Consider the following 57,168-nt stretch of genomic DNA (forward strand, 5'->3'; position numbering starts at 1 on the left):
TGGTCACTTTGGACATCTAACTTCGGCCCGTAATCCGGGTCAGGGACAGTGCCTGATGGGTAGTTTAACTGGGGCGGTTGCCTCCTAAAAAGTAACGGAGGCGCCCAAAGGTTCCCTCAGCCTGGTTGGCAATCAGGTGTCGAGTGTAAGTGCACAAGGGAGCTTGACTGTGAGAGAGACATCTCGAGCAGGGACGAAAGTCGGGACTAGTGATCCGGCGGTACATTGTGGAATGGCCGTCGCTCAACGGATAAAAGGTACCTCGGGGATAACAGGCTGATCTTGCCCAAGAGTCCATATCGACGGCATGGTTTGGCACCTCGATGTCGGCTCGTCGCATCCTGGGGCTGGAGTAGGTCCCAAGGGTTGGGCTGTTCGCCCATTAAAGCGGTACGCGAGCTGGGTTTAGAACGTCGTGAGACAGTTCGGTCCCTATCCGCTGCGCGCGCAGGAAATTTGAGAAGGGCTGTCCTTAGTACGAGAGGACCGGGACGGACGAACCTCTGGTGTGTCAGTTGTACTGCCAAGTGCACCGCTGATTAGCTACGTTCGGATGGGATAACCGCTGAAAGCATCTAAGCGGGAAGCTCGCTTCGAGATGAGATTTCCATACACCTTGTGTGTGAGAGGCCCCCAGCCAGACCACTGGGTTGATAGGCCGGATGTGGAAGCGAGGACTAACGACTCGTGAAGCTGACCGGTACTAATAGGCCGATAACTTACACCACACACCCACCCCGCGAACCAACATCAAAAGGGGTTCGCACCCATGGGGAGGGTACAAAGAAACAAGACTGCTTGCGTCCACTATGTGGTTCCCAAACAACAAACCCGCCACGGGCACGTTGCTGAGGAACCAAAACTAAATAACAACACCACACTGCCCCCAAGGGGCAGGAAGTTGTAACCACACAGATTTCCCGCCCAGGGAACCCCGCACAAGGGGCCCACGGGTGTGGAGCAAGGGTTACGGCGGTCATAGCGTGGGGGAAACGCCCGGTCCCATTCCGAACCCGGAAGCTAAGACCCACAGCGCCGATGGTACTGCACCCGGGAGGGTGTGGGAGAGTAGGTCACCGCCGGACAACCATTACAGCCAGGCCCCGACACCACGTGTCGGGGCCTGAGCTCTTTAACACCCAAACCCGCAGAGCCGGGCGACGAACACCGAACCCTCCCGCAGATCCTGCCAGCATGTCAACGACGCTCCCGCACAAGAGGCCGCTAAAACGAGAACCCTCCGGCAGGTCGTTCCGGGGCGGCTTGTGAGACTCGCCACCGCGGCGACCGGCAGCGTCCGTGCCGTTAGCCGGGCGGGGGCGTCTCGCCTAGAATTGATTGAGATGTACGGACTTCGAAGCGCTTGATTTCGGGTTGCGTAGGGAACGAAACACGGAAACAGAGCGGCTGCGATTGCGCCAGTGGTCAGCTCATAACAGGAGGAATCCACCATGGCTGAGCACAACGACGGCAACCGCGGCGGCAACGACCGCGGCAACTTCGGCGGGGGCCGTAACTCTGGAGGCGGCGGGTTCCGCGGCACGAACAACTCCGGGGGAGACCCCCGTGGTTTTCGGGCCAAGGATGACCGTAAGCCGTTTGGTGATCGCCCGTCGCGTGAGGGCGGGGAGCGTCGTAGCTTCGGTGGCGATCGTGATCGTAAGCCGTTTAGCGGTGGTGGCGATCGTGACCGTAAGCCGTTCGCCGGTGGTGGCGATCGTGACCGTAAGCCGTTCGCCGGTGGTGGCGATCGTGACCGTAAGCCGTTCGCCGGTGGTGGCGATCGTGACCGTAAGCCGTTCGCCGGTGGTGGCGATCGTGACCGTAAGCCGTTCGCCGGTGGTGGCGATCGTGACCGTAAGCCGTTCGCCGGTGGTGGCGATCGTGACCGTAAGCCGTTCGCCGGTGGTGGCGATCGTGACCGTAAGCCGTTCGCCGGTGGTGGCGATCGTGACCGTAAGCCGTTCGCCGGTGGTGGCGATCGTGACCGTAAGCCGTTCGCCGGTGGTGGCGATCGTGACCGTAAGCCGTTCGCCGGTGGTGGCGACCGTGACCGTAAGCCGTTTGGTGATCGTCCATCCCGTGAAGGCGGGGAGCGTCGTAGCTTCGGCAGCGACCGAGACCGCAAACCGTTCAGCGGTGGAGACAACCGTAAGCCGTTCGGCAACAGGGACGATCGTCCGGCCCGCAGCTTTGACCGGGACTCGGGCCCCCGCACCTTCGGCCGCGACCGCGCCGAGGACCGCCCCGTACGCGAACCGAATGCCAGGGACCTGCGCAGCGCCAACCGCCCGGACCGCGAGCGGTCACCGCAGATCGATGAGGACGTCACCGGCAAGGAGCTCGACCGCGCCACGCAGCACCAGATCAAAACGCTCGAGGACAACAGCGCCGAATGGGTGGCGCGCCACCTTGTGATGGCCGGCCGCTTGCTCGATGAAGAGCCGGAACTCGCCTTCCAGCACGCCCTGGCGGCCAGCCGCCGCGGTGGCCGCCTCGCAGCCGTCCGCGAAGCCGTTGGCCTGACAGCATACGCCGCAGGACACTACGGCGAGGCGCTGCGTGAATTCCGCACCTACCGCCGGATCAGCGGATCCAACATGCACCTGCCGGTGATGGCCGACTGCGAGCGTGGCCTCGGCCGCCCGGACCGCGCCCTGGACATGGCCCGCTCCGAAGAAGCCAAGGACCTCGACGCTCCCGGCAAGGTGGAGCTGGCCATCGTCGCGGCCGGCGCCCGCACCGACCTGGGCCAGTTCGATGCCGCGGTCTCCGAGTTGGAAATCGCGCAGCTGGACATCAACCGTGCCTTCTCCTACAGCCCGCGGCTCTTCCGTGCCTACGCCGATGCCCTGACCGCAGCCGGCCGTGAAGCCGAAGCCGGGAAGTGGCAGCGTCAGGCCTCCGTCGCCGAGAAGGCTTTGGGCCTGGGCATCGACGAGGAGCCGGACATCATTGACCTCGGCTGGGACGAGGAAGAAGAAGCTCGCGAGGAAGCGCAGCGCCGCCGGACCCTGCAGCAGCAGTCCGAGCAGCAAGCAGCCGCAGCTACCGGCGGTCCCGCACCCCGCGCCGCTGGCGCGGAAGCCGTCGCCGGCCTCCCGGAAACCGCCGCAGCGCAGTCCGCCGCCCGCGATCTTGAGGCCGGCTCCGACGACGAAGAGCCGGACTTCTTCGAGTCCGACGACGCCGAGTCGGACGAGGATTCCGTGGAAGCCGACGAACTGGAAAGCGACGGGGTGGAAAGCGACGGGGTGGAAACCGACGACCTCGAAACCGGGAACACCCCCGCCGATGAGTCCCACCGGCCGGAACGCGCCGAGGAGTAGTCGCTCATGGCCGAAGCTGAGCTGATTTCCCGGTTTGACGCGCTCCTCGCCGACTTGGACGGCGTCGTCTACGCGGGTCCGCACGCCATTCCCGGGGCGGTGGAGTCGCTCCGCCGGCTCGCCGGCATCGGCGTCGGGCTGGGCTACGTGACCAACAACGCCTCACGCACGCCCGCCGAGGTGGCGCAGCACCTGCGTGACCTCGGCGCCCCAGCCGAAGACCAGCAGGTGGTGAGCTCGTCCCAGGCCGCCGGTGAGTTGCTAGCCTCCTTGCTGCCCGCCGGCGCCCGGGTGCTGATCACCGGCGGTGACGCCCTGGCCCGCGAAATTGAACTCGCCGGGCTGGTGCCGGTCCGCAGTGAGGCCGAGAACCCCGTCGCCGTCGTGCAGGGCTTCCACCCGGACCTGGGCTGGAAGGACCTCGCGGAGGCGTCCTACGTCGTCGCCGCCGGTGCCCTGTGGGTGGCCACGAACACGGACATGTCCATTCCGCAGGCCCGCGGCATGGCGCCCGGCAACGGCACCCTCGTTGCCGCCGTCGCGGCCGCAACGGGCAGGCAGCCGCAGGTCGCAGGCAAGCCGGAAGCGCCGCTGTTCCACGCCGCGGCCAAGCGGCTGGCCGCCGACCGCCCGCTTGTGGTCGGCGACCGGCTGGATACCGACATCATCGGCGGCAACAACGCCGGCTTCGCCACGGTGGCCGTGCTGACCGGCGTCGACACCCGTGAATCCATCCTCGCCGCGCGCACCCTGGAGCGGCCCACCTTCCTGATCAATGACCTCACCGACCTCTACCGCCCGTACCCGGCGGTGGAGCACGACGGCGAGGGACACTACCGCTGCGGAGCCGCCTCCGCCATCGTGGACGGCACGACCGTGCACGTGAGCGGAGACCCCGCGGACCTCGACGCCTGGCGGGCGGCCTGCGCCGCCTGGTGGGCCGCGAACCCCGAGGCCCCGCGCGCCCAGGCGCCCCGCCTTGAATGGCTGAATCACTAGACTGGAGAGCATGACCGAGCCAAACCCCTCCCTTGACGCGCACCCGGGCAGCGATGCCGCCCGGGTCGACTGGCCCGAGCCCGCGGAGGACACCGCCGTTGGCGACCCTGCCGTTGACGCGCTGCTGGGACGCCTCGGTGCGCTGCCGGAGCTGCCGGTCGCGGACCACGGCGAGCTCTATGCCGGCCTGCACGACGAGCTGGCCGCCGCCCTCAACGAGGACGTGACCGGGCAGCCTGCGGGAGACGCGCCACGATGACCAGGCTTGACCAGGCCCTGGTCAGCCGCGGGCTGGCGAGGTCACGTACCCATGCCGCGCGCCTGATCGGCGAAGGCAAAGTCAGTTCCGGGGGCGAGGTGCTCGCCAAGGCCTCCCTGCAGGTCCAGGACGGCATGGCCCTTGATGTCGCCGGCACGGCCGAGGACGACTACGTCAGCCGCGCCGCCCACAAACTGGCCGGTGCCCTGGACGCCTTTCCCGCCGTCGAGGTTTCCGGCAAACGCTGCCTCGACGCCGGAGCCTCCACCGGCGGCTTCACCGAGGTGCTGCTGCGGCGCGGCGCCGCGCATGTCGTGGCCGTCGACGTCGGGCATGACCAGCTGGTACCGCACATCCGCAGCGACGCCCGGGTCTCGGTCCATGAAGGGCTCAACGTCCGCTACATGACGCCGGAAATGATCGGCGGCCCGGCGGCGCTGACCGTGGCGGACCTGTCCTTCATTTCGCTGACCCTCGTGGTGGCGCCGCTGGCGGCATGCACCGAGCCGGGCGGGGACCTGGTCCTGATGGTCAAGCCGCAGTTCGAGATCGGCAAGGACCGGCTGGGCCGCACCGGCGTGGTCACCTCCGAGCGGGAACGCCGCCTGGCCGTCGCCAAGGTAGCGTCCGCGGCGATGGACGCCGGCCTGGACCTGGCGGGTCTCGCGCAGAGCCCGCTGCCCGGCCAGGACGGAAACGTGGAGTACTTCCTGTGGATAAAACGCGGGATCCGGACAGACCTGCCTAAGATCGAGGAGCGGGACGCAGCCGTTGCTGCGTTACTCGGAACGATCTGGCCGTAGCCCTGAAAGCACAAGCAGCACGAGAAGCACTAGAAGGCGGAACCCGATGAGCAGGCGTGTCCTCATCCTTGCCCACACCGGCCGCGAGGAGTCCCTCAAAGCCGCCTGGGAAGCGTGCGCCCAGCTGCACGCCTTCGGCCTTGTCGCCGTGATGCAGAAATCCGAGCTCGGCGACATGGTCAGGTTCTTTGGCCGGCTGGACCAGCCCGTCGAGGTCCTGCACGACCACGTCAAACTGCCCGACGTCGAACTGGTCATGGTGCTCGGCGGCGACGGCACCATCCTGCGCGCCGCGGAGCTGGTGCGCGAGGTGGACGTGCCGCTGCTCGGCGTCAACCTCGGCCACGTCGGTTTCCTCGCCGAGAGCGAGCGGGCGGACCTGGCCCAGACCGTGGAATGGATCGCCAGCCGCCAGTACACGGTGGAGGAGCGGATGACCATTGACGTGCAGGTGTGGGTCCGCGGGCAGAAGATCTGGCACACCTGGGCGTTGAACGAGGCCGCCATTGAAAAGGGCAACCGGGAACGGATGCTCGAGGTGGTCACCGAGGTCGATGAACGCCCTCTCACCTCCTTCGGCTGCGACGGCGTCGTCCTCGCCACCCCCACCGGCTCCACCGCCTACGCGTTCTCCGCCGGCGGGCCGGTGGTGTGGCCCGAGGTCGAGGCGCTGCTGATCGTGCCGATCAGCGCCCACGCGCTCTTCGCCAAGCCGCTCGTGGTCTCGCCCCGGTCCCGGCTGGCCGTCGAAATCCTGAACCGCACCGACGCCCAGGGCGTGCTGTGGTGCGACGGCCGGCGCTCGGTGGACCTGCCGCCCGGCGCCCGCGTGGAAGTCACCCGCTCGGCCACCCCGGTCCGGCTGGCCCGCACCCACCAGACCCCGTTCTCCGGCCGCCTGGTCCGCAAATTTGAACTCCCCATCCAGGGCTGGCGCGGCCCCGTTCCGCAGACCGACGCCATCCCCACCGGGCCCCTCCCGGTGGTGCGCACCCCGCGGCCCAGCCGTGCGCTGCCCACGCCCCGTCATGCGGGCCCCGGCGCGGACCCGGAAGCACCAACCGATCCCTCGACTGCGAAGTGACCCATGCTTGAAGAACTGAGAATCCGCGACCTCGGCGTCATCACCGACGCGACGCTGCCGCTGGGCCCCGGCCTGAGCGTGGTGACCGGTGAGACCGGTGCCGGCAAGACGATGGTGGTCACCGCCGTCGGGCTGCTGCTCGGCGCAAGGTCCGACGCCGGCGCCGTCCGCAGCGGCGCGAAAAGCGCCTCCGCCGAAGCCGTGCTGAAGCTTGATGCCGGGCACGCCGCGGTGACCCGTGCGCGCGAGGCCGGTGCGGAGGTGGAGGAGTTCGACGGCGGCGCGGAACTGCTGCTCGCCCGCAGCGTCGGTGCCGACGGGCGCAGCCGCGCCTACCTCGGCGGCCGCGCCGCGCCGGTCGGAGTCCTTGCCGAGATCGGCGGGACGCTGGTGGTGGTCCACGGACAGTCGGACCAGATCCGGCTTAAGAGCCCCGTCGCGCAGCGCGAAGCCCTGGACAAGTTCGCGGGGGAGTCCCTCGCCGGTTCGCTGGCCGCCTACCAGGAGTTGCACGCGCACTGGAAGGCCAGCCAGGCCGAACTGGACGAACTCCGCAGCGCCGCCCGCGAACGGCTGCGCGAGGCGGAATCCCTTGAGGCCGCGCTGGCCGAGATCGACGCTGTCGACCCGCAGCCGGGCGAGGACGACTCGCTCAAGGCCGAGGCCGTCAAGCTCGCCAACGTCGAAGAGCTCCGGATCGCAGCCAGCACCGCGCACCAGGCACTGATCTCCGAGGACTTCGGCGAGGACGCCGACGCCACCACCCTGGTGGATGCCGCCAAGCGCACCCTGGAGCACGTCGCCGAACACGACGGGGAGCTGGGCTCCGCCGCTGCCCGGCTGGCCGAAGTCGGCTTCCTGCTCAACGACATCGCCGGCGACCTGGCCAGCTACCAGGCCTCCCTCGACACGGAGGGCCCGGAACGGCTCGCGGAGATCGAGGACCGCCGAGCCGCGCTGGCCAAGCTGGTGCGCAAATACGCGCCCAGCATCGACGAGGTACTGGTCTGGGCGGAGCAGGCCCGGGCACGCTACGAGGAACTCCAGGACGACTCCACCCGGATCGAGGCGCTGGACGCCGAGGTGGCCCGCGCCGAGACGGACCTTCGCAAACAGGCCGCGGCCATCAGCAAGACGCGGAAGAAGGCCGCCAAGGACCTCTCCGCCCGGGTCAGTGCCGAGTTGACCGCGCTGGCCATGGCCGATGCCACCCTGGTCATCAACGTCGACCCCGGCGAGCAGCTGGGCCCGTTCGGTACCGACGAGATTGCCTTCCTGCTGCAGCCCCACTCCGGCGCACCGGCCCGGCCGCTGGGCAAGGGTGCCTCCGGCGGTGAACTCTCCCGTGTGATGCTCGCCATCGAGGTGGTGCTGGCCGCCGTCGACCCGGTGCCGACGTTCGTCTTTGACGAGGTCGACGCCGGCGTCGGCGGCCGCGCCGCCGTCGAGATCGGCCGCCGGCTGGCCATGCTCGCCCGGCACGTCCAGGTGCTCGTGGTGACGCACCTGCCGCAGGTGGCCGCCTTCGCCGACCAGCACATCCGGGTCACCAAGACCTCGGTGCGCGGGGCCGACGGCGCGACGGCGACCGGTTTCACCTCCAGCGACGTCCAGTTGCTCGACGAGGCGGAACGGGTCCGCGAGTTGGCCCGCATGCTGGCCGGTCAGGAAGACTCCGAATCGGCCCGCGCGCACGCCCAGGAGCTGTTGGACGACGCCAAGCTGTTGCCGCAGGCCTAACGGCCAGCCGGCGCCGGCACTGGGATGACCATCACAGCGGCGTTTTACCGACCCTAGGAAGACCGAATTGATGATAGGCTCAAATTCCGTGGTGCAGCGATCAAATTCCCGTGTAAATTCCCGGTTCCCGGGCTCGTCCAAGACGACCAAACACATCTTCGTAACCGGTGGTGTGGCGTCCTCGCTCGGTAAGGGACTGACGGCTTCGAGCCTCGGTCACCTCCTGCGGGCACGCGGCCTGTCTGTAACTATGCAAAAGCTCGATCCCTATCTGAATGTGGATCCGGGCACGATGAACCCCTTCCAGCACGGCGAAGTCTTCGTGACCGACGACGGCGCCGAGACGGACCTCGACGTCGGCCACTACGAGCGCTTCCTCGATGAGAACCTCGAGGGCTCGGCCAACGTCACGACCGGCCAGGTCTACTCCACGGTCATCGCCAAGGAGCGCCGCGGCGAGTACCTCGGTGACACCGTCCAGGTCATCCCGCACATCACCGATGAGATCAAGCGGCGCATGCGGCTCCCCGCCGAGGGCAAAAACGCCCCCGACGTCATCATCACTGAAATCGGCGGCACCGTCGGCGACATCGAGTCCCAGCCGTTCCTCGAATCCGCCCGCCAGGTCCGCCAGGACGTCGGCCGGAACAACGTGTTCTTCCTGCACGTCTCCCTGGTCCCGTACATCGGGCCCTCGCAGGAGCTCAAGACCAAGCCGACGCAGCACTCCGTCGCCGCGTTGCGCTCCATCGGCATCCAGCCCGAGGCGATCGTGATCCGCTCCGACCGCGAAGTGCCGCAGGCCATGCGCGACAAGATCGGCCGCATGTGCGACGTCGACATCGACGCCGTCATCGGCTGCCCGGACGCACCGAGCATCTATGACATCCCCAAGACACTGCACTCGCAGGGACTGGACTCCTACATCGTCCGCGCCCTGGACCTGCCGTTCAAGGACGTCGACTGGACCAGCTGGGACAAGCTCCTCGAAGCCGTCCACAACCCCAAGCACGAGGTTGAGATTGCCCTCGTCGGCAAGTACATCGACCTCCCGGACGCCTACCTGTCCGTAACCGAAGCGCTGCGCGCCGGCGGCTTCGCGAACGACACCAAGGTCAAGATCCGCTGGGTCCCCTCGGACGAATGCGACACCCGCGAGGGCGCCGTGAAGTCCCTGGCCGGCGTGGACGCGATCTGCGTCCCCGGCGGCTTCGGCATCCGCGGCCTCGAAGGCAAGCTCGGCGCCCTGAAGTATGCCCGCGAAACCAAGCTCCCGGTTCTGGGCCTGTGCCTGGGCCTGCAGTGCATGGTGATCGAGTACGCCCGGAACGTGGTCGGCCTCGAGGGCGCGTCCTCGTCCGAGTTCGAACCGGACTCCAAGTACCCGGTCATCGCCACGATGGAAGAACAGCTCGACATCGTGGAGGGCAAGGGCGACCTGGGCGGCACCATGCGCCTGGGCCTGTACGAGGCGAAGCTGGACGAGGGTTCGGTCGTCGCCGAGACCTACGGCACCACCACGGTCAGCGAACGCCACCGGCACCGCTACGAGGTCAACAACAAGTACCGCGAGCAGATCGCCGCCCAGGGCCTGGTGTTCTCCGGTACCTCACCAGACGGCAAGCTGGTCGAGTACGTGGAGCTTCCCCGTGAAGTCCACCCGTACTACGTGGCCACGCAGGCGCACCCTGAGCTCAGCTCACGGCCCACCCGCCCGCACCCGCTGTTCGCGGGACTGGTCAAGGCCGCCTTGGATCACCAGCACGGCGCAGGCCAGCCGGCCGCGGCCACTGGCAAGGCTGCTGCTGCCAAGTCGACTCCGGCAGAGTCAAAGTAACCCCCAACTGAATCAAAGGACGGCGCGATGCCCGGTAAGTCTGAGACCCCCAATGCTGCACGGCAGGTTTCGGATGAGCCGAGCCCGCGCCGTCTTTTGTCTTCCGAGAAGGTCTACGAAGGCCGGATCTGGGATGTGGTCAGCGACAGTTTCCAACTGAGCGACGACGGCGAGCCCCTGGTCCGCGACTATATCGACCACCCCGGGGCCGTCGCCGTGCTGCCGATGAACGACGACGGCGAGATCCTGCTGATCAAGCAGTACCGGCACCCGGTCGGCATGGCCCTCTGGGAGATTCCGGCCGGACTGCTCGACGTCGAGGGCGAGGACTTTGTAGCCGGCGCGGCCCGGGAACTCGCTGAAGAAGCGGACCTCGTGGCCGGTCAGTGGAACGTGCTGGCCGACTTCTTCAACTCGCCCGGGTCCTCCAGCGAGGCCATCCGCATTTACCTGGCCCGGGGCCTAAGTGACGTTCCCGGCCACGAACTGCATGTCCGCACCGACGAGGAAGCGGAAATCGAGCTGCACTGGATCCCGCTCGACGCAGCCGTCGCGGCGGTGCTGGAGGGGCGGCTGCACAACCCGTCGGCCGTCGTCGGGATCCTCGCTGCCGCCGCGGCCCGCGGTGACGGGTTCCGGGGACTCCGCCCGGCCGACGCGCCGTGGCCGGCCCACCCCAGCCAGCGCTGATGACCGGTCTGCTGGCGGCCGAACCACCCGCCGCTGAGCCTTCCGCGGTCGAGCCTGCGCAGGCCGAGCCACCCGCCGCTGAGCCTCCCGCGGGACGGCCCCACGCCGTCGGCGAGCCTGCGCAGGCCGTCGAGCCTCACGCCGAGCAGCCCGCCCGGCCGCTGACCGCCGTCGACCGGGCCGTCACCGACTACCTGCAGCACATGGGGGTGGAGCGCGGACTGGCCGCGAACACACTCTCCGCGTACCGGCGCGACCTCGCCCGCTACGCGCGGCACCTCGCCAGCGCCGGGCGCCGGCGCCCGGAGGAGATCACCCGACGGGACGTGACCGGCTTCGTGCAGGCGCTCTCCGACGGATCCGACGGCGGGTCGGCGCTGGGCGTGCGCTCTGCAGCCCGCACCGTGGTGGCGGTCCGCGGACTGCACAAATTCTGGGCGTTGGAAGGCGTAACGCCCACCGATCCCGCCAGTGATGTGCACCCGCCGATGCCCGGGAAGCGGCTACCCAAGGCCATCTCGGTAGACGAGGTAACCCGCATCCTGGAAGCGGTCGGAACGGATACCGCCACCGGGCTCCGCGACCGCGCCCTGCTTGAATTCCTTTACTCCACCGGGGCGCGCATCAGCGAGGCTGTGGGCCTCGACGTCGATGACATCTCGCTGCAGGGCGACGGCGAAGCCGGCGACGGGCCCGGCACCGGCGAGCCTGGCACCGCCGGTCCGGCGATCGTCCGGTTGTTCGGTAAGGGCTCCAAGGAACGGCTGGTACCGCTGGGATCGTACGGGGCCCGTGCCCTGGACGCCTACCTGGTCCGCGGCCGGCCGCTGCTCGCGGCCAAGGGCAAGGGCACTCCTGCGCTGTTCCTGAACGCCCGGGGCGGCCGGATCAGCCGGCAAAGCGCTTGGACCATCCTCAAGGCCGCCGCCGAGAAGGCCAACATCACCAAGGACGTTTCGCCCCATACCCTCAGGCACTCCTTCGCCACGCACCTGCTGGAAGGCGGGGCGGATGTGCGCGTGGTGCAGGAACTGTTGGGCCATGCTTCCGTGACCACCACGCAGGTCTACACCCTGGTCACCGCCGATACCCTGCGCGAAATCTACGCCGCCGCGCATCCGAGGGCGCTGGGCTGAGGCAGCTGGGCCGGCGGCTGCGCCCGCCGCGGGCCTGAGGCTGGCCCGCGGCTGACGGAAGCCCGTCGCGACCTCATCGACCTGGCGACACCCCGAAATTGTCGGTGGTGTGTGGTGCCATGTTGGTATGAGAAGCGTTGCGGCTTGGAATGCGGATGGCGGTGCAGCGGCTGTGGCGGCCCTCGCCGACGCCCTGCCCGGCGCCGTGCCCGCCACCACTGCTTCGACCGGTCATGTAGCCCGGTCAAGCGCGACTATCCCACCTTTATTGTCGGTGCCCGCATCTAGGCTGTGGGTATGAAAAGCGGGGTGGCTTTGAGTGCAGAGATCGGTGCGGCGGCGGCCGTCGCGGCGTCTTCTGCCGCGCTGGCTTCCCTGCTCGAGGGCGTCGGTACCGGTGATTCGGCTGATCCGTTGCGTGAGGTGGCGGACGCGTGCCTGGACGGGTTGGCGGAGGTGGCCCGGGCTGAGTCCCGGCTCGCGGCGGTGAAAGGTTTGCTGACCGCCGGGTATGTGCGCTCTTCCGAGGCCCTGGCGGGGCCGGCGGCGAACCTGCGGGACGCCACGGTCCAGGAGAGGTCAACGGTCGCGGAAATCGCCTGCGTCCTCACGGTCAGCGAACGCAGCGCCGGGGCACTGATCTCCAATTCCCTGGCCCTGACGGAGACGCTGCCGCTGACCCTGACGGCGCTCCAGGCCGGTGAGCTGTCGTGGCAGCACGCCCGGATCATGGTCGATGAGGCCGCGAACCTGGACCCGGCCGGCGCCGCCGCGCTGGAAGCGCATTTCCTGGACCCGGACGCACCGAACCCTGCCCGGGGTTGCCCGGCCGGGGAGCTCGTGCCGGGCCGGTTCCGGGCGAAAGCGCGCACCTGGCGCGAGCGCCACCACCGGGTCAGCATCGAAGCCCGGCACGTGAAGAGCGCGGCGGACCGGCGGGTCGAGTTCTGCCCGGACCGGGACGGCATGGCCTGGTTGCACGCGTACCTGCCCGCGCACACGGCTGCGGGGATCTGGGAACGGGCCACGACGGCGGCCCGGGCGCTGCAGGGCCCGGCCGAGGCCCGGACCCTGACCCAGCTCCGCGCCGACGTCGCCGCGGGCCTGCTCCTGACCAACAACCTCCCCGCCACCGGCACCAACACGAGCCCCGGCGGGGACGGCACCGGTGCGGCAACCAACTTGGGCGCCGGCACCAGTGACGACGCCACCGGCCGCGCCACCGGTATGGGTGTTGGCTTGTCCGGGTGTGTGCCGGTGCCGCGGGCGCAGGTCCTCGTCACCGTCCCGGTCCTGTCCCTGCTGGGCGTGACCGAGGAGCCGGCGGTGCTGGACGGGTACGGTCCGATCCCGCCCTCGATGGCCCGCCGCCTGGTCGCCGAGGGGGCCGGGTCGTTCTACCGGGTCCTGACCGACCCGCGCGACGGGGCGCCGTTGGAAATCGGCCGGACCAGCTACCGGCTCCCCAAAACGATGCGGCAATGGCTCCGGCTGCGGGACGGGAAGTGCCCGTTCCCGGGCTGCAACAACCCGTCACTGGACAACGACGCGGACCACCTCCTGGCCTGGGCCGACGGCGGAACCACCGGGATCACCAACCTGGGCCAGCCCTGCCGAAAACACCACGGCCTCAAACACACCACCGCATGGACCCCCACCCCCGCCACCACCACCAGCCCGCCCGGATGGGTCTCCCCGACAGGCCGCACCTACGCCAGCGAACAACAAGACTGGGAACCACCCCACTGGCCCAACAACTTCCCCCTCACAGACAACACCCCGCTCCCGGGCAACACCACGACCCCAGCTGAGCTGAACCAAGCCATGCCCCCGGACGCCGGCGGCTACCCCGACCCGGACCTGCCCCCGGACCCGTTCCCGGACGCCGGCGGTCATCCCGACCCGGACCTGCCCCCGGACCCGTTCCCGGACTGGTACCACTTCACCGCCCGGGACGAACCACTGGACGACCACCCAGACGATCAAGCCTGGCCGGACATGCCCCCGGATCTGTTCCCGGGCTGGAACTTGGTCGCGGCAGGGTGCCGCTCACCCGAGACCCTTCTGCTCCAGGGTGCCTAATAGGCCAATAGGCTTCCCGGAGTGCGTCACCGGGCATGACTTCGGCAGACATACGATGGCGGACCGGGTTGAGACCGGACCCTCTGCTCCAGGCAAGACTGCCTATCGCACCATGCGGGCGTCGACGAGCATTGGTGCGCCGGGATCGGTCTGCTCCGTTCCATCAAACTCGAACCCGTTGCGGCGATAGAAAGCCACCGCTCGCGGATTGTCCTTTGCGACCCACAGCATGGCTGGACCATCACCCGCCGTCGCGTCAAGTAACGCCTGACCTACTCCGGTGCCGTAGAACTCTGCCGCCACGTAGAGATGCTGAACAATTGACGGTCGCGCGGGGGCGCATGGCCTTCCGGGCCGACGCTGGGGCCCATGAAGGCGAAGCCGATGATCCGTCCGCTGCTCTCCGCGATTGTGATGTCCCATTCCTCGCGTGGACTCCGCAGGACGTGGTTCCACATCTGATGACGTCCCTGGATGTGTTCATCGGTGAAGAACGCCTCGGGAAGCAACTGGGAGTACGCCTCCCGCCAGGTGGCCACATGCAGTTCGGCGATCTCTGCCGCGTCGAGAAGCGCGGGCTCGCGCAAGGTGAAGGACATGACGACATCCTGCCAGAATCCCCGCATCCGGGAATTTTCTTGGCGGTCCGCGTAAGAAAAGACCCTCCGCGGGACACTTAGTCTTCAGGAAGAAGATCAGAAAGAAGTCATCCGATGTCCGGGGGAGCACCATGTTGGCGGCTAAAGAGCAAGCGTTTATTGACCTGCACACTCAGCACTCCGCGCAGGTATACCGCTATATTGCCTATCGGATAGCCGACCGGCACCGCGCCGAGGAACTGGCCGCCGACGTTTTCAGGATCGCGTGGGAAAAGCAGCTCTCGGAACCACCCGGCATTGGCTGGCTGTTAGCGACGGCCCGGAACGTTATCGGCAATGAATACAAAGGCCGACGGCGCCGCCAGGAACTGCTCGACCGGCTCCAGGATGAGGCCCGCAGCCAAGTCCCCGGTCCGGACACCGAAGAGCGCTCGGCAGTGGCGGATGTCCTGGTCCAACTCAGGGAGCGGGACCGCGAAGTCCTCATGCTCAGCTACTGGGATGAACTCCCCACGGCTGAATTGGCCCAGGTGCTCGGATGTTCCACTTCTGCCGCCGCGGTCCGCCTCCACCGGGCGCGGCGGGCATTCGCGAAAGCCGCCCCCTCCCATCTCATGAACGAACGCAAGGACTAGCCATGGACCGCATCGAACAGCTCATGAAGAATGCCAAGCCACGGGTCGGTGCGCCGGGTGCAGCCACCGAAAGCGACTCCGTCCGCTCGATCGTTTCGTCCATGGATCCGAACGTTGTCCACCTTGCGGAGCGCACGCCGGCAGGGCGAACACCGGCACGACGCAAAACCTTCCGGGCTGCGGCGGCGACGGTGATGGCCGCTGCGGCCGTCGTTGCCGCAGTGGTTATCGGCGGGAACCTGATGCCGCAATCGGCGCCCGGCCCTGCCCAGACCGGCTTCCCGACGACTACCGCCTCCACCAGCCACTCACCGGGTCCTGCCAGCTCCTCACCAAGCCCCGCCAGCCCCGCCGTGCCCTCGTCCACCGCCGCTCCCGCTCCAACGAATGCCGGTGCGTTGAGCACCGGCGGCGTCGCGTGCACTCTGTCCAACATCGACCAGCAGCGCAATGACCAGACGCGTGCCATCAAGGCGATACCCGCCGCCGAGCGGGCTTATTACACAGTGCTGGGCTGCGCTGACGGCTGGCTCGCCTACTCCATTTCCGATAATGGCGTCCGGGCGCTCCAGCTCGACGGCGGCAACGCGTGGTACAAGATTGCCAAGCTGCAAAACGGCCGTTTCCTCTGTGATGTCCGGCAAGAGTGGGCCTATGTCTTCAACTGGGAGTTCCAGGCGACGAACAATCAGGGACTCACTGCGCAGCAGGCCATGGACAAGGAATTCGCGGCCAAGGGGATTCCGGTCAAACTGCGGCCAAAGCTGGTAGGCGAGGGCCCGGCAGCCGGGTAGCTACGGCGCCGGCGGCCATTAGGGTGGACTACATGAACCTCACGCCGGTCACTCTCTGCTTCCTGCTCCGTGACGCGGCGGGCGGCACCGAGGTGCTGCTGGGTCTGAAGCGGACCGGCTTCGGCATCGGCAAGATCGTCGGCATCGGCGGCCACGTGGAGCCGGGGGAGAGCGACGCGGAAGCCGTCGTCCGCGAGGTGTGGGAAGAAGTCGGCCTGGAGGTGCGTGAGGAGGACCTGGCCCACGCCGGCGTCGTCGAATTCATCTTCCCCGCCCGGCCCGAGTGGAACATGTCCTGCCGCCTCTTTACCGCCCGGCAATGGCGCGGCGAAGCAACTGAGAGCCGGGAAATCACGCCCGAGTGGTTCAGCGTCGAAGCGCTACCGCTGCACCGTATGTGGCAGGACGCGGAGCACTGGCTTCCGCCCGCCCTGGCCGGCGAGACGATCGACGTCGTTGTTGTCCTCAACGAGGACAACGAGACGGTGGCGTCCATCCGCTATCCCTCCACCCAGGGCTGACCTTGGCCCAGGGCTGAGCCGGCGTTCCCGCCGAATATTTTCCGCGACTCGAAACCTCGATGCGGCGAATGCCGCGGCTTGGCCGGTAGCCTAGGCTTCGAGCATTGCGCAGCGGCGGTCCAGGCACTTCCTTCGCTAACCGGCAAGCGGCACACGGACCACATTGGGAGCAGGGCATGGACTCAAGCAAGCACGATTTTCCGGGCGGGGAGCCCTACGACGATGAACAGCCGGCCGGACCCGGCACGCGCCGGCGTTGGCCGCTGGCGGCTGCTGTCGTTATCGTCGCCCTGGCGGCCGTCGCCGGGGGTGTTGCCGTGGCCGGCAACTTCCGGTCCGCAGACCCTGCACCCGCAGCGGCCTCGACGGCGGCACTGCCTGCGCCGACCGAGTCCGCTACCGTGACCACGGCCCCGTCGTCCACCGTTGCGGCATTGGAATCCGCGACACCATCGGCCTCCGCAACCTCCTCGACCTCCGCTTCGGCCACCCCCGCACCTTCGCCCGGGGCCTGGCGGACCTTCACCAGCACCGATTCGAAGGTCAGCTTCGAGTACCCGGCCAGTTGGCGTGTTTCCCCCGCCGCCGGTGCCTCCGCTTCCGGCGGGGTCAATGTTGACGTTGCGAACGAATCCGCCGTGGTAGTGGCGTCGTTGCGCTTCGGGCCGTCAGGTGGGATGGGCGGCGCGTGCCAGGGCGCGGTTCCCTACACAGTGCTTGATTCGGCCGAAGTGAATCTCCCGTACCAGCCCTCAAAGGGCTCCGTCACGCCCAGGTTCGCCTTCCGTGCCCTCCAGGAAGCGGACCACGTCACCGCGTCCTACGGACTGACAAGTACCCTGGCCGGCCAGGGTGGCGTCACCTGCATGTTCTACAACGTGGTGAACGGTCCGGCCGATCCGCCGCTGTATTCCTTCGCCGATGCTTTCCTGGTCCGCGTGGGTGACTCGGAGGACGACCCTACGCGCAAGGGAGCCAAGACGTTCGCCTCCATGGACGCGGCCCGCGCCTACATGCAGACCCCGGAGTACCTGAATGCCAAGCGGATGATCACCTCGCTGAAGATCAACGAAGGCTGACACCGGCAATAAGAAAGCGTGGGCCGGCCACCTCCAGGAGGTGGCCGGCCCACGCTTTTACTGCCGTGAAGGGCTTACGGAACGTGCCGTTCCTCCACACCGTTGTATTCGCTCAGCGGGCGGATCAGCGAGTTCGAGTCCAGCTGCTCCATGATGTGCGCGGTCCAGCCCGTGATCCGGCTGGCCACGAACAGGGGAGTGAAGGTGGGGGTGTCGAAGCCCATCAGGTGGTACGTGGGTCCGGCCGGGTAGTCAAGGTTCGGCTTGATGGCCTTCGCCTCGTCCATCGCCGCCTCGAGTCCGTTGTAGAGTCCCAGCAGCTCCGGACGGCCGTAGTGCGCAATCATCTTGTCCAGGGCGGCCTTCATGGTCGGAACCCGGGAGTCGCCGTGCTTGTACACACGGTGGCCGAAGCCCATGACCTTCTTCTTGTGCGCCAGGGCGTCTTCCATCCAGGCCTTCGCCCGGACCGCCGCCTCCTCGAGCGACTCCTCCTGCCGGATGCCGATCTCGTCGAAGGTGTGCATCACGGCCTCGTTCGCGCCGCCGTGCAGCGGGCCCTTCAAGGCGCCGATCGCGCCGGTCACGGCCGAGTGCAGGTCCGAGAGCGTTGAGGTGATCACGCGCGCCGTGAAGGTCGAGGCGTTGAACGAGTGCTCGGCGTACAGGATCATCGAGACGTTGAAGGCCTCAACGACTTCCGGAACCTGCTCCTCGCCGAAGGCCATCCAGAGGAAGTTCGCCGAATAGCCCAGATCCTCCCGCGGCTCCACGAGCTCCTGGCCGTGGCGGCGGCGCTGGTCGTAAGCCACCACCGCCGGCATCGCCGCGAACAGGTCCACGGCCTTGGCCATGTTGGCTTCGCGGGAGGAATCCTCGGCAAGCGGGTGCCGGGCACCCATCACCGAAGCCGCCGTCCGGCAGACATCCATCGGGTGCGAGGTCACGGGCAGTGCGTCGATGACCTGCTTGACCACCGGGTCCAGGGCGCGGCCGGCGCGTTCGGCGCTGGTGAACTCCGCCAGCTGCTCTTCCGTGGGCAGCTCACCGTTCCAGAGCAGGTAGGCCACTTCCTCGAAGCTGCACTTGGCGGCCAGCTCCTGGACGGGGTAGCCGCGGTACAGCAGGGAATTGGTGTCCGGGTTGACCTTGGACACCGCGGTGTAGTCCACCACAACGCCGGCAAGGCCCTTTTTGATCTCATTTTCAGCCATGCTGAAACTCCTTTGTTCCTAACGCCTGTTGACCGGCCGGGGCCGGCAGTCCGGTGGGGTGTCAGACACCCGGGATCTGGAAGTTGAAGACCCCGGTGTCAAAGCGGTTGTAGGCCTCGTAGTCGACGAGGTCGTAGAGACGCGCACGGGTCAGCATGCTCGAAACCTGGGCCTCCTGGGTGCCGTCGGATTTGATCGATTCCAGAGTACGCTCAGCAGCGCCCATGGCACTACGCAGCAGCGTCACCGGGTAGATGATCATGTTGACCCCGACGCCGGCCAGCTCGTCCACCGTGAACAGCGCGCTCTTGCCGAACTCGGTCATGTTGGCCAGGATCGGCACGTCGACGGCGTCGCGGATCGCCTGGAATTCGGACAGGTCCTTCATGGCCTCCGGGAAGATCGCGTCCGCGCCAGCCTCCACGAGGGCCTTCGCCCGCTGCTGCGCCGCCTCAAGGCCGTCCGTGGCCCGGATGTCGGTGCGGGCCATGATCAGGAAGTTGGGGTCCCGGCGTGCGTCGGCCGCGGCCCGGATCCGCTTGGTGGCGGTCTCCAGGTCCACGACGTTCTTGCCGTCGAGGTGGCCGCAGCGCTTCGGGTTGAACTGGTCCTCGATGTGCAGGCCGGCCAGGCCGGCGTTCTCGAGCTCCTGCACGGTGCGCGCCACGTTCATGGGCTCGCCGAAGCCGGTGTCGGCGTCGACGATCGAGGGCAGGTCCGTCATCCGGGCGATCTGCCCGGCCCGGGTGGCCACCTCAGTGAGCGTGGTCAGCCCGATGTCCGGCAGGCCGAGGTCATTGGCGAGGACGGCGCCGGAGATGTACACCCCGGCGAATCCCTTTTCCTCGATCAGCCGGGCCGAGAGCGGGTTAAACGCACCCGGGAACTGCGCGATGGTTCCGGAGGCAAGCAGCTCCCGGAACCGGATCCGCTTCTGCTCCGGCGTGGTCTTCGAATACAGCATTAGAAGAGTCCCTTCGGTGCGGCTGCCAGGTCGATCACGCCGTCGGCTGCCTTGATGTTCAGCTGGTCCAGCTCGCCGGCAGCCAGCTCGGGAAGCCGTGCGGCGGCGTCGAGGAAGCGCTCGATCTCGTCCTCGGCCACGAGCCCGGCGGCGAGGGTGCGGAACTTGTTGACGTACTGTTCGCGCGCGAACGGCCGGGCGCCCAGCGGGTGGGCATCGGCGACGGCGATCTGGTCGGTGATGACGGTGCCGTCCTTGAGGGTAATCTCCACTGAGCCGCCGAAGGCCTTCTCCGCGATGTCCAGCGAGTGGTAGCGGCGGGTCCATTCCGGGTCCTCGACCGTGGTCACCTTGTGCCACAGCTCCACGGTATCGGGCCGGCCTGCGCGCTCCGGGGCGTAGGAATCGACGTGGTGCCAGGCGCCGTCCTGCAGGGCCACCGTGAAGATGTACGGGATGGAGTGGTCCAGGGTTTCCCGGCTGGCCGTGGGGCTGTACTTCTGCGGATCGTTGGCGCCGGAGCCGATCACGTAGTGCGTGTGGTGGCTGGTCTTGATCAGCACGGATTCGACGTTGGCGGGGTCGGTGACCTCGGGGTGCTCGCCGTGCAGCTTGCGGGCCAGGTCAATCCACGCCTGTGCCTGGTACTCGGCGGAGTGTTCCTTGGTGTAGGTGTCCAGGATGGCGCGCTTGGCTTCGCCGTCCTCGGGCAGCGGCACCGTGTAGTTGGCGTCGGGGCCGTCGAGCATCCAGGCGATGACGCCGTCTTCGCCCTCGTAGATCGGCACCGGGGAGGTTTGGCCGCGCATGGCCCGGTCGGCGGATTCGACGGCCATCTTGCCGGCGAAGGCGGGGGCGTGGGCCTTCCAGGTGGAGATTTCGCCCTTGCGGGACTGGCGGGTGGCGGTGGTGGTGTGCAGCGCCTGGCCGACGGACTGGAAGATGGTCTCGACGTCGAGGCCCAGCAGGGTGCCGATGCCGGCGGCGGCGGAGGGGCCCAGGTGCGCCACGTGGTCGATCTTGTGCTTGTGCAGGCAGATGGCCTTGACCAGGTTGACCTGGATCTCATAGCCGGTCGCGATGCCGCGGATCAGATCCTTGCCGCTGGAGCCGACGTGCTGGGCGACGGCGAGGATCGGCGGGATGTTGTCGCCCGGGTGGGAGTAGTCCGCGGCGAGGAAGGTGTCGTGGTAGTCGAGTTCGCGGACGGCGACGCCGTTGGCCCAGGCCGCCCACTCCGGTGCGACCCGCTCCTCAATGCCGAAGACCTTCGAACCCTTGCCACCGGTGCTGGGCCCGTGGGTGAGCGCCTGCGCGCGGGCCGCGACGATGGGGGCGCGGTTCAGCGAGGCGATGGCCACCGAGGCGTTGTCGATGACGCGGTTGATCACCATGTCGGTGACCTCGGCGGAGACGGCGACCGGATCGGCGGCCACCTTGGCGATTTTGTAGGCGAGCTGGTCCTCGCGGGCCAGGTTTTCCTCGCTCTTGTAAACGCGGACGTGGTGTTCCTTAACCATGGTGCTCCTTTTAGTGAGGTACGTGGGTTGCTTTGACGTGGGAAAGACTTCGGTGAAGATGCAGCGTGGTGGCGGCCTCGGCCAGCCGCGGATTGCCGGCGGCGATCGCCTCGGCGATGGCGGCGTGCTCGGCGGCCGCGGCGGTGAGGCGCTCGGCGTCGTCGGCTGCCAGCCGGCGCACCCGCACCAGATGCACGCGCAGGCTGCGCATCGCCTGGGCCAGGTAGGAGTTGGAGATCGCGGCGTCAATGGCCGAGTCCAGCCGGCCGACCAGGCTGTAGTAGTCGTGCCGGGCAGGGTCGGCGCCGTTAATCAGCTCGGGCGCGCGCAGGAGTTCCCGCCGCAGCTGCTCGAACGTCGCGGCGTCGCCGCGCTCGGCGGCCAACGCGGCGGCCTTGCCTTCAAGGGTTTCGCGCAGTTCGAACAGTTCGTCGATGTCCTCGAGTGAGATGTCGGTGACGACGACGCCGCGGCCGCCGGCCGTTGTCGTCAGCCCCTCCGCGGTGAGCCGGCTGAGCGCCTCCCGGAGCGGGGTGCGTGAGATGCCCAGGCGTTCGGACTGCTCGACTTCGGCGAGCACCGTACCGGGCAGCAGGCGCCATTCGATGATGTCCTCGCGCAGGGCCGCATAGGCCTTGTCGCTGGCGCGCATCGTGACTCCTTCGTTCGCTGACCTCATCAGTGTATACACAATTGGTGCTGCACCCCAGCATATTGGGCAGAAAGGGCAAATTCCACCGTCCGCTGTATACACAGCCCTTGTGATGGGACACGCTGCGGGCTACCATGAGCTGCATCACAATGTCGTGGACGGGATTACTTCATGGTCACCAAGAGCTACCGGGACAGCTACGAACGCAGCGTTGAGCAGCCGGAGGACTTCTGGCTTGAGGCGGCCGGGAAGGTCGCCTGGAGCACCCCGCCCGGCCGAGCCCTCGACTCCAGCCGTGCGCCACTGTACGGCTGGTTTCCGGACGGCGTGCTGAACACCTGCTACAACGCCCTGGACCGTCATGTGGCGGAAGGCCGCGGCGACCAAGACGCCCTGATCTACGACTCCGCCATGCTGGGCACGCAGCAGCGCTTCAGCTATGCCGAGCTCACCGACCTCGTCGCCCGCTTCGCCGGGGTCCTCCGCAGCAAGGGTGTGGGCAAGGGCGACCGCGTGGTGATCTACATGCCCATGATCCCGGAGGCCGCCATCGCCATGCTGGCCACGGCCCGGCTGGGCGCAATCCATTCGGTGGTGTTCGGTGGCTTCGCGCCCAAGGAACTTGCTGCCCGGATCCGGGACGCCGCGCCCGCCGCGGTGGTCACCGCGTCCGGCGGTATCGAACCCTCCCGCCGGATCGAGTACCTGCCCGCCGTCGCCGAGGCGCTGGAGCTGGCAGGCGCGCCGGAGACACCCGTGCTGGTCAAGGCGCGGGACGGCTTCACGGCGTCTGCGGCCGGCCACGGCTGGCTGGACTGGGACACGGCGATGGCGTCCGCTGCGCCGGCCGAGCCGGTGGACGTCAAGGCCACGGACCCGCTTTACATCCTCTACACCTCGGGAACCACCGGGGCGCCCAAGGGCGTGGTGCGGGACAACGGCGGCCACGCCGTCGCCCTGCGCTGGACGCTGGAGAACATCTACGACGTCGGCCCCGGCGACGTTATGTGGACCGCCTCCGACGTCGGTTGGGTGGTGGGGCACTCCTACATCGTGTACGGCCCGCTGCTGGCCGGAGCCACCACCGTGATCTATGAGGGCAAGCCGGTCGGCACCCCGGACGCGGGAGCCTTCTGGCGGGTCATCCAGGACCACAAGGTCAACGTGCTGTTCACTGCGCCGACGGCGCTGCGGGCCATCCGGAAGGCCGATCCCGAAGCCGAGCTGCTCGAACAGTACGACATCTCCAGCCTCCGCACCCTGTTTGCGGCCGGCGAACGGCTGGACACGGACACCTTCCACTGGGCCTCCCGGATCCTGAACGTCCCGGTGGTGGACCACTGGTGGCAGACCGAGACCGGTTGGGCCATCTGCGCCAACCCGCGCGGCCTGGACGGGCTGCCGATCAAGGCCGGATCGCCGAGTGTGCCGATGCCCGGCTTCAAGCTGCGGATCCTGGACGGCGCGGGCGACGAGGTGGAGCCCGGCACCGAGGGCAACATCGTCCTGGACCTGCCGCTGCCGCCGGGGACCCTGGCCACGCTCTGGCGCAACGACGAGCGCTACATCTCCTCCTACCTGCAGGCCTTCGAGGGCAGCTACGCCACCGGCGACTCCGGCTACCGGGACGAGGACGGCTACCTCTTTGTGATGGGCCGCACCGACGACATCATCAACGTCGCCGGCCACCGGCTCTCCACCGGCGCCATGGAGCAGGTGATCGGCCAGCACCCGGCCGTCGCCGAATGCGCCGTGATCGGACTCGCGGACCCGCTCAAGGGCCAGCGCCCCAGCGGCTACGTGGTCCTCAAATCCGGGGTGGACGTGCCGGAGGAGATCCTGGTCAAGGACCTGATCGCCCTGGTCCGGCGGGACATTGGCGCCGTGGCGGATTTCAAGCACGTCATGGTCGTGGACGCCCTGCCCAAAACCCGGTCCGGCAAGATCCTGCGCAAGACCATGCGCCAGATCGCGGACGGCGACGACTACGTGGTGCCGTCCACAATCGAGGACGCCGGGGTGATCGACCAGCTGGTGGGCGTACTCCGCCCCGGTACAGCGGGGGAGCGGCAGGTCTAGGACCCTGCCCGGCCCCAGCGGTATTCGTTTTCCGGCCGGCCCGGCGCGCCGTAGCGGGCGGTGCGGATCACCGTGCCGGCGTCGGCCAGGTACTCCAGATAGCGCCGCGCCGTCACCCGGGACATGCCCAGCGCCTCCATCACCTCGCTGGCCGACACCGCCCCGGTCTGCAGCTTCATGAAGTCCTGCACCGAGTCCAGGGTGGCGGTGGACAGGCCCTTGGGCAGCGGCAGTTCGGAGGGTGCCCGCAGGCTGGCGAAAGCCTGGTCCACATCGCTCTGCGACGCGCCGGCTCCGGTGCCGCCCGGCCCGGGGGAGGCCAGCTGCTCACGGAACTGCCGGTAGCTGCGCAGTTTGTCCGCGAACGTCGCGTAGGTGAACGGTTTGATCAGGTACTGCACGACGCCGGTGGCCACGGCGCTGCGGACAATGTTCAGTTCGCGAACGGCCGTGATGGCGATGATGTCGGCATAAAGACCGGCGGCCCGCATCCGGCGGGCGATGTCCAGCCCGTGCAGGTCCGGCAGGTTCATGTCCAGCAGCACCAGTTCCACCGGCTGGCCCGCGGCGGACAGCTCCGTCATCAGGCGCAGGGCGGACTGCCCGTCCGGGGCGGACCCGGCCAGGGTGAAGCCGTCCAGCCGCCCGATGTACGCGGCGTGGGCCGCGGCCGCGATCGGCTCGTCCTCGACGACGAGTACGCGGATGTCGCTCATTGCTGTTCCTCTGCTGTCCGGGCGGGTTTTACCCGGGGGGCTTCTGTGGGGTCTTCCGGGGTGCCTGCCGGCGCGCTTGTCGCTGCCACCGGAACCGCCGGCAGGGTGACCCGGAACAGTGCCCCGGCCGGGCTGGTGATTGTCATGCTACCGCCCAGGCGCTGCACTGCCTGGCGGACCAGCGCCAGCCCGAGTCCGCGCCCGAAGCGCCCTGCCGCCTTGGTGCTGAAGCCGTGCCGGAACACGTCTTCCACCGCATCGGGATCGATGCCAGGGCCGCTGTCCTCCACTGAGATCACCAGGGCTCCGCCCTCCGCGGCGACGGAGAGCTCCACCAGCCGGGGCGGCGGCGCGTCGGCCGCGGCGTCGATCGCGTTGTCCAGCAAGTTCCCGAGGATAGTAACAAGGTCCTGGACGGCCAGCCCGGTGACGGCCGTGGAGCCGTCCGCCGTGAGGATGAGTTCGACGCCGCGTTCGTGCGCTTCGGCCGCCTTGCCCATGACCAGGGCGCCGAGCACCGGCTCCTCAAGCGAGCTGACCAGGTCGTCAGTGAGCCGCTGGCTCAGCTCCAGGTCCTTGGTGGCGAAGTCCAGCGCCTCGGCGCTGCGGCCCAGCTCCATCAGGGACACCATCGTGTGCAGCCGGTTGGCGTGCTCATGGGTCTGGGCCCGAAGCGCGTCGGAGAGCGTCCGCATGGTTTCCAGCTCACTGCCCAGTGACTCGATCTCGGTCCGGTCCCGGATGGTGGCCACGGTGCCGTAGACCGCGCCGGATGGCGCCGGCCGCTGGCGGCCCGCGGCGGAGCGGGGACCCACGGCGGGGCCCTGGTTCACCACCAGCACCCGCGCGCCCGTCAGGTGGATCTCGTCCTGGGCGGTCCGGCCGGATTCAAACAGCTCCTTCAGGCTGGGGGCCAGCGGCAGGTCCGCCAGCGACGGCGACTCAGCGCCCCGGCCGCCGGAGGAACCGCCGTCGACAGTGCGGGGCGGTACCCCCAGCAGCGCCGCCGCCTGGTCGTTGTACATCACCACCTTGCCGCGCGGGTCAATGAGGATCACGCCCTCGCGGACCGAGTGGAGCACCGACTCGTAGTAGGCGAACAGCTGCGCCAGCTGCTCCGGACCCCAGCCGCGGGTCACCCGGCGAAGATAGCGCCCCAGCAGCCACGAAGCCGCCGAGCCGGCCACCAGCAGCGCCACAGCGATCGCCAGCAGGGCGGGCAGTCGGCCCGAAAACGCCACATCCACCGTCCCCACCGTTACGCCGGCCGCCACCAGCGCCCGGACCTTGCCGTCCGCGTCCTTCACCGGCGCGATCGTGCGCACCGACGGGCCGAGGGTGCCGGCCATGATCTCGGTGAAGACCTCGCCTTTCAGGGCGGCGTCGATCGAGCCGATGTACGGCTTGCCCAGCTCCTCGTCGCGGGGATGGGTCCACCGGGTCCGGTCCAGCGCCATGATCGTGATGAAGTCCGCCCGGGCATCCCGCATCACCTTTTGGGCGTAGGGCTGCAGCTGCGCGGAGGGATCAGCGGCGCTCGCGGCCTGCAGGACCAGCGGGTTGTCCGCGACGGCGGTCGCGATCCCGGCCATCCGCCGGCCGGCCTCCTCGTAGGCGTGGTCGCGGGCGTCCACGAAGGTGGCCGTGCCAACGATCGCCGTCAGGGCCAGCATGAACAGCAGATGGGACACAAACAGCCTGCGGGCGATGCTCCAGTGATGGATCAACTGCACCTTCCATGACCAATATGAACGCAACGGTGATGCGCGTCACTTCATACCCAAAGATGGAGGAACACGCAGAACGGACGTGATGCGCACCCCAAGCCGCATCGAAGTCCAGCCTATCCAAGGAGAACACCATGGCCTCTCAAAGAGGAGAGTCAGCGGCACAAGCCGCGGCGCCGGTCAAGAAGCGCAAGGGGCTGGACAAGTCCCACTACCTGTACATGGCCGTTATTATCGCTGTTGTTCTCGGGGCCCTCGTCGGGTTGATCTTCCCCGAGTTCGGCAAGTCCCTCAAGCCGCTGGGCGACGGCTTCATCAAGCTCATCAAGATGTTGATCGCCCCCGTCATTTTCTGCACCATCGTGCTGGGCATCGGCTCCATCGCCAAGGCGGCCACGGTCGGCAAGGTCGGCGGCCTGGCCCTGGGCTACTTCATCGTTATGTCGACCTTCGCCCTGGCCATCGGCCTCGTTGTCGGCAACCTGATCCACCCGGGTGAGGGCCTCAAGATCGCCCCCTACGATCCGAACAAGAAGGCCGCGACGGACAGCACCGTTGACTTCCTGCTTGGCATTATTCCGGGTGACCTCCCCGTGCTGCCCACACTCTTTGCGGCCATCCTCATTGGTTTCGCGCTGCAGAAGATGGGCCCGCAGGGCACCCCGATCCTGAAGGCCATCGGCCACGGCCAGGTCCTCGTGTTCCGCCTGCTCATCATGATCATGTGGCTCGCCCCGGTCGGCGCCTTCGGTGCGATCGCCGCCGTCGTCGGCGCCACCGGCGTCCAGGCCATCATCAGCATGGCCACCCTGATGGTCGCCTTCTACATCACCTGCGCCGTGTTCATCGTCGTGATCCTGGGCGGGGTGCTCAAGGTGGTCACCGGCGTGAACATCTTCCGCCTGATGAAGTACCTCGGCCGCGAATATCTGCTGATCTTCTCCACCTCCTCCTCGGAGTCGGCCCTGCCCCGCCTGATCGCGAAAATGGAACACCTCGGCGTGTCCAAGCCCGTCGTCGGCGTCACCGTCCCCACCGGGTACTCCTTCAACCTCGACGGCACGGCCATCTACCTGACCATGGCCTCCCTGTTCGTCGCCAACGCCATGGGCACTCCGCTGGACCTGGGCGCGCAGGTCTCACTGCTGATCTTCATGATCATCGCCTCCAAGGGCGCCGCCGGTGTCACCGGCGCCGGCCTCGCCACCCTGGCTGCGGGCCTGCAGGCCCACCGCCCGGAACTGCTCGGCGGCGTAGGCATGATCGTCGGCATCGACCGCTTCATGTCCGAGGCCCGCGCGCTGACCAACTTCACCGGCAACGCCGTGGCGACGGTCTTGATCGGCACCTGGGTCAAGGAAATCGACGGCGGACAGGTTGAGCGTGTCCTCTCCGGCGCCGAGCCCTTCGACGAGCAGACGATGATGGCCGGCCACGCCGGTCACGAGGCCGCCGTTGAACCGGCTGTCCAGACCGGCCAGCCGGTGCCCGCCAACGCCTGAGCACCACCCCGAAGGACCTGAAACCGCCCGGACGCGCACCCCCGCGTCCGGGCGGTTTTGTGTGTTCCGAAACCCCGCCGCCGAAGCAACCCTCGACCTCTACCAGAGGGTAAAGGCGCGCGGAACGAGGGTTGTCAAGGTCCGTCGAATACCGTGTCGGGGGCTGTAACCTTGGGAGGAACGACGATCCGCGACTGGCGGGCCGCCAGCAGGATTAAGCAGTCAGCAGCAAGCCGGCAGTACCAGGCAGCGACACCGAGCCAGCCGGATCAAGCACTAAATCACCGTCATCGAAAGTGTGGATAGATACGTGAGCAGCGAACAGGGGTCAGCCACTCTGGAAGGCACCGAACTCGACCTGGACGACGCCATCATGGGCCCCACCGGGCGCCCCCAACGCGACTTCCCGGAGCCCGCGCCGCTGTCATCCCACGGCCCGGCCCGGGTCATCGCCATGGTCAACCAGAAGGGCGGCGTGGGCAAGACCACGTCCACCATCAACCTGGCCGCCGCCCTGGCCGAATACGGCCGCCGCGTGCTGCTGGTCGACTTCGACCCGCAGGGCGCGCTCTCCGCCGGCCTGGGCACCAACCCGCATGAACTCGACCTCACGGTCTACAACGTCCTGATGGACCGCAAGGTCGACATCCGCGACGCCATCCAGAAGACCGGCGTCGAGAACGTGGACCTGCTCCCGGCCAACATCGACCTCTCCGCCGCGGAAGTCCAGCTGGTGAACGAAGTGGCCCGGGAACAGGTCCTGGACCGTGCCCTGAAAAAGGTCGAGGACGACTACGACGTCGTCCTGATCGACTGCCAGCCTTCGCTCGGCCTGCTCACGGTCAACGCACTGACCGCAGCCCACGGCGTGATCATCCCGCTGATCTGTGAATTCTTCGCCCTCCGCGCGGTCGCGCTCCTGGTCGAGACGATTGACAAGGTCCAGGACCGGCTCAACCCGCGCCTGCAGGTCGACGGCGTGCTCGCCACGATGTACGACGCCCGCACCCTGCACGGCCGCGAGGTCATCGCCCGGCTGGTGGAGGCCTTCGGCGACAAAGTCTTCGAGACCGTCATCAAGCGCTCCATCAAGTTCGCTGACGCCACCGTGGCGGCCGAACCCATTACCAGCTACGCCGGCAACCACGCCGGCGCCGACGCCTACCGCCGCCTGGCCAAAGAGCTGATTTCGCGCGGCGGCGCGCCCTAGCCAGGGCTGTGACCGCTACAGCGACCCCGAAGGCGGAAGTGTCGCCGCCCGGGAAAAAGCCCGGTTTCGAGGTCCGGCTGGCCAACTTCACCGGACCTTTCGACCTGCTGCTGGGCCTGATCTCCAAGCACCAGCTGGACATCACCGAGGTGGCCCTGGCCACGGTCACCGACGAGTTCATCAAGTACATCAAGGGTCTGCAGCGGCTGGGGGAGGACTGGGCGCTCGACGAGGCCAGCGAGTTCCTGGTGATTGCCGCCACCCTGCTGGACCTCAAAGCGGCGCGGCTGCTGCCCGCCGGCGAGGTCGAGGACGACGAAGACATCGCACTGCTCGAGGCCCGCGACCTGCTCTTCGCCCGGCTGCTGCAATACAAGGCCTTCAAGCAGGTGGCCGGACTCATCGGCTCGACGCTCGAACTGGAAGGCCGGCGCTACCCTCGGCAGGTCGCGCTGGAAAGCCACTTCGCGGCACTGCTGCCGGAACTGGTCTGGAAACACACCCCGCAACAGTTCGCGGCCCTGGCCGAAGCGGCCCTTACACCCAAGGCAGCGGCCCCCACTGAGGTAGGCCTGGCGCATCTGCACGGGACGCCGGTGAGTGTGAAGGAACAGGCGGAAATCATCGGCCACCGGCTCCGGATGGGTAAAGCGCTCACCTTCCGGGCCCTGATCGCCGACGCCGAGTCAACCCTTGTGGTGGTGGCCCGGTTCCTGGCCCTGCTGGAAATGTTCCGGGACAAGGCGGTGGCCTTCGACCAGTTGCTGCCCTTGGGCGAGCTGTCCGTGCACTGGACCGCCGACGGCACGGACTGGAGCAGCGAGAATCTCAGTGAAGAATACGAGGAGCAGCCGTGACCAACCAACTGCCTGGGACCGGGCCTGAGACCGGGCCTGACGCCGCGCCTGAGACCGCGCTTGACACCGCGCCTGACACCGGGCCGGATGTCGCCAACCTGCCCGGCGGCGCCCGCGCCGCCCTCGAAGCCGTGCTGATGGTGATCGACGAACCGGCGACGGCCACGGAGCTGGCCAGCGGCCTGAACCTGACCGTCGACGTCGTCGAGCGCCTGCTCGGGGAACTGCAACGGGAGTACAACGGCTATACTGTTAATGCCCCGGATGCGGACGACGCCGGCAGTACACCTGAAAATACTGCTTTCAGTGCCGCCCCCCGGGGTTTTGAATTGCGGAATATCGCCGGAGGCTGGCGGATCTATTCCCGCGCTGAGTTCGCCGACGTCGTAGGCGGATTCGTGCTGGAAGGACAGACAGCCAGGCTGACGCAGGCGGCGCTCGAAACGCTCGCCGTCATCGCCTACCGCCAGCCTGTATCAAGGGCGCGGGTGTCTGCAATTCGAGGGGTCAATGTTGACTCTGTCGTGCGGACGCTGACCCAGCGCGGACTGATCGAGGATTCGGGACACGATCCCGAATCCGGGGCCATCCTGTACCGCACGACGTCGTATTTCCTTGAACGCATGGGAATCGGCTCGGTGGCTGAGTTGCCTCAGCTTTCACCCCATCTTCCAGGGCTTGAAGGCATAGCAGAGTTTTACGACGCAGGAAGAATGTAGGCAGGAATGCTGCCTGCGTAACGAGTATCCACCAGGGCAGAACCATTTGCCCGGCGGGTGGGGGACTGCCGTGGGGCAGCCGCCACAGGCCAACAAACGAAGGACGGGTCATGACACAGGCGGGACGCCAGGGTTCACCACGTAACGGTTCGGGACGCACCAGCGCCGGACACCAATCAGCACGCACCCAGGGTGCGGGCGGCGCCGGCCGGGGCCAGCGCGACTTCAGCAAGGGCGGCGGCGACCGCCCGTTCAAGCGGCCCAAGCCGCGCGAAGAAGCATTCGTCGATCCGGACCTCAACCCGGGAACCGCCGACGGCGCGGCCCCGGACCAGGGTGACCGGAAGGGCGCCAAGCCGGCCGCACGCAAACCGGCGGCCCGCAAGCCCGGCGCCGGCAAGGTTCCCGGCACGCCGGGCGCACTCAAGCCCAAACCGCGCATCGGCGCCGGCGCGGCCAAGGCCACCGGCTCCCGCGCCTTCGGCAGCGAACGCTTCGGGCAAAACCTTGGCCCGGTCCGCAAGCCCGCCCGCAAGCGCGGCCCGCGCGCCGAGGTGCCGCAGTCTGAGCTGCACGACGCCGACGGCATCCGGCTGCAGAAGGTCATGGCCTCCGCCGGCGTCGCCTCGCGGCGCGTCTGCGAGGAAATGATCGCCGAAGGCCGCGTCGAGGTCGACGGCCAGGTCGTCACGGAGCTCGGCGTGCGCGTCGACCCCAAGACCTCGGTGATCCACGTGGACGGCCTGCGCATCCAGCTGGACGAGAACATGGTCTACATGGTGTTCAACAAGCCCAAGGGTGTCGTCTCCACCATGGAGGACCCGGACGGCCGCCCGTGCATCAGCGACTTTGTCCGCAACCACCACGGCGAACGCCTCTTCCACGTCGGCCGGCTCGACGTCGCCACCGAGGGTCTGCTGCTGCTGACCAACGATGGCGAACTCGCCAACCGGCTGACGCACCCCTCCTACGAGGTTCCCAAGACCTACCTCGTCCAGGTCCGCGGGCCGTTCCCGCAGGGCGTCGGTGCGCAGCTCAAGGCCGGCGTCGAACTCGAAGACGGTATCGCCTCGGTCGACTCTTTCAAGCTCGTCGACTCGACCCCGGGCCACGTGCTGATCGAGGTCGTGCTGCACTCGGGCAAGAACCGCATCGTGCGGCGCCTCTTCGACGCCGTCGGCTTCCCGGTGCTGCGCCTGGTCCGTGTCAAGGTCGGCCCCATCGGCCTGGGCGACCAGCGCCAGGGCAGCATCCGCAACCTCGGCAAGCAGGAAGTCGGCCACCTGCTGGCATCCGTGGGGCTGTAAGGCATGTCCGCATTTCGCACCCACGGCCGCGGCCACCTCAACGGGCCGGTCGTGGTCGTGGGCACCGGGCTGCTGGGCACCAGCATCGGTCTGGGACTCCGGGGCCGCGGCGTCGCCGTGTTCCTCTCCGACCCCTCGCCCACCAACCAGGCCGTTGCCGTCGACATCGGCGCGGGCCTGCCTTTGGCGCGCCTGGACGGCGAAACGCCGGAACTCGTGGTGGTCGCCGCGCCGCCGGATGTCACGGCCGACGTCGTCGCCCGGGCCCTCGAGGACTACCCGCAGGCCGTGGTGGTGGACATCGCCAGCGTCAAGGCGTCCATCCTGGCGGAGCTGCGCACGCGCGGCGCCGACCTGGGCCGCTACGTGGGCACCCATCCGATGGCGGGCCGGGAGAAATCCGGCCCGGTCGCCGCCCGCGGTGAGCTGTTTACCTCGATGCCGTGGGTGCTCTGCCCCTCGCCGGAAACCCGGCCCGAGGCCCTGCAGGCGGCACGGTCGCTGGCCGGAGACCTGGGCGCCGTCGTCTCCGAATTCGGGGCCGAGGAACACGATGAAGCCGTGGCGCTGGTCTCCCATCTGCCGCAGGTCATGTCCTCCCTGGTGGCCAGCCGGCTGCAGGGAACGCCGCTGCACGCCCTGTCGCTGGCCGGCAACGGACTGCGGGACGTGACCAGGATCGCCGCGAGTGACCCCACGCTCTGGGTGCAGATCCTGGGCGCCAACGCGGCCAAGGTCGTCGAGATCCTCTACGGCGTCCGGGATGACCTTAACCGGCTGATCGGGACCCTCGAGGACCCGACGGCGCCGGGCGCCCGGCTGGACCTCGCGCAGCTGATCAGCGAAGGCAACGCCGGCCAGTCCCGGATTCCGGGCAAGCACGGCGGCCCGCCGCAGGCCTACTCCTGGCTGACCGTCCTGGTGGATGACACGCCCGGACAGATCGCCAAGCTCCTGACGGAGATCGGCGAGATCGGCGTTAACCTCGAGGACCTCCGCCTGGACCACTCTTCAGGACAGAATGTCGGCATGGTGGAAATTTCCGTGCTGCCCAACAAACATGAACTGCTCATCGAAGCCCTCAACGACCGTGGATGGCGGGTACTCCAGTAATGACCCAGGAACTTATTGAAACGGTGGACGTCGTCCGCCCCGGCAAGAGCCTTGTCGTCGCAATCGACGGCCCCTCCGGCTCCGGCAAATCCAGCGTCAGCAAAGAGGTGGCACGCCGGCTCAGGCTGGCCTACCTCGACACCGGCGCCATGTACCGGGCCCTGACCTGGTTCTGCCTTGACAGCGGAATGGACCTCGCCGACGGCGAGGCCATCGAAGCCGCTGCCGAGGCCCTCCAACTGGAGATCAGCACCAGCCCGCAGGAAGAGTACGTCCGGGTGGCGGGCGCCGACATCACCGAGGCCATCCGTGAACCGGCCATCTCCGCGGCGGTCAGCGCCGTTGCCACCACCCTCGGCGCCCGGACCGAGCTGATCCGCCGGCAACGCGAACTGATCGAAAAGCACCACCGCCGCATGGTGGTGGAGGGACGCGACATCACCACCGTCGTCGCGCCGTCCGCCGAGGTCCGCATGCTGCTCACCGCCAGCGAGGAGGCCCGGCTTCGCCGCCGCGGCATCCAGCTCGGCGGCAGCCAGAACGCCGAACAGCTCGCGGCGCAGGTCACGGCGCGGGACGCCAAGGACTCCACCGTGGTGAACTTCACCCAAGCCGCCGACGGCGTGGTCACCCTGGACTCCTCGGACCTGGACTTCGCCCAAACCGTCGACGCGGCCCTCGGGATCGTGCACCGGGTCATCAGCCACACGGCCATCAACCCCCCGGCCATCGACCGTGACTGAGGCCGCAGCCGGGGCGCAGCTTCCCGGCCGCTGGTACCTGTTCGGGACCATGGCCTGGAGCCGTCCGGTCGGCTGGCTGCTGGACCACCTGGTGTACCGGACCACCGTCAGGGGCCGCGCCAATGTTCCGGCGGCCGGGCCGGTGATCTTCGCCGGCAACCACATCAGTTTCCTCGACGGCCCGGTCATGTTCGGCGCCGCGCCGCGGCCCATGCACATCTTCGTCAAAAAGGAGATGTTCAAAGGGTTCCTCGGCCTGGTCCTGAGGGCTTCCGGCCAGCTGCCGGTGGACCGCTCGGGGGACCGGGCGGCGCTGGAGCGGGCCAAAAGCGTCCTCGACGCCGGACGGTGCGTCGGGATCCTGCCCGAAGGCACGCGGGGGAGTGGAGAGGCGGCGGCGATCAACAACGGCGTGGCCTGGCTCGCGTTGAACTCCGGCGCGACCGTCATCCCGGTGGCCATCCTGGGAACCAGGATCAGCGGCGAGCACCTCAACGCCGTTCCCCGGCCCGGCCGGCGGCTGCAGGTCAGCTTCGGCGGTGCCCTCACCGTCAGCCGCAGGCCCGGGGAGACCGGGCGTGCTTCAATGGACAGGGTGGGAACCGAGATCCGCGCCGCACTGGCGCGCCACGTCCAGGACACAATTCAGTACAGCGGGCAGGGACTGCCCGACGCGGATTCCCCGCAAGAACGACAGACAGCAGTAGCCGGGACGCCGGCAGATCACCACCAAAGGAAAGTGCAATGAGCGATACGACTCAAACCCCCGGCCATTTTGGCGCCGGCGAAGACGAATACACGCCCACCGGCACGGACCAGGTGGCGGAGAATCTTGCCGCCCTGGACGACGAGGAAGCCGAGCTCCGCGCGGCCTCGCTCCGGGCCGGCCTGGACGACTACGAGCTGGACGAGGAAGACGCGGCCCTGCTCAGCGGCCGCTACGAGGACGAGGACTTCGACGGCCCGGTCAAGCTTGACCCGGTGCTGGCCATCATCGGCCGCCCCAACGTCGGCAAGTCCACCCTGGTCAACCGCATCCTGGGCCGCCGCGAAGCCGTGGTCGAGGACACCCCCGGCGTCACCCGCGACCGCGTGATGTACTCCGCGCACTGGAACGGCCGGAACTTCACCGTCGTCGACACCGGCGGCTGGGAGCACGACGCCCGCGGCATCCACGCCCGCGTTGCCGAGCAGGCCGAGATGGCCGTGGAACTCGCCGACGCCGTGCTGTTCGTGGTGGACTCCGCCGTCGGCGCGACCGCCACGGACGAGGGCGTCATGAAGATGCTGCGCAAGTCCAAGAAGCCGGTCATCATGGTGGCCAACAAGGTGGACGACTTCGCCCAGGAAGCCGACTCGGCCGCGCTCTGGGGCCTCGGCTTCGGCGAGCCGTACCCGGTCTCCGCGCTGCACGGCCGCGGCGTCGCCGACCTGCTCGACCACGTGATGGACACGCTGCCGGAGTTCTCCACCATCGAAGGCCTCGAGCGCAGCGGCGGACCCCGCCGGATCGCGCTGATCGGCCGGCCGAACGTCGGCAAGTCCTCCCTGCTGAACAAGCTTGCCGGCTCCGAACGCGTCGTCGTGGACAACACTGCCGGCACCACCCGCGACCCGGTCGATGAGTTCATCGAACTCGGCGGCCGGACCTGGCGCTTCGTGGACACGGCAGGCATCCGCCGCCGTCAGCACATGGCCCAGGGTGCGGACTTCTACGCCTCGCTGCGCACGCAGAGCGCGCTCGAAAAGGCGGAGGTCGCCGTCGTGCTCCTCGCCGTGGACGAGGTGCTCAGCGAGCAGGACGTGCGCATCCTGCAGCTGGCGATCGAGTCCGGCCGCGCGCTGGTGCTCGCGTTCAACAAGTGGGACCTGCTCGACGACGAACGCCGCACCTACCTGGAACGCGAAATCGAACAGGACCTCGCGCACGTGGCGTGGGCCCCGCGTGTGAACATTTCGGCCAAGACCGGCTGGCACAAGGACCGGCTGGTCCCGGCCCTGGATACCGCGCTGGAGAGCTGGGACAAGCGCATCCCCACCGGGCGCCTCAACGCGTTCCTCGGCGAACTGGTGGCCGCGCACCCGCACCCGGTCCGCGGCGGCAAGCAGCCCCGCATCCTCTTCGGCACCCAGGCCTCGAGCCGGCCGCCGAAGTTCGTGCTCTTCACCACCGGGTTCCTGGACCCCGGCTACCGCCGCTTCATCACCCGCCGGCTCCGCGAAACCTTCGGCTTCGAGGGCACGCCGATTGAGGTCAACATGCGGGTCCGGGAAAAGCGCGGCAAGAAGCGCTAACTCCGACACGCGTGGCCCGTGACACGGTGAAAGTGTCACGGGCACCCTCCGGAATCGTGTAAGCTTTTGGAGGTGGTTCGGCCGGACTGCTCGGATGAAATCCTTTGGATAACAACAGGAGATCATCAAGAGCGGAGAACGGCGGAACCAGCGGGCTGTAGCGCAGCTTGGTAGCGCACTTGACTGGGGGTCAAGGGGTCGCAGGTTCAAATCCTGTCAGCCCGACCAACAGAAAGTACCCCGCCATTCCGGCAACGGAATGGCGGGGTTTTCTGTTTAATCCGCGCACTTATTTCTGGACGCGCCAGCGTAAAAAGCGCCTACTTCAGAAAGCGCGACGTCCGCCGGTCGGCCAGGATTTTGCCCTTCGTCTGGCAGCCCGGGCAGTACTGCAGCGCGGTATCGGCGAAGGAAACCTCGCGCACTGTGTCTCCGCAAACCGGGCACGCTTCGCCGGCCCGGCCATGCACCCGCATATGGCCCCGCTTTGTGTCCTTTAGTTCGCTGGGCGGTTTGCCGCTGGCCTCCGCCAGCGCGGTTCCCAGCACCTCGTGGATGGCGTCATACAGGCGCTGCACCGCGGCGCGGTCCAGGGAACTGGCGATGGCGAACGGGGACGTCCTGGCCGCGTGCAGAATCTCATCACTGTAGGCGTTCCCGATCCCGGCGATCACGCCCTGGCTGCGCAGCACCCCCTTGATCTGCTGGTTGCTGGCCGCCAGGATCCCGGCCAGCGCATCGACGTCGAACCCGGGGCTGAAGGGGTCCGGGCCCAGAGCCGCGATTCCGGGGACGTCGGAGGGGCTGCGGACCAGGTAGACCGCCAGGCTCTTCTTCGTGCCGGCCTCGGTCAGGTCCAGGTCCAGCGCACCGGCCCCGCTGGTGAACGACAGCCGCGCCGCGAGATGGCCGCTGCCCATTTTCAGCGGTGTCCCGGTGGGCGCGTCAGTGAAGCGGACCCAGCCCGCCCGGGCCAGGTGGAAAACGAGATGCAGCCCGCCGGCCTCCAGATCCACGAACTTGCCGTGCCGGCGCACCCCGGTCACGGTCCTGCCCGCCAACTCGGAGATGGGGGGATCCGCCGTCTTCAGCACTGCGAAGGAGACGATCTGGACTTTCGTGAGAACCGCCCCGCGCAGGTTCGTGTCCAGGAAGTCCGCCAGGGCCGCCACTTCGGGTAGCTCAGGCACGGCCAAATCCGGCCGGTACGGGTGCACATGCTGCCATGGCCCCATCATGCCAGAGTCCTCCCGGGGCCCGGCCGGATATGCCTATACTTTCAGCGGCGGCCTGTCCGATCGGCCGCCGTCGACCTTGGTGATTGACCCGACGAAAGGCCCGCCATGAGCATCATTCCCGAAGAGCTGTCCTACACCGCCGAACACGAATGGGTTTCCGCCCCGAATGCGGACGGCGTCGTGCGCGTAGGGATCACGGATTTTGCCCAGGACGCGCTGGGGGACGTCGTCTACGCCCAGATGCCGGAGGTCGGCACCGACATCAAGGCCAACGACGTCGTCGGGGAAGTCGAATCCACCAAAAGCGTCAGCGACATCTACGCCCCGGTCAGCGGCGAAGTGGTGGCCCGCAACGAGGCGCTGGACACCGATTCCGCCCTGATCAACTCTGATCCGTACGGCGAGGGCTGGCTGATCGAAATCAAGCTCGCTGAAGCCGACGCCGTGGAGTCATTGCTCAGTGCATCGGAGTACGAACAACAGGTAGGCTAAAGGGAAGGTCTCCGGGCCGTGTTACTGGACACATCAGTTGTTGGACACAGCAATTGATTGGATCCGGTGCCCGGCCGGGGGGACTGACTACCGGATCTGCCAGGCTTTTCCGGACGGCATGCGTTGTTTGCAGGGGGGACACCTGCAACGAATGAGGAGGACTCAATGGTTCGGCACGGACAGAACGACACCGGTGACTACGGCACGGGTGGAGTGAAAGCCTCGGAGACCACATCGATCCATCTCACCCCTGTGCGCGATGAGCCCGCCATCACCCCGAAGGTTTCGGCCGAGGAACGTTCGGCCATCGAATCACTGCCGGCCGGCTCCGCCCTGCTGGTGGCCCACAGCGGCCCCAATTCCGGCGCCCGTTTCCTGCTTGACTCGGACGTCACGACGGCGGGCCGCCACCCTGACGCCGACATTTTCCTTGACGACGTCACGGTCTCGCGCCGCCACGTCGAATTCCGCCGCACGGCGCGCAGCTTCGAAGTTGTGGACACCGGGAGCCTGAACGGCACCTACGTCAACCACGACCGTGTCGACAGCGTGGAGCTGAAGTCCGGTAACGAGGTGCAGATCGGCAAGTTCCGGCTCACCTTCTACCTCAGCCCTGCCCGTACCGCAGGCAACGTCTGATATCGGGGTAGTTGCCTGTGGCCATGGCACAAGCCGAACGGCGCGGACCCCAGGTCCTGAACATCGGGGAGGTCCTGGCTCAACTGAGCGACGACTTCCCCAACATGACCGCGTCGAAAATCAGGTTCCTTGAAGAAAAGGGACTCATCAACCCGCAACGGACCCCCGCGGGTTACCGGCAGTACTCGGAGAGCGACGTCGAACGGCTCCGCTTCGTGCTGGCCCTGCAACGGGACCAGTACCTGCCGCTGAAGGTCATCAAGGACTACCTCGACGCGATCGACCGCGGCGAACGGCCGGACAACCTGCCGCCCGGCGTCACGGTCTCGCCGCGGATCGTCTCGGACCAGCTCGCCGCCGAGCTGAACAACCGGGTGCGCCTGCTCACCGAGGAGCAGCTCCGCGCCGAGTCCGGGGCCAGCGTTCCGCTGCTCGAGTCGCTGCTGAGCTTCGGCCTGATCGGGCACGTCAACGGCAAATTCGATGAACACGCGCTGCAGGTTGCCCGGGCCTGTGTGCAGCTGGAGGGCCACGGCCTGGAGCCGCGCCACCTGCGGCCCTTCCAGGCCGCCGCGGACCGCGAATTCGGGCTGGTGGAACGTGCGGTGGCCACCCTGACCTCGCGCAAGGACGCCGCCTCGCACGCCCGCGCCGCGGAGGCCGCCCGCGAAATCAGCGAACTCTGCCTGTCGCTGCACCGCGCCCTGGTCCAGGACCGCATCTCAAGGATGGACATCTGATGATTGAGGTGGAGATCGTCGGCGTACGGATTGAATTGCCGTCCAACCAGCCGCTGGTCCTGCTCAAGGAAATGCACGGTGAGCGCCACGTCCCGATCTGGATCGGTACCCCGGAGGCCAGCGCCATCGCCCTGGCCCAGCAGGGCGTCGTCCCGCCGCGGCCAATGACGCACGATCTGCTCGTGGACGTCGTCGAGGCGCTGGGCCATACGATCGTCAGCGTGAACATCGTGGCGGTCGAGGACAACATCTTCTACGGCCAGTTGCAGTTCGAAGACGGCACCACCGTCAGCTCCCGGGCCTCGGACGCCCTGGCCCTGGCCCTGCGGGCAAAGTGCAGGATCTGGTGTGCGGATTCCGTGATGGAGGAAGCCGGTGTGCGGATCACCGAACACGACGACGGCGAGGCGGCCCAGCCCGGCCCCGCCGTCGACGAAGAGGGTGAGCTGCGCCGCTTCCGGGAGTTCCTTGACGACGTCGAACCCGAGGATTTTGCCGGCTGAGACCGGCCAAAGCTTAAAGTTGTGGTCGAAAGTTTCGACACGCCCCCGCAATACCCCCAACGTCTTTGACCTTGGGCCCCGGCAGGCCTAACGTCGGAGGTACAAGTTCCCATTGCATACAACAGCAGCGCAAGTCACACTGGACAGTGCAGCCGGATCCGAAATTACACGAATGATTTTCGTGCCGTGTCGGTCCGATGACGGTCCCGGACCGCGTGTTGTTGCTGCAAGTTCCCGCGGGAACTCATGACAAGGAGGATCCACGTGAGTCCGAAAGGCGAAGCAGGCGAGCTCAAGCAGGCCTCGACGGCAGGTGTTGCCGTGCCCGCGAGCGGCGCGCAGGGCCTGCTCTTCACCGAGGATCTTCCTGTCCTGGACGAAGACGCGGGCTACCGCGGCCCGACGGCCTGCAAGGCGGCCGGGATCACCTACCGCCAGCTCGACTACTGGGCACGCACCGGGCTCGTCGAGCCTGCCGTGCGCGGTGCCGCCGGTTCCGGCTCACAACGGCTCTACGGCTTCCGCGACATCCTGGTCCTCAAGGTCGTCAAGCGGCTCCTCGACACCGGTGTCTCGCTGCAGCAGATCCGCTCCGCGGTGGAACACCTCCGGGAGCGCGGGGTCGAGGACCTCGCCCAGATCACCCTCATGAGCGACGGCGCCAGCGTTTACGAGTGCACCTCGGCGGATGAGGTCATTGACCTGGTCCAGGGCGGGCAGGGCGTCTTCGGCATCGCCGTCGGCCGGGTCTGGCGGGAAGTGGAAGGCAGCCTCGCGTCCCTTCCGAGCGAACACGCCGCTGACCAGTCCTTCCCGGACGACGAACTCAGCAAGCGCCGCGCCGCCCGCAAGATCGGCTAGCACGGCGCACCACCCCCTCCGCAAAGCAACGCGGGGTCACCCTTCAGCCCATCACACCGTGGTGGATGGACGCGAAGTGACCCCGCGTTGCTTTTCTTTGTGGTGCTAGCGCTGGCTCCGGTTGCGGACCATCCCGGCAGACACCAGCTCCCCGGTGCTGCCGGTTCCCATCAGGTTGGCCAGCAGGGAGTCGAACAGCGCGGCGGCGTTCTTGGCCGAGTCCCCGGGCCAGTGGTGAATCGAATGGGCGGCGCCCTGGATCTGCTGCCAGTTGGCCTGCTCCGGGATGTGCGGGCTCAGCAGCAGTTCGCCGAACATGGATTGCATCTCGGCGAGGCGGAAGCTGTGCTCCGCGGAACCGCTGCGCACCCGGTTGGCCACAATGCCGGCAGGCGAAAGGCCGGGTGCGAATTCCTGCCGGAAGAGCTGGATCGCCCGCATGGTGCGCTCGGTGCCCGCGACGGAGAACAGCCCCGGCTCGGCAACCAGGGCCACCTTGTCGCTGGCCGACCAGGCCATCCGGGTCAGTCCGTTCAGCGAGGGCGGGCAGTCCACCAGCACAAGGTCGTAGTGACCGGCGCCGGCCAGCACCGTGGAAAGCCGGCGCAGGTCGCGGCGGCCCAGGTCGGGCCGGTCGTAGATCCCGGTGTACGCGGAGCCGATGGCAACGTCCAGCACCGGCGCTGCGGCACCACGGGAGGACGCGTCGCCGGCACGTTCCACCCAGCCGCTGGGGACGACGTTGTCGGCCAGGCGGGCCCGGCGCGGGGCCTTGAGCATGCGGCCGATGTCCAGCTGGTCGCCGGGCCGGACGCCGAGGGCCGTGCTCGCGTCCGCGTGCGGGTCAAGATCGACCACGAGGGTGGGAATGCCGGCTGCGAGGGCGGCCGAGGCCAGCCCGGTTGTCACCGAGGTCTTGCCGACACCGCCTTTGAGGCTGCTGATGCTGACTACTTGCACTTGAAAAACCAATACCTAACGCCGGTTGCGGGACTGGGTCGTGCCGGCCCGTGCGTTCCTTCGGACCGGGGCGTGCGTGCGCCACCCACCAACTCATCATATGTTGATGCGCCGCCGAAACCTTTCTCATCGGCCCGTCCCGTCCGGCCCGGCGGCCGTCCGGACGGTCGCGGCGCCGCCGCCATCGCGGTGTTCTGCTTATTGCAGGCGAAATGACGCAGAATGCTGTGACGGGCGCCACAATGATTTGTGTTTGCGCACACCAGTCTTAGAAACTGTGACGACTTACCGAACCACCCGCGATGATGCAGGAGAAGTATGTTTTCCAAGATTCTGGTGGCCAACCGCGGCGAAATCGCGATCCGCGCCTTCCGCGCCAGCTACGAGCTGGGTGCCAAGACCGTTGCAGTATTCCCTACCGAGGACCGCAACTCGATCCACCGCCAGAAGGCGGATGAGGCGTACCTGATCGGTGAAGAAGGCCACCCGGTCCGGGCGTACCTCGACGTCAACGAGGTCGTCCGCGTGGCGAAGGAGGCGGGCGCCGACGCGATCTACCCCGGCTACGGCTTCCTCTCGGAGAACCCCGACCTGGCCCGCGCCGCCGCTGCGGCCGGCATCACCTTCGTCGGGCCCCCGGCGGAGGTCCTGGAGCTCGCCGGAAACAAGGTCGCCGCGCTCGAGGCCGCCCGCAAGGCCGGAGTCCCGGTGCTCAAGTCCAGCCAGCCGTCCAAGGACCTGGACGAACTCATCGCCGCCGCGGACGAGATTGGCTTCCCCATCTTCGCGAAAGCTGTCGCCGGCGGCGGCGGCCGCGGCATGCGCCGGGTAGACACCCGGGAGGCGCTGCCCGAGGCCCTGCAGGCCGCCATGCGCGAGGCTGACGCCGCCTTCGGCGATCCCACCATGTTCCTGGAGCAGGCGGTCCTGCGCCCGCGCCACATCGAAGTGCAGATCCTCGCCGACGCCGAGGGCAATGTCATGCACCTCTTCGAGCGCGACTGCTCGATCCAGCGCCGCCACCAGAAGGTGATCGAGATCGCCCCCGCGCCGAACCTCGACGAAGGCATCCGCCAGGCGCTGTACCGGGACGCCGTGAAATTTGCGAAGGCCCTGAACTACGTCAACGCCGGCACCGTGGAGTTCCTCGTCGACACCGTGGGCGAGCGGGCCGGCCAGCACGTCTTCATCGAAATGAACCCGCGCATCCAGGTCGAGCACACCGTCACCGAGGAAGTCACCGACGTCGACCTCGTCCAGGCGCAGCTGCGCATCGCCTCGGGGGAGACCCTCGCCGATCTGGGCCTCTCGCAGGAGACCGTCAAGCTTAACGGCGCCGCGCTGCAGTCCCGCATCACCACCGAGGATCCGGCCAACGGCTTCCGGCCCGACGTCGGAAAGATCACCGGCTACCGTTCCGCCGGCGGCGCCGGTGTCCGGCTCGACGGCGGCACCGTGTACTCCGGCGCCGAGATCAGCCCGCACTTCGACTCGATGCTGGTCAAGCTGACCTGCCGCGGCCGCGACTACCCGACCGCCGTCGCCCGCGCCCGGCGCGCCCTCGCCGAGTTCCGGATCCGCGGTGTGTCCACCAACATCTCCTTCCTCCAGGCGGTCCTGGACGATCCGGACTTCATTGCCGGCGACGTCGCCACCTCGTTTATCGACGAGCGCCCCGAACTGCTCAAGGCCCGCGTCTCCGCGGACCGCGGCACCAAACTGCTGACCTGGCTCGCCGAGGTCACGGTCAACAAGCCCAACGGCGAGCTCACGGTGCACACCGACCCGGCCGACAAGCTGCCCGCCCTGCCGGAAGGCGAGGCTCCCGCCGGCTCCCGGCAGCGGCTGCTCGAGCTCGGTCCGGAAGGCTTTGCCAAGGCCCTCCGCGGCCAGGATGCCGTCGCTGTCACGGACACCACCTTCCGCGACGCGCACCAGTCGCTGCTGGCCACTCGGGTCCGGACCCGCGACCTCGTGGCGGCCGGGCCGGCCGTGTCCAGGCTGCTGCCGGAACTGCTTTCGGTTGAGGCCTGGGGCGGAGCGACGTACGACGTCGCCCTGCGCTTCCTGGGCGAGGACCCGTGGGAACGCTTGGCCGAGCTGCGCAAGGCGCTGCCGAACACCTGCCTGCAGATGCTGCTCCGCGGCCGGAACACGGTGGGCTACACGCCGTACCCGGAAGAGGTGACCGTGGCCTTCGTCAACGAGGCCGCCGCGACCGGCATCGACATCTTCCGCATCTTCGACGCCCTCAACGACGTGAACCAGATGGCCCCGGCGATCCGCGCCGTCCGCGAAGCCGGCACCGCCGTGGCCGAGGTCGCCCTCTGCTACACCGCGGATATGCTCGATCCGGACGAAAAGCTGTACACCCTCGACTACTACCTGAACCTGGCCCAGAAGATCGTCGACGCCGGGGCGCACATTCTCGCGATCAAGGACATGGCCGGCCTGCTGCGCCCGGCGGCCGCTGCCCGCCTGGTGGCGGCCTTGCGGGAGAAGTTCGACCTGCCGGTGCACCTGCACACCCACGACACCGCAGGCGGCCAGCTGGCCACCCTGCTGGCCGCCGTGGACGCCGGCGTGGACGCCGTCGACGTGGCCTCCGCCTCGCTGGCCGGGACCACCAGCCAGCCGTCCGCGTCGGCGCTCGTTGCGGCACTGGCCCACACCCCGCGCGACACCGGCCTGAACCTGGCCAGTGTGTGCGCCCTGGAGCCGTACTGGGAGGCGGTGCGCCGCGTCTACGCCCCGTTCGAATCGGGACTGCCGGGCCCCACCGGCCGGGTGTACCAGCACGAGATCCCCGGCGGCCAGCTCTCCAACCTGCGCCAGCAGGCGATCGCGCTGGGACTGGGCGAACGCTTCGAGGCGATCGAGGATATGTACACCGCAGCGGACCGGATCCTCGGCCGGCTGGTGAAGGTCACCCCGTCCTCCAAGGTGGTGGGCGACCTGGCCCTGCACCTGGTCGGCCTCAACGCCGACCCGGCGGACTTCAATGAGAACCCGCAGAAGTACGACATCCCGGACTCCGTGATCGGCTTCCTCTCCGGCGAACTCGGTGACCCTCCCGGCGGCTGGCCGGAACCGTTCCGGACCAAGGCCCTGCAGGGCCGCAGCGTCAAGGTCCGCGACGTCGAGCTCAGCGCCGAGGACAGCGCGGCGCTCAAGGGCGACTCCAAGACGGTCCAGCAGACTCTCAACCGCCTGCTCTTCGCCGGGCCCACCAAGGACTACCAGAAGAGTGTCGAGTCGTACGGCAACCTCTCGGTGCTGGACACCCGTGACTACCTGTTCGGCCTGCAGCGCGGTGCCGAACACGAGATCGAGCTGGAGAAGGGCGTCCGGCTGATCGCCTCGCTGGAGGCCGTCTCCGAACCGGACGAGAAGGGCATGCGCACCGTGATGTGCACGCTCAACGGACAGTCCCGGCCCGTGGTGGTCCGCGACCGTTCCGTGGTCAGCAACGTCAAGGCCGCCGAGCGGGCCGACTCCTCGCAGCCGGGCCAGGTCGCCGCGCCGTTCGCCGGCGCCGTCACCCTGACCGTCAAGGCCGGCGATGCGGTCAAGGCCGGGGACACGGTTGCGACCATCGAGGCCATGAAGATGGAAGCCTCCATCACGACGCCGGTGGCTGGCACCGTGGCGCGCCTCGCCGTCGGCGCCGTCGAGCAGGTCCAGGGCGGGGACCTGCTGCTGGTCGTCGAATAGCGCGGCCGGCCACGGCATAGCAGAAAGGGCTCCGCCGGCTTCGGCCGGGGGAGCCCTTCTGTGTTCCTTCGTGGCGCGGGGTGTCAGGCGTTGGTGGTTCGCTTCGCGGAGTACATCTCCTCGATCACGTTCTCGAAGTCCTTCATCACCTGGGCACGCTTGACCTTCATGGACGGCGTCAGGTGGCCGGAGGCTTCAGTGAAGTCGGAGGGCACGATCCGGAACGACTTGATGGCCTCGGCCTGCGACACGGACTGGTTCGCGCGGTTGATGAGTTCCTGGACCGCCGCCGTGACGGCCGGGTTCCCGGTGGCCTCGGCCACGGTGGTCGACGCCGGGAGGCCGTGGCGCTGCAGCCAGCCCGGCAGTGCCTCTTCGTCGAGGGTCACGAGCGCGCCGATGAAGGGGCGGTTGTCGCCCACCACGAGGACCTGCGAGACCAGCGCGTCGGCGCGGATCTGGTCCTCGAGCAGCGCCGGCACCACGTTCTTGCCGCCGGCGGTGACGATGATTTCCTTCTTCCGGCCGGTGATGGTCAGGAAGCCCTGCTCGTCCAACTGGCCGATGTCACCGGTGCGGAACCAGCCGTCCTCGAAGGTCTCGGCCGTGAGGTCCTCGCGGTTGAAGTAGCCCCGCATCACGCAGACGCCCTTGGCGAGGATCTCGCCGTCGTCGGCGATCTTAACGGCGTTGCCGGGGATCGGCGCGCCGACGGTGCCGATCTTGATCAGCGACGGCGTGTTGACCGTGACCGGTGCGGTGGTTTCGGTCAGGCCGTAGCCTTCGAGGATCTGCAGGCCGATGCCCTGGAAGAAGTGGCCGAGCCGGGCGCCGAGCGGGCCGCCGCCGGAGACCGCGTGCGCGACCTGGCCGCCCATGGCGTCGCGGAGCTTGCCGTAGACGAGCTTGTCGAACAAAGTGTGCTTGAGCTTGAGGCCCAGCCCGACCTTGCCGGCCTGCCTGGCCCGCGAATACGCGATGGCGGTTTCCGCGGCGCGGTGGAAGATGGCGCCCTTGCCACCGTCCTCGGCTTTGGTCAGGGCGGAGTTGTAGACCTTTTCGAAGACCCGCGGCACCGCGAGGATGAAGGTCGGCTTGTAGCTCTGCAGGTCCGGCAGCAGGTTCTTGATGTCCGGGGTGTGCGCCACGGTGACGCCGGCCGCCACCGCCAGCACCGAGATGAAGCGGGCAAAGACGTGCGCCAGCGGCAGGAACATGATGGTCCGCGCCTGCTCGTGGACGATCTGGCCCAGCGACGTGGCCAGCACGTTGTCGGAAAGCTCCACGAAGTTGCCGTGGGTCAGCTCGCAGCCCTTGGGCCGCCCGGTGGTGCCCGAGGTGTAGATGATCGTGGCGAGGTCCTCGAGGGAGGCCTGGCTGCGCCGGGCTTCCAGTTCCTCATCGCTGATCCCGGTGCCGGCGGCGCGGACCTCGTCCAGGGCGTCGCCTTCGAGCTGCCAGACGTGCCGCAGGCCGGTCAGGCCCTCGGAGGTCGCTGCCTGCCGGATGATGTCCTCGTGGTGCGCCGATTCGCCGAAGGCGGCGACCGCGCCCGAGTCGCCGAGGTTCCAGGCCACCTGCGAGGGGGAGGACGTCTCGTAGATCGGTACGGAGACGGCACCGGCGAACCAGATCGCGAAGTCGACGAGGGCCCATTCGTACCGGGTGCGGGACATGATGCCGACGCGGTCGCCGGCCCCCACGCCGCTGGCCATCAGGCCCTTGGCGAGCAGGGAGACGTCGGCGAGGAAATCGGTGGCCCGGACGTCCTGCCACTGGCCCGCGGCGTCGAGCCGTGAGAACAGGGCCGGGTTGGACGCCTTGGCGGCTTGGCGCAGCACCAGGTCGGTGATGTTGGTTTCCGGTGGGACGGTGACCAGGGGCGGGACACTGATTTCTCGCACGATAGCTCCTTTGATATCCATTGACCCGCAAGGGGGGTACGACTAACAGTAGTATGTGGCCCCCGCGGGGTGTGTTCCACTTCACCTACTGGCGAGTAACTTTACGGTCAGGGGCCCCGTTGCGCCACTTCGCGGCAGAGCCGGATGCCCGGCTGCGCCTACTGCTGCGGCCCCTAGAATGGGACACGATGCATATACCAACACCCGGGCAACAGCCCGCACCGCAGCGCAGGACGGCCGCCTGGCGGCGCAGGGCGCGGGGCTTTCCCGGCGCCGCGGAGGCGGGCGCCTTCCGCGGACACCTGCGGCTCGGACGCAAGGGCCTGGCGATCGGCGTCGACATCGGCGGCACGAAGGTGGCGGCCGGCGTGGTGGATGCCGAGGGGCGCATCCTCAGCCAGGCGAGGCGGTCGACGCCCGGCAACGATCCGCGCGCCGTCGAGCAGGTGATCGTGGAACTCGTGGAGGAACTGGGCCGCGGCCACCGCATCTGGTCGGTCGGGATCGGAGCGGCCGGCTGGATGGACCTGGACGGTGCCACCGTGCTGTTCAGCCCGCACCTGGCCTGGCGCAACGAGCCGCTGCGCGAAAACCTGCAGCGGCTGCTCCGCCGCCCGGTGCTGCTGACCAACGACGCCGACGCCGCCGGCTGGGCGGAGTGGCGCTTCGGCGCCGGCCGGGGCGAGAGCCGGCTGGTCTGCATCACCCTCGGCACCGGGATCGGCGGCGCCATGGTGATGGACGGCCGGCTGGAGCGCGGACGGTTCGGCGTCGCCGGCGAATTCGGCCACCAGATCATTATGCCCGGCGGGCACCGCTGCGAATGCGGCAACCGCGGCTGCTGGGAACAGTACGCCTCAGGCAACGCGCTCGGACGGGAGGCCCGGGAACTGGCCGCGGCGAACTCGCCGGTGGCCCAGGAACTGCTCAAGGCAGTGGACGGCCACGCCGAACGGATCACCGGCGTGATCGTGACGGAGCTCGCCAAGGCCGGCAATCCCACCGCCCGTGAATTGCTCGAAGAGGTAGGGGAGTGGCTGGGGCTTGGGCTCGCGAACCTGGCAGCGGCCCTGGACCCGGGCACCTTTGTGATCGGCGGTGGACTCTGCGACGCCGGCGAATTGCTCGTGGCCCCGGCGCGGAAGGCTTTCGCCCGGAACCTGACCGGCCGCGGCTTCCGCCCGGCGGCCAGGATCGAACTTGCGGCCCTGGGGCCGAACGCCGGACTGATCGGCGCCGCGGACCTCTCCCGGGTCAGCAGCCGGATGCGCAGTTAGCGCCGGCCCGCGGCCGGCCGGGCAACGTCCGGCTAGACGCGGGCCCCGTCGTCGTCCTCGTCCTTTTCCTGCGGCAGCTTCATGATCAGGAAGACCACCGCGGCTGCGAAGGCGGCCACCATGCCGACGATCGCCAGCAGCGGTGCGGACCGCCAGAAGATGACGGAGAGCAGCAGCGCGACCGGGCCCCCGACGGCCCCCAGCCAGGCCAGCACCGTCAGGGGATCGGACCCGGCCAGGCTGGGCGGGTCCCCGGGGACGAACGCGCCGTCGTCCTCATCCGGCTCGTAGTCCCGCGGGCCGGTCACGGTGCCCCGGCCCGCCGGAGCGTCGTCCACGATGCCGGGGGAGTCCGGCCGTCGCGCGGCCGGGGGCTCCAGGGGCGCCGGCGCCGCGAGGCCCAGCGGGTCGAAGTCGCGGAAGGACCGCGATGCCGGGGTTCCGGCAGCCGGGCCGGCGGCAGGACCGGAATCGGTGCCCTCAAGCCTGGCGACCAGATCCAGCCAGACGGCGTCGTCCTGGTTGGCGCCGGGGTCCGGGGAATCAGGATCGGGGGAGTCGGGATCGGATCTAGTCATCTGCCGTTTCTTTCTGGCTGGCGCTGGGGGCACCCGGGTTGTGGCCGTCCACCACCGACCGGATGAAGTCGGCAGTGCCGCGGAAGATCCGGGGCGCGTCGTTGTCCATGGTAGCCACGTGGTAGCTGTTCTCCAGCCGGATCACCTCCAGCGGGGCGTTGCTCAGTCCCCGGCGCAGGGCGGCCAGGCTGGCGTCGGAGACGACGTGGTCCACCGCGGACCGGTAGACCCGGACCGGGGCGGTGATCCGCGGCAGCAACCGTACGGTGTCCTTGAACATCTTGTTCAACTCGTGGGCCGCCGCGACCGGGGTCCGCGGGTAGGCGCCCTCATCCACGCCCTCCTTGAGGATGTCGTTGGCGATCGCCGGGGTGCTTTTGAGCACGAACTTAAGGGTTCCGGCCAGCGGGGCGCGGGGATCATCGATCACCAGGCCGGGGTTGACCAGCACTGCCCCCGCCACCGGGCGGGTGGCCGCCAGCCGCAGCGCCAACGCACCGCCCATCGAGAGCCCGGCCACCACCACGTGGTCGCACTCGCCGGCCAGCTCCAGGTACGCGGCGTCCAGCCCCGCATGCCAGTCCTGCCAGCGTGTCCGCGCCAACTCCTGCCAGCTGGTGCCGTGCCCGGGCAAAAGGGGCATCCGGACGGCGTAGCCGGCCTCGGCCAGGAACTCGGCCCACGCCCGGACGCCGTGCGGGCTGCCGGTGAAACCGTGGGACACCACCACCCCGGTCTTGGGGCCGGAGCCGGTAAACGGGCTGCTGAACGGCGAGTGGTCGGCGGCTGCGCTCATGGGTGCTCCGGGTTTCGTGGCTGTGGTGTGTCTCCCGGCGCGCGGCCGGCGGGGACGGTGGACTGTTCGGCGGACGTGGTTGCTGGCTCGGTTGCGGACGGGGCCGCGTGCCCGCGGAAGAAGCCGGCGGACCGCGCGAAAATTGTAGGGGCATCGACGTCGAGCGTGGCGACGTGGCCGCTGTCCGGCAGCCGCACTACGGAAAGCTCCCGCGATCCAAGGCGTTCGCGCAGCAGCGCCAGTGAGGACGGCGGCACCACCGCGTCGGCGTCGGACTTGAACACCAGCGCCGGGGCATCGACGGCGGGCAGCTCGCGCAGGGTCGCGGTGAAGAGCTTGCGCAGCTCGTGGACGGCCGCGAGCGGGGTCAGCGAATAGTCGCCGTCCGGCGTAGTTGCCGCCGTCGACTCCGCCTCCTGGAGCGGGACGGTGGTGCGCTGCAGGTATTTAAGCAGCCCGATGTAGCGCACCCGGCGGTCGTAGAAGCTGAGCCCGGGGTTGACGACGGCGACGCCGGCGACGCGGTGCCGGGCTGCGGTGCGCAAAGCGATGGTCCCGCCCATGGAGAGGCCGGCCACAAAGCACGACCGGGTCCCGGCGGCCAGCTCCAGGTAGGCGGCCTCGAAGGCGCCGTACCAGTCCTGCCAGCCGTGTCGCGCGAGATCCCGCCAGTCGGTGCCGTGTCCGGGCAGCAGCGGCACGGAGACCGCAAAGCCTTGGGAGGCCAGGTGTTCGGCCCAGGGCAGGATGCTGAGGGGGCTTCCGGTGAAGCCGTGGCAGATGGCGACTCCGGTGTCCGCGTTGGCGCCGTGGCCGGGGTAGCGAAAAGCGGCAGGCGTCATCGGAGTGCTGCTTTCGCTCATGAGCCCATCGTGTCACTGTTCGCGGCAAAACTCACTAGAGTAGGGTGTCATTGAAGTCCCGGCCGGGCCCGAGGAAGGGCCGGCCGGACGCCTGCCGGAGAGGTACACCACGTGTTTTATTGGTTCATGAAGACGTTCGTTCTTGGGCCGGTCCTGAAGTCGCTGTTCCGGCCCTGGGTCAAGGGACTGGACAACGTTCCGGCAGAGGGCGCCGCGATCCTTGCCTCCAACCACCTCTCTTTCTCCGACTCCATCTTCATGCCCCTGATGGTGCCGCGGCCCGTGGTGTTCCTGGCCAAGTCCGAGTACTTCACCGGAAAGGGAATCAAAGGCAAACTGACCGCCGCCTTTTTCCGCCTGACCAACCAGCTGCCGATGGACCGGTCCGGAGGAGCGGCCTCCGCCCGCTCGCTCGACGCCGGGATGGACGTACTGAAGAACGGCTCGCTCCTGGGCATTTACCCCGAGGGCACCCGCAGCCCCGATGCCCGGCTCTACCGCGGAAAGGTCGGCGTCGCCAGGCTTGCCCTGCAGGCCCGGGTCCCGGTGATCCCGGTCGCGATGATCGGCACCGACAAGGTCCAGCCCATCGGCAAGCGGATGCCGAATATCCGGCGGATCGGCATGATTTTCGGTGAACCCCTGGACTTCAGCCGCTACTACGGCATGGAGGACGACCGCCTGATCCAGCGCTCCGTCACCGATGAAATCATGTACGAACTGATGCGGCTCTCGGGCCAGGAATACGTCGACGAGTACGCCGCCGTGGTCAAACTGCGGCTCGCCGGGAAAGCCACCGAGGCGCCTGAGGCCGGCGCCGGCCAGGGGCCGGAGACGCCCGGAACTGTGTGACGGGACGCCCGCAGTCAATGACGCCGGGGGCCGCCGTTCACTGCGGAGGCAACTATCCTTAGAGGGTGACTGAGCTATCTGCGCCTTCGACGTCCCTCAACAACTCCACGCTGGCCGGCTCCGCCCTGGGCTCGCTGACCAGCACGGCCCAGAGCGGTGCCGCGAATTATCCCGGGCTGGACCACTGGCGGGAGCTGCCGGCCTCGCAGCAGCCCAGCTGGTCTGACCCCGCAGTGTTTGAAGCCTCGGTGAAGGAACTCTCGGTCCTGCCGCCGCTCGTGTTCGCCGGCGAGGTGGACATCCTGCGCGAACGGCTCGCCGCTGCGGCGCAGGGCAAGGCCTTCCTGCTCCAGGGCGGAGACTGCGCGGAAACCTTTGAAGCGGCGACGGCGGACAAGATCAGCGCCCGGGTGAAGACAATCCTGCAGATGGCCGTCGTCCTGACCTACGGCGCGGCGATGCCCGTGATCAAGATGGGCCGCATGGCGGGCCAGTTCGCGAAGCCCCGCTCCTCCAACGATGAAACCCGCGAAGGCGTCACGCTGCCGGCCTACCGCGGCGACATCGTCAACGGCTACGACTTCACCCCGGAGTCGCGCGCCCACGACGCCAGCCGGATGCTCAAGGCGTACCACACCTCGGCGTCGACCCTGAACCTGATCCGCGCCTTTACGCAGGGCGGCTTCGCCGACCTGCGACTCGTCCACCAGTGGAACAAGGGCTTTACGGAGAACCCGGCGCACGCACGCTACGAGTCGCTGGCGCGCGACATCGACCGGGCCATCAAGTTCATGGCCTCCTGCGGGGCTGACTTCGAGGCGCTCAAGCGCGTGGAGTTCTACGCCAGCCACGAGGCCCTGCTGCTGGACTATGAACGCGCCCTGACCCGCATCGACTCGCGGACCGGCCTGCCGTACGACACCTCGGCGCACTTCCTGTGGATCGGGGAGCGCACCCGGGAACTGGACCACGCGCACGTCGATTTCCTGTCCCGCGTCCGCAACCCGATCGGCGTCAAGCTGGGCCCGTCAACCACGGGCGAGGACGCCCTGCGCCTGATCGACAAGCTGGATCCGAACCGGGAGCCGGGCCGGCTGACCTTCATCACCCGGATGGGTGCCGGGAACATCCGGGAGAAGTTGCCGCCCATCGTCGAACGCGTCACCGCCTCCGGCGCGCAGGTCCTCTGGGTCACCGACCCGATGCACGGCAACACGGTCACCTCGCCGAACGGTTACAAGACCCGCAACTTCGACGACGTCATCGACGAGGTGCGCGGGTTCTTCGAGGTGCACCACGGCCTCGGCACCGTCCCGGGCGGCCTGCACGTGGAAATGACCGGCGACGATGTGGCCGAGTGCCTTGGCGGCGCTGACCCGATCGACCAGGACGCTTTCCTGGACCGCTACGAGTCGGTCTGCGATCCGCGGCTGAACCACATGCAGTCCCTCGAAATGGCGTTCCTGGTGGCGGGAGCCCTCGCCAAGCGCTAGGCGCGGACCGGCGCCGTGGGACAGCAGGCAAACAGCACCGCCCCGGCTGGGTTCAGCCGGGGCGGTGCTGTTTCTGGAGGACTTGCGGAGTGCGGGCCGAGCGGCCGGGCTCCTGGTTAGACCACCTTGAGCGTGACAACGGAGCCTTCGGGGGCGCGGGTGTCCTTGGGATCCTGTTCCCGGACGGTGCCGAAGAAGCCTCCGAAGATGTTCTCGATCCGGACTTCAAACCCGAGCGCCTCGAGTTGCTTGCGGGCTTCGCTGGCTTGCTTGCCTATGAAGCTGGGGACGTCCACGAGTTTCGGTCCCTTGGAGATCGTCAGGGTCACGGCGCCGCCCTTCGTCAGGTTCCCGGTGGCCGGGTCCTGGCTGGCGACGGCCCCCTTGGGCACGTCCCGGTCAAAGACCGGCTCGGGGGCCACGACGGCCTTGAGCCCTGCGGCCTCGATGGCCTTTACCGCGGCCTCCTGGTCCTGGCCGCGGACGTCGGGCACCGGGATCGGCTGCGGCCCCTTGGAGACTGTCAGGCCGACGGGCGTCCGGTGCTTGGCCGGCGTGCCCTTCCCGGGTTTCTGCGCCAGCACGGTCCCGGCTTTTGCCGTCTCGTCATAGCGTTCCGTGACGGGGCCCAGCGCCATCCCGGCGCCGTTGAGCGCCGTCTTTGCCGCGTCCAGCGATTTGCCGGTCAGCTCCGGGAGGGGAAAAAGTTCCGGGCCCTTGGAAACGGCGAGCGAGACGGACTGGAACTTGCGGACCACCTGACCGGCCTGCGGCTCCGAGGCCACCACCAGCCCGGGGGATACGTTGTCATCAAAGACATCCCGGGTGGTCGACTCGAATCCGGCCGTGCGGAGTAACTGCTGCGCCTCGGCCACGGTCTTGTTGGCCAGCTGCGGAATAGTTCCCGGGGACCCCGGCCCCATGCCGAAGAACCAGCCGGCACCGGCCGCGAGCAGCGCCACCAGGACCAGCACCAGGATCCAGGCCAGTCCGCGGCGCCGCGGGTTGCCGGTCCGCAGACTGCGGCTGGGTGTTGCTGCCGCCCGCTGCCGGGCCTTCTCGTCGTCGCGGTCCTGCTTGCGCTGGGCCCGCTTGCTGGCGGGTTCCGGCCGGCCGGCGGAGGCGTCCTCCGCATAGGCGCCGAACCCGCGTTCCTCCGGGGCAGCGAGCGGGCCGTAGGCGCCCGGCCGGGGCATGCCGGACAAGACGGTGGTCGGGTTGCTGCCACGGCTGATGACTTCGGTGTGCTGCTGGAGGCCGCCGAGCACTTCGGTGTGCCCTTCCCCGGGGGCCGGGCGCCCGGGCGGGGCGGGCCGGACCGGCGCGGGGCCGGTTCCGGGGGCCGCAGCGGCGGCGGGCAGGGCGGCCGGGGGCCGCAGGTCCAGTTCGGCGTCGCTGAGGTTGGTCCGGATGTGGCGGAGTTCCGAGAGCAGGGCGTTGCCGTCGACGGGACGCTTGTCGGGGTCGTTGGCGGTGCACCACTGCACCAGCTCGTCGAGCTCTTCGGCAAGTCCCGGGACCAGCGCCGACGGCGGGCCCACGGTGGAGTTCACGTGCTGGTAGGCAACCTGGATGGGGACCTCGCCGTCGAACGGCTGCCGTCCGGTGAGCATCTCGTAGAGCATGATCCCCAACGAGTAGATATCGCTGCGGGCATCGGCCTGCTGGCCCGTCACGAGCTCGGGGGACAGGTAGGCGACGGTCCCGATCAGCGCGCCGGTGCTGGTGGTCGTGGTGATCGCCCGCGCCAGCCCGAAGTCGCCGATCTTGATCCGGCCGTCGTCGGCGATGAGCACGTTTTCCGGCTTGACGTCCCGGTGGATGAGGCCGGCGGCGTGGGCGGCTCCGAGGCCTTCGACAACGGGATCGATCAGCGCCAGGGCAAGCCGCGGGGTGAGGGCGCCTTTGTCCTTGATCACATCCCGCAACGTGTGACCCTTGATGAACTCCATCACCAGGTAGGCCAGCGGGCCGTCCTCACCCTGGTCCAGGACCCCGACGACGTGCGGGTGTGAGAGCCGGGCCGCCGCCTTGGCTTCGCGGCCCAGCCGGTCCAGGAACTGCGGGTCCCCGGCCATGTGCGGATGCAGGACCTTGAGCGCCACGTCCCGCTCGAGCCGCCGGTCGGTGGCGAGGTAGACGGTGGACATCCCGCCGCGGGCCAGCTTTGAGCGAATCAGGTACCGGTTGTCCACCAGGGTCCCGACGAGAGCGTCCGATGTGTATTCCTGCACCCTTTGATCCTAAGCTCTGCACGGAAACGGGCCCGGATTGACATGCAACCCGGGCCCGTATCGTTACGCGGCGGCGGCCTTGGCCCCGCGCCGGTGGTTTTAGCTGAAGGTCTTCTTCAGGCTCTTGATCGAAGCCACGTAGGCCTTCGTATCTTCGTACATTCCCCTGGTGTTCACCGAATACTGGCCCTGGTAGTAACCGGCGATCGCGTAGTCCAGGTTCTTGCTGGTGCTGACCAGCTGGCGGATGATGGCGACGCCGGCCGTGGCGTTGTCATACGGGTCCAGCAGGTTCAGCTTGCGGCCCACGAGGTCAGAGGCCCACCCGCCGGAGGACGGGATGACCTGCATGGTGCCGATCGCGTTCGCGGGGGACACCGAGCGGTGGTTGAAGCCGGATTCCTGGTAGGCGAAGGCCAGGGCCAGGGACGGTTCCACGCCCATCCGGCGCGCCGTGTCGGCCACAATCTGCTTCATTTGCTCGCGCGTGGGAACCGGTGAAGCGTTGAGCAGCGCCTTGTTCTGGTTGGCGGAGCTGACGACCGCTGCAGGGTAGCTGAAGCCCAGGAACGAGCTGGGTACCAGCGGCGCGGCGGGGGTGACGGGGGTAACCGGCGTGCTCGACGAAGGCTTGATGGTCCCCGTGCTCGCGCCAGGAATGACGAGCTTGTTGCCGGGGTAGATGATACTGCTCATGGTCAGCCGGTTTGCCGAGAGAACGGCCGAGAGCTTCACGCCGTGCCGGGCCGCGATGCCGGAGAGGGTGTCGCCTGACTTGATGGTGTAGGAACCGGAACTCGCCGGGGCGGCCGCGGGCTTCGGCGCCGCGGGCCGGGCCGGTGCGGGCTTCGGTGCCGCGGTGCGGACCGGGGCGGGCGCGGCCGTGCCGGCGCCGATCTTGATCTTCTGGCCGGGGTAGATCACCGAGCGCATGGTCAGCCCGTTGCGGCTGAAGACCTCGGACAGCTTGACGCCGTGGCGGGCAGCGATGCCGCTCAGGGTGTCGCCGGGCTTGACGGTGTAGACGGTGCCGCCGCTGACGCTGGCCCGGACGGGTGCGGGCTTGGCCGCCGCAGCTTTCGCGGGGGCGGCGGCTGTGCCGGTGAGCTTGATCTTCTGGCCGGGGTAGATCACCGAATTGGCGCGCAGCTTGTTCAGCGTCAGGACGGACTGGGTGCTCAGGCCGTACCTGGCGGCGATCCCGCTGATGGTGTCGCCGCGCACAATCGTGTACTGCGCCGGGGCGGAGACCTTCGCCGGGCGGAGTCCGGCGGGGAGCGTGGCGGGGACGGACCCGGCAGGAATCAGCGTGGACGGCTGCGAGGTGGGGGCCACGCCCTGGGCCTTCATCGCGGCCGCCAGCGTCGCCGGGATGGCCCGGGGCCGGGATTCCGCAGCGGCCGGCTGGGCGATTGCCAGGGAGGAAAGCACGACAGCGGGCAGCGCCGCCGTCGTCGCCGCAATCAGCGGGAGGCCGGGCCTCGGGTTGGTTTTTGGCGAACGTGACGTCGTCATGGGAAAAATCCTCTTCTCAGCGGCGGACGCTGCAGTTCAGGCCGGTGTTACTGGTGTTAACAGTGTGACTAAAGATACTGCAGTTACAAATGTGATCTAAGCAAATCTCTCATGAATTGCGAATTAGCACAAGAACTGTTTGACATTCTGCAACCACGGGCGTTCGGCGCGTGTCGCCGCCGCCCGCGGGCCTGCCCGGACCGGCGCGAGGGGAAGGCGCGCCGGGGCGGCCATTTCGGAGCACTCAGGAGCCTTGTCCCGGGAGGTATTAAGTACGACTGTATTAAGAGGTCGCGGCGGCGGG

Annotated in this window: 49 protein-coding genes, 1 tRNA gene and 2 rRNA genes (1 of these 52 running past the window's edge); 36 read left to right on the top strand and 16 right to left on the bottom strand. The window is 68.2% G+C overall.

What is annotated here, in order from left to right; genetic code table 11:
* The 12 genes from AC1MBE_RS16075 to AC1MBE_RS16130 form a co-directional block, all read left to right on the top strand.
* A 23S ribosomal RNA gene (locus AC1MBE_RS16075) occupies positions 1–728 on the top strand; it begins 2,406 nt to the left of the window's first position.
* Positions 729–968: 240 nt separating this feature from the next.
* A 5S ribosomal RNA gene (gene rrf / locus AC1MBE_RS16080) occupies positions 969–1,085 on the top strand.
* Positions 1,086–1,451: 366 nt separating this feature from the next.
* Complete coding sequence (locus tag AC1MBE_RS16085) at positions 1,452–3,329, top strand: tetratricopeptide repeat protein (protein ID WP_479779615.1); 1,878 nt, start codon at positions 1,452–1,454, stop codon at positions 3,327–3,329.
* Positions 3,330–3,335: 6 nt separating this feature from the next.
* Positions 3,336–4,328, top strand: coding sequence for an HAD-IIA family hydrolase (locus AC1MBE_RS16090; protein ID WP_479779617.1), 993 nt, complete (start codon positions 3,336–3,338; stop codon positions 4,326–4,328).
* Positions 4,329–4,338: 10 nt separating this feature from the next.
* Positions 4,339–4,587 (top strand): hypothetical protein, encoded by a 249-nt coding sequence (locus AC1MBE_RS16095; protein WP_479779619.1) that lies wholly within the window; start codon positions 4,339–4,341, stop codon positions 4,585–4,587.
* The gene (locus tag AC1MBE_RS16100) at positions 4,584–5,390 is read left to right on the top strand and encodes a TlyA family RNA methyltransferase (protein WP_479779621.1); all 807 of its coding nucleotides are present in this window, start codon (positions 4,584–4,586) and stop codon (positions 5,388–5,390) included. Before AC1MBE_RS16095 ends, AC1MBE_RS16100 begins: the two co-directional genes overlap by 4 nt.
* A gap of 46 nt (positions 5,391–5,436) precedes the next feature.
* On the top strand, positions 5,437–6,474 hold the full coding sequence (locus AC1MBE_RS16105) for an NAD kinase (protein WP_479779623.1): 1,038 nt from the start codon (positions 5,437–5,439) through the stop codon (positions 6,472–6,474).
* A gap of 3 nt (positions 6,475–6,477) precedes the next feature.
* The gene (gene recN / locus AC1MBE_RS16110) at positions 6,478–8,214 is read left to right on the top strand and encodes a DNA repair protein RecN (RefSeq protein ID WP_479779624.1); all 1,737 of its coding nucleotides are present in this window, start codon (positions 6,478–6,480) and stop codon (positions 8,212–8,214) included.
* A gap of 70 nt (positions 8,215–8,284) precedes the next feature.
* Entirely contained in the window at positions 8,285–10,051 is a 1,767-nt protein-coding gene (locus tag AC1MBE_RS16115) for a CTP synthase (protein ID WP_479782668.1), read from the top strand.
* Between the two features lie 27 nt (positions 10,052–10,078).
* The gene (locus AC1MBE_RS16120; protein ID WP_479779626.1) at positions 10,079–10,741 is read left to right on the top strand and encodes an NUDIX domain-containing protein; all 663 of its coding nucleotides are present in this window, start codon (positions 10,079–10,081) and stop codon (positions 10,739–10,741) included.
* Positions 10,741–11,877, top strand: coding sequence for a site-specific tyrosine recombinase XerD (gene xerD, locus AC1MBE_RS16125; protein WP_479779628.1), 1,137 nt, complete (start codon positions 10,741–10,743; stop codon positions 11,875–11,877). The genes AC1MBE_RS16120 and xerD overlap by 1 nt, the downstream gene beginning before the upstream one ends.
* A gap of 297 nt (positions 11,878–12,174) precedes the next feature.
* Complete coding sequence (locus tag AC1MBE_RS16130; protein ID WP_479779630.1) at positions 12,175–13,959, top strand: HNH endonuclease signature motif containing protein; 1,785 nt, start codon at positions 12,175–12,177, stop codon at positions 13,957–13,959.
* A gap of 102 nt (positions 13,960–14,061) precedes the next feature.
* On the opposite strand, the gene AC1MBE_RS16135 is transcribed toward AC1MBE_RS16130, so the two are convergent.
* A complete protein-coding gene (locus tag AC1MBE_RS16135) occupies positions 14,062–14,262 on the bottom strand; it encodes a GNAT family N-acetyltransferase (protein WP_479779632.1) in 201 nt (66 codons plus the stop codon).
* Positions 14,232–14,558: a GNAT family N-acetyltransferase gene (locus tag AC1MBE_RS16140; RefSeq protein WP_479779634.1), complete on the bottom strand. Its 327-nt coding sequence runs from the start codon at positions 14,556–14,558 to the stop codon at positions 14,232–14,234. The genes AC1MBE_RS16135 and AC1MBE_RS16140 overlap by 31 nt, the downstream gene beginning before the upstream one ends.
* A 131-nt stretch (positions 14,559–14,689) precedes the next feature.
* Between AC1MBE_RS16140 and AC1MBE_RS16145 the strand changes: the two genes are divergently transcribed.
* From AC1MBE_RS16145 to AC1MBE_RS16160, 4 genes are all read left to right on the top strand, one after another.
* Positions 14,690–15,193, top strand: a complete 504-nt coding sequence (locus AC1MBE_RS16145) for an RNA polymerase sigma factor (RefSeq protein WP_479779636.1) — start codon at positions 14,690–14,692, stop codon at positions 15,191–15,193.
* Between the two features lie 2 nt (positions 15,194–15,195).
* Entirely contained in the window at positions 15,196–15,987 is a 792-nt protein-coding gene (locus AC1MBE_RS16150; protein WP_479779638.1) for a hypothetical protein, read from the top strand.
* Between the two features lie 32 nt (positions 15,988–16,019).
* Positions 16,020–16,508: an 8-oxo-dGTP diphosphatase gene (locus AC1MBE_RS16155; protein ID WP_479779640.1), complete on the top strand. Its 489-nt coding sequence runs from the start codon at positions 16,020–16,022 to the stop codon at positions 16,506–16,508.
* Positions 16,509–16,684: 176 nt separating this feature from the next.
* Complete coding sequence (locus AC1MBE_RS16160) at positions 16,685–17,587, top strand: hypothetical protein (protein ID WP_479779642.1); 903 nt, start codon at positions 16,685–16,687, stop codon at positions 17,585–17,587.
* A 74-nt stretch (positions 17,588–17,661) separates the two neighbouring features.
* On the opposite strand, the gene AC1MBE_RS16165 is transcribed toward AC1MBE_RS16160, so the two are convergent.
* From AC1MBE_RS16165 to AC1MBE_RS16180, 4 genes are all read right to left on the bottom strand, one after another.
* The gene (locus tag AC1MBE_RS16165; protein WP_479779644.1) at positions 17,662–18,801 is read right to left on the bottom strand and encodes a bifunctional 2-methylcitrate synthase/citrate synthase; all 1,140 of its coding nucleotides are present in this window, start codon (positions 18,799–18,801) and stop codon (positions 17,662–17,664) included.
* Between the two features lie 61 nt (positions 18,802–18,862).
* On the bottom strand, positions 18,863–19,765 hold the full coding sequence (gene prpB, locus AC1MBE_RS16170; protein ID WP_479779646.1) for a methylisocitrate lyase: 903 nt from the start codon (positions 19,763–19,765) through the stop codon (positions 18,863–18,865).
* A complete protein-coding gene (locus tag AC1MBE_RS16175; RefSeq protein WP_479779647.1) occupies positions 19,765–21,285 on the bottom strand; it encodes an MmgE/PrpD family protein in 1,521 nt (506 codons plus the stop codon). The genes prpB and AC1MBE_RS16175 overlap by 1 nt, the downstream gene beginning before the upstream one ends.
* Positions 21,286–21,295: 10 nt before the next feature.
* Positions 21,296–21,937 carry a GntR family transcriptional regulator gene (locus tag AC1MBE_RS16180; protein WP_479779649.1) on the bottom strand — a complete coding sequence of 214 codons (642 nt, stop codon included), beginning with the start codon at positions 21,935–21,937 and terminating at the stop codon, positions 21,296–21,298.
* 171 nt (positions 21,938–22,108) lie between these two features.
* Here AC1MBE_RS16180 and AC1MBE_RS16185 point away from each other — a divergent pair, with 171 nt between their 5' ends.
* Complete coding sequence (locus AC1MBE_RS16185) at positions 22,109–24,016, top strand: propionyl-CoA synthetase (protein ID WP_479779651.1); 1,908 nt, start codon at positions 22,109–22,111, stop codon at positions 24,014–24,016.
* Here AC1MBE_RS16185 and AC1MBE_RS16190 read toward each other — a convergent pair.
* Together AC1MBE_RS16190 and AC1MBE_RS16195 are read right to left on the bottom strand one after the other, a co-directional pair.
* Entirely contained in the window at positions 24,013–24,732 is a 720-nt protein-coding gene (locus AC1MBE_RS16190) for a response regulator (protein WP_479779653.1), read from the bottom strand. The genes AC1MBE_RS16185 and AC1MBE_RS16190 overlap by 4 nt on opposite strands.
* Positions 24,729–26,459, bottom strand: coding sequence for a sensor histidine kinase (locus tag AC1MBE_RS16195; RefSeq protein WP_479779655.1), 1,731 nt, complete (start codon positions 26,457–26,459; stop codon positions 24,729–24,731). The genes AC1MBE_RS16190 and AC1MBE_RS16195 overlap by 4 nt, the downstream gene beginning before the upstream one ends.
* 134 nt (positions 26,460–26,593) lie before the next feature.
* On the opposite strand from AC1MBE_RS16195, the gene AC1MBE_RS16200 reads away from it, so the two are divergent.
* The 10 genes from AC1MBE_RS16200 (at position 26,594) to AC1MBE_RS16245 (ending at position 36,433) form a co-directional block, all read left to right on the top strand.
* Complete coding sequence (locus AC1MBE_RS16200) at positions 26,594–27,961, top strand: cation:dicarboxylate symporter family transporter (protein ID WP_479779657.1); 1,368 nt, start codon at positions 26,594–26,596, stop codon at positions 27,959–27,961.
* Positions 27,962–28,271: 310 nt separating this feature from the next.
* Positions 28,272–29,171 (top strand): ParA family protein, encoded by a 900-nt coding sequence (locus tag AC1MBE_RS16205; RefSeq protein ID WP_346959099.1) that lies wholly within the window; start codon positions 28,272–28,274, stop codon positions 29,169–29,171.
* Positions 29,172–29,179: 8 nt separating this feature from the next.
* Positions 29,180–30,028 carry a segregation and condensation protein A gene (locus tag AC1MBE_RS16210; RefSeq protein ID WP_479779659.1) on the top strand — a complete coding sequence of 283 codons (849 nt, stop codon included), beginning with the start codon at positions 29,180–29,182 and terminating at the stop codon, positions 30,026–30,028.
* Between the two features lie 137 nt (positions 30,029–30,165).
* Complete coding sequence (gene scpB / locus AC1MBE_RS16215; protein ID WP_479782670.1) at positions 30,166–30,747, top strand: SMC-Scp complex subunit ScpB; 582 nt, start codon at positions 30,166–30,168, stop codon at positions 30,745–30,747.
* Between the two features lie 110 nt (positions 30,748–30,857).
* Positions 30,858–32,054: a pseudouridine synthase gene (locus tag AC1MBE_RS16220; RefSeq protein WP_479779661.1), complete on the top strand. Its 1,197-nt coding sequence runs from the start codon at positions 30,858–30,860 to the stop codon at positions 32,052–32,054.
* 3 nt (positions 32,055–32,057) lie between these two features.
* Positions 32,058–33,167, top strand: a complete 1,110-nt coding sequence (locus AC1MBE_RS16225; RefSeq protein WP_479779663.1) for a prephenate dehydrogenase — start codon at positions 32,058–32,060, stop codon at positions 33,165–33,167.
* Entirely contained in the window at positions 33,167–33,910 is a 744-nt protein-coding gene (cmk, locus tag AC1MBE_RS16230; protein ID WP_479779665.1) for a (d)CMP kinase, read from the top strand. The genes AC1MBE_RS16225 and cmk overlap by 1 nt, the downstream gene beginning before the upstream one ends.
* Positions 33,911–33,959: 49 nt before the next feature.
* Entirely contained in the window at positions 33,960–34,658 is a 699-nt protein-coding gene (locus tag AC1MBE_RS16235) for a lysophospholipid acyltransferase family protein (protein WP_346959138.1), read from the top strand.
* Positions 34,655–36,205, top strand: a complete 1,551-nt coding sequence (gene der, locus AC1MBE_RS16240; RefSeq protein ID WP_346959094.1) for a ribosome biogenesis GTPase Der — start codon at positions 34,655–34,657, stop codon at positions 36,203–36,205. Before AC1MBE_RS16235 ends, der begins: the two co-directional genes overlap by 4 nt.
* A gap of 151 nt (positions 36,206–36,356) precedes the next feature.
* Positions 36,357–36,433: transfer RNA gene (locus tag AC1MBE_RS16245), tRNA-Pro, on the top strand.
* Between the two features lie 92 nt (positions 36,434–36,525).
* On the opposite strand, the gene AC1MBE_RS16250 is transcribed toward AC1MBE_RS16245, so the two are convergent.
* On the bottom strand, positions 36,526–37,395 hold the full coding sequence (locus AC1MBE_RS16250; RefSeq protein ID WP_479779667.1) for an Fpg/Nei family DNA glycosylase: 870 nt from the start codon (positions 37,393–37,395) through the stop codon (positions 36,526–36,528).
* A 153-nt stretch (positions 37,396–37,548) separates the two neighbouring features.
* Between AC1MBE_RS16250 and gcvH the strand changes: the two genes are divergently transcribed.
* The 5 genes from gcvH (at position 37,549) to AC1MBE_RS16275 (ending at position 40,678) form a co-directional block, all read left to right on the top strand.
* Positions 37,549–37,935: a glycine cleavage system protein GcvH gene (gene gcvH / locus AC1MBE_RS16255; RefSeq protein WP_138769663.1), complete on the top strand. Its 387-nt coding sequence runs from the start codon at positions 37,549–37,551 to the stop codon at positions 37,933–37,935.
* A gap of 165 nt (positions 37,936–38,100) precedes the next feature.
* The gene (locus tag AC1MBE_RS16260; RefSeq protein ID WP_479779669.1) at positions 38,101–38,574 is read left to right on the top strand and encodes an FHA domain-containing protein; all 474 of its coding nucleotides are present in this window, start codon (positions 38,101–38,103) and stop codon (positions 38,572–38,574) included.
* A gap of 23 nt (positions 38,575–38,597) precedes the next feature.
* Positions 38,598–39,314 (top strand): transcriptional regulator FtsR, encoded by a 717-nt coding sequence (ftsR, locus tag AC1MBE_RS16265; protein WP_479779671.1) that lies wholly within the window; start codon positions 38,598–38,600, stop codon positions 39,312–39,314.
* Positions 39,314–39,817 (top strand): bifunctional nuclease family protein, encoded by a 504-nt coding sequence (locus tag AC1MBE_RS16270; RefSeq protein WP_346959089.1) that lies wholly within the window; start codon positions 39,314–39,316, stop codon positions 39,815–39,817. The genes ftsR and AC1MBE_RS16270 overlap by 1 nt, the downstream gene beginning before the upstream one ends.
* Before the next feature lie 264 nt (positions 39,818–40,081).
* Positions 40,082–40,678 (top strand): MerR family transcriptional regulator, encoded by a 597-nt coding sequence (locus AC1MBE_RS16275; RefSeq protein WP_346959088.1) that lies wholly within the window; start codon positions 40,082–40,084, stop codon positions 40,676–40,678.
* A gap of 105 nt (positions 40,679–40,783) precedes the next feature.
* Here AC1MBE_RS16275 and AC1MBE_RS16280 read toward each other — a convergent pair whose 3' ends face one another.
* On the bottom strand, positions 40,784–41,638 hold the full coding sequence (locus AC1MBE_RS16280; protein ID WP_479779673.1) for a ParA family protein: 855 nt from the start codon (positions 41,636–41,638) through the stop codon (positions 40,784–40,786).
* Between the two features lie 318 nt (positions 41,639–41,956).
* On the opposite strand from AC1MBE_RS16280, the gene AC1MBE_RS16285 reads away from it, so the two are divergent.
* A complete protein-coding gene (locus AC1MBE_RS16285) occupies positions 41,957–45,352 on the top strand; it encodes a pyruvate carboxylase (protein WP_479779675.1) in 3,396 nt (1,131 codons plus the stop codon).
* Positions 45,353–45,435: 83 nt separating this feature from the next.
* On the opposite strand, the gene AC1MBE_RS16290 is transcribed toward AC1MBE_RS16285, so the two are convergent.
* Entirely contained in the window at positions 45,436–47,256 is a 1,821-nt protein-coding gene (locus tag AC1MBE_RS16290; RefSeq protein ID WP_479779677.1) for an AMP-dependent synthetase/ligase, read from the bottom strand.
* 188 nt (positions 47,257–47,444) lie between these two features.
* Here AC1MBE_RS16290 and AC1MBE_RS16295 point away from each other — a divergent pair, with 188 nt between their 5' ends.
* Entirely contained in the window at positions 47,445–48,533 is a 1,089-nt protein-coding gene (locus AC1MBE_RS16295; RefSeq protein ID WP_479779678.1) for an ROK family glucokinase, read from the top strand.
* 32 nt (positions 48,534–48,565) lie between these two features.
* On the opposite strand, the gene AC1MBE_RS16300 is transcribed toward AC1MBE_RS16295, so the two are convergent.
* From AC1MBE_RS16300 to AC1MBE_RS16310, 3 genes are read right to left on the bottom strand one after another with little or no spacing between them, the layout of a single operon-like run.
* Positions 48,566–49,111, bottom strand: coding sequence for a hypothetical protein (locus AC1MBE_RS16300; protein WP_479779680.1), 546 nt, complete (start codon positions 49,109–49,111; stop codon positions 48,566–48,568).
* The gene (locus AC1MBE_RS16305; protein ID WP_479779682.1) at positions 49,104–49,907 is read right to left on the bottom strand and encodes an alpha/beta hydrolase; all 804 of its coding nucleotides are present in this window, start codon (positions 49,905–49,907) and stop codon (positions 49,104–49,106) included. Before AC1MBE_RS16305 ends, AC1MBE_RS16300 begins: the two co-directional genes overlap by 8 nt.
* Positions 49,904–50,770 carry an alpha/beta hydrolase gene (locus tag AC1MBE_RS16310; RefSeq protein ID WP_479779684.1) on the bottom strand — a complete coding sequence of 289 codons (867 nt, stop codon included), beginning with the start codon at positions 50,768–50,770 and terminating at the stop codon, positions 49,904–49,906. The genes AC1MBE_RS16305 and AC1MBE_RS16310 overlap by 4 nt, the downstream gene beginning before the upstream one ends.
* A gap of 111 nt (positions 50,771–50,881) precedes the next feature.
* Here AC1MBE_RS16310 and AC1MBE_RS16315 point away from each other — a divergent pair, with 111 nt between their 5' ends.
* Complete coding sequence (locus AC1MBE_RS16315) at positions 50,882–51,622, top strand: lysophospholipid acyltransferase family protein (RefSeq protein ID WP_479779686.1); 741 nt, start codon at positions 50,882–50,884, stop codon at positions 51,620–51,622.
* Between the two features lie 110 nt (positions 51,623–51,732).
* On the top strand, positions 51,733–53,115 hold the full coding sequence (locus tag AC1MBE_RS16320; RefSeq protein ID WP_479782672.1) for a class II 3-deoxy-7-phosphoheptulonate synthase: 1,383 nt from the start codon (positions 51,733–51,735) through the stop codon (positions 53,113–53,115).
* Between the two features lie 116 nt (positions 53,116–53,231).
* Here AC1MBE_RS16320 and AC1MBE_RS16325 read toward each other — a convergent pair whose 3' ends face one another.
* Both AC1MBE_RS16325 and AC1MBE_RS16330 read right to left on the bottom strand, forming a co-directional pair.
* Positions 53,232–55,349, bottom strand: coding sequence for a Stk1 family PASTA domain-containing Ser/Thr kinase (locus tag AC1MBE_RS16325; RefSeq protein ID WP_479779688.1), 2,118 nt, complete (start codon positions 55,347–55,349; stop codon positions 53,232–53,234).
* Between the two features lie 99 nt (positions 55,350–55,448).
* The gene (locus AC1MBE_RS16330) at positions 55,449–56,864 is read right to left on the bottom strand and encodes a lytic transglycosylase (RefSeq protein ID WP_479779690.1); all 1,416 of its coding nucleotides are present in this window, start codon (positions 56,862–56,864) and stop codon (positions 55,449–55,451) included.
* Positions 56,865–57,168: the final 304 nt, after the last annotated feature.

It is taken from the genome of Arthrobacter sp. BG5, assembly GCF_056680155.1.

What these genes read in the sequence shown, in the direction of transcription:
- AC1MBE_RS16155 (WP_479779640.1), top strand. Translation starts at nt 16,020, where the DNA reads ATGAACCTCACGCCGGTCACTCTCTGCTTCCTGCTCCGTGACGCGGCG.
- ftsR (WP_479779671.1), top strand. Translation starts at nt 38,598, where the DNA reads ATGGCACAAGCCGAACGGCGCGGACCCCAGGTCCTGAACATCGGGGAG.
- AC1MBE_RS16160 (WP_479779642.1), top strand. Translation starts at nt 16,685, where the DNA reads ATGGACTCAAGCAAGCACGATTTTCCGGGCGGGGAGCCCTACGACGAT.
- AC1MBE_RS16090 (WP_479779617.1), top strand. Translation starts at nt 3,336, where the DNA reads ATGGCCGAAGCTGAGCTGATTTCCCGGTTTGACGCGCTCCTCGCCGAC.
- AC1MBE_RS16150 (WP_479779638.1), top strand. Translation starts at nt 15,196, where the DNA reads ATGGACCGCATCGAACAGCTCATGAAGAATGCCAAGCCACGGGTCGGT.
- recN (WP_479779624.1), top strand. Translation starts at nt 6,478, where the DNA reads ATGCTTGAAGAACTGAGAATCCGCGACCTCGGCGTCATCACCGACGCG.
- AC1MBE_RS16300 (WP_479779680.1), bottom strand. Translation starts at nt 49,111, where the DNA reads ATGACTAGATCCGATCCCGACTCCCCCGATCCTGATTCCCCGGACCCC.
- AC1MBE_RS16085 (WP_479779615.1), top strand. Translation starts at nt 1,452, where the DNA reads ATGGCTGAGCACAACGACGGCAACCGCGGCGGCAACGACCGCGGCAAC.
- AC1MBE_RS16305 (WP_479779682.1), bottom strand. Translation starts at nt 49,907, where the DNA reads ATGAGCGCAGCCGCCGACCACTCGCCGTTCAGCAGCCCGTTTACCGGC.
- AC1MBE_RS16130 (WP_479779630.1), top strand. Translation starts at nt 12,175, where the DNA reads ATGAAAAGCGGGGTGGCTTTGAGTGCAGAGATCGGTGCGGCGGCGGCC.
- AC1MBE_RS16270 (WP_346959089.1), top strand. Translation starts at nt 39,314, where the DNA reads ATGATTGAGGTGGAGATCGTCGGCGTACGGATTGAATTGCCGTCCAAC.
- der (WP_346959094.1), top strand. Translation starts at nt 34,655, where the DNA reads ATGAGCGATACGACTCAAACCCCCGGCCATTTTGGCGCCGGCGAAGAC.
- xerD (WP_479779628.1), top strand. Translation starts at nt 10,741, where the DNA reads ATGACCGGTCTGCTGGCGGCCGAACCACCCGCCGCTGAGCCTTCCGCG.
- AC1MBE_RS16115 (WP_479782668.1), top strand. Translation starts at nt 8,285, where the DNA reads ATGATAGGCTCAAATTCCGTGGTGCAGCGATCAAATTCCCGTGTAAAT.
- AC1MBE_RS16100 (WP_479779621.1), top strand. Translation starts at nt 4,584, where the DNA reads ATGACCAGGCTTGACCAGGCCCTGGTCAGCCGCGGGCTGGCGAGGTCA.
- AC1MBE_RS16235 (WP_346959138.1), top strand. Translation starts at nt 33,960, where the DNA reads ATGGCCTGGAGCCGTCCGGTCGGCTGGCTGCTGGACCACCTGGTGTAC.
- AC1MBE_RS16185 (WP_479779651.1), top strand. Translation starts at nt 22,109, where the DNA reads ATGGTCACCAAGAGCTACCGGGACAGCTACGAACGCAGCGTTGAGCAG.
- AC1MBE_RS16295 (WP_479779678.1), top strand. Translation starts at nt 47,445, where the DNA reads ATGCATATACCAACACCCGGGCAACAGCCCGCACCGCAGCGCAGGACG.
- AC1MBE_RS16200 (WP_479779657.1), top strand. Translation starts at nt 26,594, where the DNA reads ATGGCCTCTCAAAGAGGAGAGTCAGCGGCACAAGCCGCGGCGCCGGTC.
- AC1MBE_RS16220 (WP_479779661.1), top strand. Translation starts at nt 30,858, where the DNA reads ATGACACAGGCGGGACGCCAGGGTTCACCACGTAACGGTTCGGGACGC.
- prpB (WP_479779646.1), bottom strand. Translation starts at nt 19,765, where the DNA reads ATGCTGTATTCGAAGACCACGCCGGAGCAGAAGCGGATCCGGTTCCGG.
- AC1MBE_RS16225 (WP_479779663.1), top strand. Translation starts at nt 32,058, where the DNA reads ATGTCCGCATTTCGCACCCACGGCCGCGGCCACCTCAACGGGCCGGTC.
- AC1MBE_RS16330 (WP_479779690.1), bottom strand. Translation starts at nt 56,864, where the DNA reads ATGACGACGTCACGTTCGCCAAAAACCAACCCGAGGCCCGGCCTCCCG.
- AC1MBE_RS16120 (WP_479779626.1), top strand. Translation starts at nt 10,079, where the DNA reads ATGCCCGGTAAGTCTGAGACCCCCAATGCTGCACGGCAGGTTTCGGAT.
- gcvH (WP_138769663.1), top strand. Translation starts at nt 37,549, where the DNA reads ATGAGCATCATTCCCGAAGAGCTGTCCTACACCGCCGAACACGAATGG.
- AC1MBE_RS16260 (WP_479779669.1), top strand. Translation starts at nt 38,101, where the DNA reads ATGGTTCGGCACGGACAGAACGACACCGGTGACTACGGCACGGGTGGA.
- AC1MBE_RS16165 (WP_479779644.1), bottom strand. Translation starts at nt 18,801, where the DNA reads ATGGCTGAAAATGAGATCAAAAAGGGCCTTGCCGGCGTTGTGGTGGAC.
- AC1MBE_RS16095 (WP_479779619.1), top strand. Translation starts at nt 4,339, where the DNA reads ATGACCGAGCCAAACCCCTCCCTTGACGCGCACCCGGGCAGCGATGCC.
- cmk (WP_479779665.1), top strand. Translation starts at nt 33,167, where the DNA reads ATGACCCAGGAACTTATTGAAACGGTGGACGTCGTCCGCCCCGGCAAG.
- AC1MBE_RS16190 (WP_479779653.1), bottom strand. Translation starts at nt 24,732, where the DNA reads ATGAGCGACATCCGCGTACTCGTCGTCGAGGACGAGCCGATCGCGGCC.
- AC1MBE_RS16145 (WP_479779636.1), top strand. Translation starts at nt 14,690, where the DNA reads ATGTTGGCGGCTAAAGAGCAAGCGTTTATTGACCTGCACACTCAGCAC.
- AC1MBE_RS16140 (WP_479779634.1), bottom strand. Translation starts at nt 14,558, where the DNA reads ATGTCCTTCACCTTGCGCGAGCCCGCGCTTCTCGACGCGGCAGAGATC.
- AC1MBE_RS16105 (WP_479779623.1), top strand. Translation starts at nt 5,437, where the DNA reads ATGAGCAGGCGTGTCCTCATCCTTGCCCACACCGGCCGCGAGGAGTCC.
- AC1MBE_RS16310 (WP_479779684.1), bottom strand. Translation starts at nt 50,770, where the DNA reads ATGAGCGAAAGCAGCACTCCGATGACGCCTGCCGCTTTTCGCTACCCC.
- scpB (WP_479782670.1), top strand. Translation starts at nt 30,166, where the DNA reads ATGGTGATCGACGAACCGGCGACGGCCACGGAGCTGGCCAGCGGCCTG.
- AC1MBE_RS16180 (WP_479779649.1), bottom strand. Translation starts at nt 21,937, where the DNA reads ATGCGCGCCAGCGACAAGGCCTATGCGGCCCTGCGCGAGGACATCATC.
- AC1MBE_RS16285 (WP_479779675.1), top strand. Translation starts at nt 41,957, where the DNA reads ATGTTTTCCAAGATTCTGGTGGCCAACCGCGGCGAAATCGCGATCCGC.
- AC1MBE_RS16175 (WP_479779647.1), bottom strand. Translation starts at nt 21,285, where the DNA reads ATGGTTAAGGAACACCACGTCCGCGTTTACAAGAGCGAGGAAAACCTG.